Raw genomic sequence first — 57,671 nt, 5'->3', positions numbered from 1 at the left:
CGCTTCCGCAGGACCTATCAGCGTACCGACGGGGAGCAATTCAGCTCCTGCTGCCACATCAGTTCCTTTTACGTGAATATGTTGTCCTTTGTTTACCGTGCCGTTAATAATGAAACGGCGGAAGCCTTCATGTTCTGTAGCCGTCACCTGTTCATAAGGAATGACGGTATCCGTGAGTTCCGGTAAAATTGCACCGGTCATCACTTCTATACAATTCGCGGTATTAGATAATTGCAGGCTGGGAGCGCCGGCGGCCTGTACATCTTCAACGCCGAAGATCTGCTGTCCGCGGTAAAAGCTGTCATAATTCAAGGCAATACCATCCATCGTCACCCGGTCAAACGGAGGAAATGGCCTGTCAGCCAGCACCGGCTCGCGTAAAATGCGGCCGATAGCAGACTCAAAAGGCAATACCTCTGTACCGGTATCCTGCACGGTTTGCAGAACAGCCATATATGCGGCAGCTACACTCAACATCATTTATAGTATTTTTGTAACGGTGAAGATGATTAAATTTATGCTTTTATGTCCAATCAATCAAGTAGTGGTTTTACACACCTCGATGCATCCGGTCAGCCAGCCATGGTAGACATAAGTGGAAAAAACGACACTTATCGTATAGCCGTTGCCGAGAGTCGCATTTTTCTGCCGGAAGCAGTGCGCAGCGAGTTCCGTGACAATGACATCCAAACCCGCAAGGGCGCCGTATTTCAGACGGCTGTCATAGCCGGTATTATGGCCGCAAAGAAAACGCCGGAACTGATCCCGCTATGCCATACTTTATTGCTGGATGGTTGCGACGTCCACATCCAGCTGACCGGTGAAGAAGCCGTCATCCGCTGTACGGTAAAAACCACCGGCAAAACCGGCGTGGAGATGGAAGCCCTCACCGGCGCCAGCGTGGCAGCACTCACTATCTATGATATGTGTAAAGCACTTACCCATGAAATGGTCATCAGGGAAACAAAACTGATCAGCAAAACAGGCGGCAAACATGACTATGGAAAATAATACAGCACCCTTAAAAGGACTGGTACTCTGTGGTGGTTTCAGTACCCGGATGCAGGAAGATAAAAGTAAGATCAACTATCATGGTATGCCCCAGTGGCAATACCTGACTACGTTATTACAGTCTTTGTTGCAGGAAGTATACCTCTCCTGCCGACCGGAGCAGCTAAATGATTTTCCCGGTTACCCGCAATTGATACCGGACAACGTTCCCTATGGCGGTCCCTCCGCCGGATTACTCAGCGCCCATCTGCTGCAACCCAACACCGCATGGCTGGTACTGGCCTGCGACCTGCCCCTCATCAGCAGGCAAAGCCTGGAAATACTGATCCATGCAAGAGATAAAAACAAGGCCGCTACCGCCTTTATAAGCCCCGTAAACGAACTACCGGAGCCATTGATCGCCATCTGGGAGCCCGCAGGACTCGCCGCTTTGCAGCAAAATGTTATAGCAGGAAAAAACTGTCCGCGCAAAACAATGCTGCATAATGACATCAATATGTTGCAAAACCCTTATGCAGCCGAACAATTCAATGCAAACACCCCGGAGGAAAAAGATAAAATATTTAGAGATTTGATTATTTAATTATGTAGAGATTTTGTTTCCAGGCAAAACGTCTTTCGGAAACAAAATTTCTACATAATTAAATAATCAAATCTCTACATCAAAAAATTCTTTCTTCCAGATCGGTACAGTTTCTTTCAGGGTATCAATTGTATACTCACAGGCATCAAAGGCAATGCCCCTGTGGGCGGATGATACGGCAATCACAACAGCCAGCTCTCCCGGATATTTATCGCCTATGGCATGGAGCATGGCCAGCTTTTTCACATCCCATTTTTCCTGCACTTGCTGCGCAATTTTATGCATCTCCAGCAAAGCCATTTCTTCATAACATTCATAAAACAACTTCGTTACGGGCTGTTGCTTTGTGTGATTACGTACGGTACCAGCAAAAATCACCTCACCACCACATTCCGGCGTATGAATGAAATCCAGTGCTTCCTGCACCGTAATAGTATCCTTTATTTTAATTAATACTTCCATGTCAGATTGCTGATTGAATGAAGCGGAATAACGTTTCTCAACCACCGCTAACCGGTGGTATGACGGCAATTTCATCCGCTTGTGTAATGATTTGCGTATCAGCCGCATATTCCCTGTTCACTGCTATCATCACTGATCTCAGCTGTTGCAGACCGGGATAACTGCTGTGCAACCAGGCTCTTAATGCAGCCACAGTTGTAATATGTTCCGGAAAACTGATCATTGGCACACCGGCTATATCTTTAGCCACACCGAATAGCAATACGCCCATAAGCATCAAAATTGTTACTTAAAACTACAATATAGCAGTGAGAATGTAGTACTTTTAATACGGCAGATAAATCATTTTTATGAAGATAAGGCTAAAAGGAAATACAATCAGATACAGGCTGGACAAAACTGATGTGGCGCTCCTCGAAACTACCGGTAAAGTAACATCGGTAACACAGATAGGCGCCGGCGCACTGCATTTCTGTATCCGTGCAAAAGAAATTGCTGACCCGGTGATAAAAATGGAACCCGACGGAATCCATCTGCTGCTACCGCTGCCGCAATTAACGGCCTGGTACCTGCCGGATCAGGTAGGCTTTGAGCTGACCCTGCCCAACGCAGACGGCTCCGAGCTGAAAATATTGGTAGAAAAGGATTTCCAGTGCCTCACCACCCGGGATGAAGATGACAGCCAGTCTTTCGAGAATCCGATGGCTGGTAAAAATTGCTAAGGTATGTTTACGGATGCACATCATCGTATAGTCGATTACGTTAGATTGTCGGTGACAGACCGGTGCAATCTCCGTTGCACTTACTGTATGCCGGAGGACATGCGTTTTGTACATAAAAAAGAGCTGCTGACCGACAACGAAATCATATCATTGCTGGAAACCCTGGCTGCCGGCGGCATTACAAAGGTCAGGATCACCGGAGGAGAACCTTTTCTCAGACCGGGTTTATTATCTCTCCTGAAAAAAATAACCGGTATTCCCGGTATTCAGGAAGTGGCTATCACCACCAATGGCGTATTAACACAACCACATATTCCCGCATTACAACAACTGGGTATTACCAATATCAATCTTAGCCTGGATACCCTGCAAGCAGATCGTTTCTTCCGGATAACGCGCCGCGACAGGTTTTCAACAGTTATGCAAACATTGGAAAACCTGTTACAATATAATATGCAAGTGAAGATAAATGTAGTAGTAATGGAAGATGTGAATACGGACGAACTCACTGCATTCGCAGAGCTTACCCGTGCAAATGCACTCTCCGTAAGATTTATAGAAGAAATGCCCTTTAACGGGCAAGGACATACGTTTTCCGGTATCGCCTGGAACTATCATAAAATACTGGACACCATCCGCACAGCGTATGCATTACAGAAGATCCCTGATGCACCTCACTCCACTTCTCTCAACTACAGCATTCGGGGTCATAAAGGTAATGTAGGTGTAATCCCCGCTTACAGCCGCACTTTTTGCGGTACCTGTAACCGTATTCGTATATCCGCTACCGGTAGTATAAAAACCTGCCTCTATGGTAATAATGTATTGAATATAAGAGATCTGATGAGAGATAATGAAGATCCATCTCTTTGGCTGCATGCCATACAATCCGCTATACACGGGCGTTTCGCCGATGGATTTGAAGCAGCGCAACATCATACAGCCAGGAATATGGAGAGCATGTCTGTAATAGGCGGGTAAACAATCTATCTCACGAGCATTCTTACACCCGCATACAAGATCAGCAATGCCGTAGCACCCGCTACCCAACGGGGTTTCAGCACACGGGCACTGAGCCGTGCACCAATTTGTCCGCCTGCAACAACCGCTACCAGCAACGGAGCGGCGAAGGCCGGTTGAAATACAATAACATGTTTGGCGGCCTGTCCCAACAAACCGGCAATAGAGTTTACCAATATAAAAAAGCTGCTTAATCCTGCAATATTCTTGGCCGTATCATACTTGCCCAAACGCAATACAGGAGAGAGATAGATACCGCCGCCGATGCCCGTCATACCGGACAACAAGCCAATGGCTCCACCAATGATGCCATATACCTTTCCATTTCCCTGGTGAAGCTGCTGTCCCGATTCTTCTTCCCGCTCAAAAAACAGGCGATAACACATAAACACGGCTGCCAGCGTTAAAGCAATGCCCAATAACAAAAAGAAGGTTTCCTGTTTCAACGGCAGATAGCTGCCGGCAAAAGCCAGCGGCACACTCACCAGCGACAGTTGCCACGCCTTCTTCAGGGGCAGGTGACCGCTCTTATAAAAATGATATACACCTCCTGCCACCACGGCCACATTACATAACAACGCTGTAGACTTCATCAACTGAAAATCCACTCCCCACAGCGCCAGCAATGCCAGGTAACTAGACCCGCCACCAAAACCGGCCGAAGAATACACCAACGCCACCAGGAAAAATAGGATACATAATTCTGTGTTCATGACTAATAAGTTTGCATTTCGTCATCTATTGCACGGGCCCAGGCGTTGATACCACCTTCTACGTTATATACCTGTTTAAAACCCAGTTCCACCAAACGCTGTCCTACAGCGCGGCTCCGCATTCCATAGTGACACAATACGGCTACGGGGGCTTCCGGCTGCAACGCTGCAATCCGGTGTAACACCTGTCCCATAGGAATATGCACTGCCTCTGGAATATGGCAGATCTCCCATTCGTCATCTTCCCTTACATCCAGCAACATTAAGCCGTCTTCTTTTTGCAACCACTCCTGCAATTGCTCTACTGATAATGATTGTACGCTATTCACTTCACAAACGGTTTGCTGATAATTATCCTGTAACTGATGGATCTGCCGGTAAGCGGCCACGGGTGTAATGTTAAAAATCAGTTGTGTATTATTGAGGGTATCTATCGTCATCAACTGGTTTTTCAGGGGCCGCCCGATGCCGGTGATCACTTTCACCGTTTCATTGGCCTGATAACATCCGATAAGACCGGGCAATACGCCCAACACACCAATATCGTTGCAGTTCAGCATATCACCGGATTCCGGCGGTTCAGGAAAAATACAGCGGTAAGTAGCGCCGCCCTGGTAATTAAATACGCTTACCTGTCCTTCGTACTTATAGATAGCGCCATATACCAGCGGCCTTCCGGCTATTACACAGGCATCATTGATCAGGTAGCGGGTACCGAAGTTATCGGAACAATCCACTACCACATCGTATGCGCTGATTATTTCGAGGGCATTTTCTGTGGTGAGCCAGGTATCATGTGCTACCAGCTGTATTTCTGGATTGAGTTGTTGCAGGCGCTCGGTAGCCAGGTGTATCTTTGATTTACCCTGATCTCCCGTGATATAAAGCACTTGTCGTTGCAGGTTGGAAATAGATACCGTATCATGTTCTACAATACCAATTCTTCCTACGCCCATTGCGGTAAGGTACTGCAACACAGGTACCCCCAGGCCACCGGCGCCGATGACGAGTACGCCAGCCTGTTGCAGCAATGCCTGTTTTGCCGGGCCAAAGCCTTCCAGTCTTGTCTGTCGGTTGTATCGTTCCATAGCTGTTCGTTGAATGGTAAGATAAAGTTATGGTTTCACGCGTCTATACATGGTTACGAGGTCGGCATAGTGTCCTTCTCTTTGCAGGATACCCTGTGGCAGGCGCCCACATTCCATAAAGCCGAAGTTACGGTATAGCTGCATGGCTTTTTCATTGGTAGAAAATACGTTGAGATAAATAATTTCCAGACCTTCATGTTCTTTTGCCCAGCGGATCATAGCAGTCATAAGACGACGGCCGATACCGAGGTTACTCCAGGCATGTTCTACGGCGATACCCATTTCTGCGATATGCGCTTTTTTACGGTAGCCGCTGTGGTTTACCGTGATGGAACCTACCAGCAACCCTTTCACAACAGCCACCAACATCAGCTGATCGGGTGTGTCCAGGTAGGTATTGATAAAATCTTCTTCTGACTCCAGGTCCAGGTCCAGGGCTTCGGAATGGGTAAACAGCAGAAAATCCGTTTCCCGCGTCATCCGCTGGAAATTGGCCAGTAATCCTGCTGCATCGTTAGGTTTGGGCAGCCGGATAACAAGCTCCTGTCCATTTGGCAAAAAGTGTCGCATGATGCGAAAATAGACAGCATTTAATGATTTAGTGATTTTTTGATTTAGATATTTAAGTGCTGAAAGAAATTTCTTTCAGCACTTAAATATCTAAATCAAAAAATCACTAGCTTATTTTATCGCTACCGAAATACGGGTGTAACACTGCTGGTAAATGGATACCGTCTGCAGCCTGGTTGTTTTCCAGCAAGCTGGCCAGGATGCGCGGTAAAGCCAGGGAGCTGCCATTCAGGGAGTGTGTCAGCTGTGGCTTGCCATTATTTTCTTTGAAACGGATCTTCATCCGGTTCGTCTGGAATGTTTCAAAGTTAGAAACAGAGCTTACTTCCAGCCATCTTTGCTGCGCGGCGCTGTATACTTCAAAATCATAGGTGATGGCAGATGCAAAGCTCATATCGCCGCCACATAAGCGTAGTATGCGATAAGGCAATTCCAGTGCATTGAGCAAACCTTCCACATGTGCTACCATTTCATCCAGCACTTCATAAGATTTGTCGGGATGTACCAACTGTACCAGTTCCACTTTATCAAACTGGTGTACACGGTTCAGTCCACGTACATCTTTGCCGTAAGAACCTGCTTCCCTGCGGAAGCAAGGGGTATAGCCCGTCATTTTGATAGGCAGGTCGCTGTCTTTCAGGATCTCATCGCGGTAGATATTGGTAAGCGGTACTTCTGCTGTAGGAATCAGGAAGAAGTTATCTTCTGTAGCATGATACATCTGTCCTTCCTTATCCGGTAACTGGCCTGTGCCGTAGGCAGAGGTTTCATTTACCAGGTATGGCGGTGCATATTCCGTATAGCCGTTGCCGGTATTATAATCCAGGAAATACTGTACCAGTGCGCGTTGTAAGCGGGCACCCCTGTTTTTGAATACCGGGAAACCGCTGCCGGTGATTTTGTTACCCAGCTCAAAGTCAATCAGGTCGTACTTTTTAGCCAGATCCCAGTGAGGTACGGCAGCTGCGTACAGCTCCGGAATGGTACCACCACCACGTACTTCCACATTTTCTTCCGGTGTTTTACCGGGAGGAACAATAGCAGCGGGCAGATTGGGCAATTTCACCAGGGTATCATGCAGGTTTTTTTCGGTAGCATTCAGGGCATCATTGATGGGGCCGAGCTTTTCTTTCAGCGCATTCACTTCAGCACGTTGCTGCTCACCTTCGTCTTTTTTTCCCTGCGCCATCAGCTTACCGATCTCTTTGGATAAACTGTTTACCTGCGCCTGTGTTTCATCGTATTCCAGGGTTAATTTCTTACGCTGATCATCCAGCGCCAGCACTTCGTCTACCAGGCCAGTCTCCTTGAAATTCTTCAGAGCCAGGCGCGCTAATACCAATTCTTTATTTTGACGTATAAACGGTACTTGTAACATGTTGTATGATCTAAAAATTTTGGCAAAGATATTAAAAATAGCACTTGGCCTTCCGCCGCAACTTTGTGCTGCCGGTAGCTCCGTGCTTAATTCAGGTATTTACCCACAATCGGTACCCGGCGGCCCACACCAAAGGCTTTGGAAGATACGCGTATAATGGGGCAGAACTGATTACGTTTGTATTCATTGGTGTTTACCATCTTTAAGGCCCGCGAAACCAAAGCGGAGTCGAAGCCCTGAGCGATAATCTCCTTCGGTCCCTGCCGGCGTTCTATGTACTGATACAGGATCCTGTCCAGCACGGCGTAATCGGGCAAACTGTCGCTGTCCTTCTGATCAGGACGCAACTCAGCGGAAGGCGCTTTATCAATGATATTCACCGGAATAATTTCTTTGTCGCGGTTGATATAGCGGGCCAGTGAATATACCTGCATCTTATATACATCTCCCAAAACAGACAATCCGCCTGCCATATCCCCATATAAAGTACCGTAGCCGGTAGATAATTCACTTTTATTGGACGTGTTCAACAGGATATATCCAAACTTGTTGGACAATCCCATCAACAGGTTACCACGGATGCGTGACTGTGTATTTTCTTCAGCCACATTAAAGGGCAATCCTTTGAAATACGGTTCCAGCGTGGTTAAGAAGCTTTCATAAATATCATTGATACGAATAATATCGTAGGGGTTATCCAGGTTTTCAGATAAAGCTACCGCATCATCTACAGAATGCCCTGTAGAGTAGGGAGAAGGCATGAGTATCGCCCGCACATTCTCTTTGCCCAGTGCATCGCAGGCAATAGCCAATGTAACGGCACTGTCTATACCACCGGATGATCCGAGGATGGCCTTTGTAAAGCCCATCTTCCCGAAATAATCCCGGATGCCCAGCACCAGTGCTTCATAGATGCGGTGAATGTTATGATCAAAAATCAATTCCGTGAGCGGTGTAAAGGCAACCGGCATAGCGGGCGCAATACCAGTAGCAGTAAGCATTCCCAGCTCCAGCCCGTCTATTGCTTCGATGAAGTAAGGTAATTCTTTCACAATATTCCCCTGCGCATCATAGATGAGGGAACCGCCATCAAACACGATCTCCGTTTGTGAACCAACTGTATTACAATAATACATGGGCAGTTGATACTTGAGTACATTGGCGCGGATGATCTCTTTCCTATCTTCATCATGATCATAATCAAAGGGAGAAGCAGACAGGTTGATCATCACATCCGGTTCCTGCGCCATCAGCTGGTCCATAGGACAAACACGGTACAGGGGATTATCTCCCAGGTTCCAGATATCTTCACAAATAGTTACGGCCAGTTTTTTTCCTTTAAAGGGGATCACATTCCATTCATAGGAGGGCTCAAAATACCGGTATTCATCAAACACATCATAGGTGGGCAGCAGGGTTTTATGTACTACCTGTTTTACTTCGCCTTCATATAAAAACCAGGCGGCATTAAACAGGTCTTTCCCTTCCCTTTGCGGATTGCGCGCAGGTGCACCTACCAGTACAGCTATATCTTTTGTATGTGCTTTTATCACATCAATAGCATGGTGGCACTGTACAATAAAATCTTCAAATTCCAGAAAATCGCGGGGTGGATAGCCACATACACACAATTCGGAAAACACGACCAGGTCCGCCCCCTGGGACTTTGCAGTCTTAATACCATCAATAATCTTCTCCGTATTACGTTCAAAGTTACCTATGTGATAATTCTGCTGTGCCAGTATAATTTTCATAGTGAAAAAATAAACAAATAAAATAAAAGCGGTTAGCTGTCAGGCTTTAATCCTGACAGCTAAAGACTCCATGCTTAAAAATATACGCCTAATCTGAGGGCAAAGCTATTCATATTTATCCTGCCGTCATCCCATTTTGAATTACGGGTTACATCCACAAAACCGTTCTGATAAGTGATACCAGCCATACCGGTCAAATTGCCGCCCAGCGGATATTCTATACCTGCTCCCAGGAGCATGCCTATATTGACGCGGTTCATTTGTGCTAAAATACCCACCTTGTCATAGGTTTGATTCAGGGAAGTGATATCCGTGCGGCCACTAACCGGGAAGTCGAGGTAGGTACCAAACTGTCCCCATAATCCCATGCCGTTGTCGATATGGGTTTTCAGTTTCAGCGCCAGCGGTATTTCCACATAGGTGAGTTTCATGTTATATTCCGCAGCATTTTGTCTGTAATCGTTCAGCCCTTTGCCTGCATCATACATTAACTTGCTGCCGCCTATTACAGCCTGAAAACCGGAAGCCAGTGCATAATTGCCATTGTCATCCAGGTTAAAATCGGCCATCAGTCCAAAGTTCAGACCTGCCTTTGAGCTGTTGCGGGTAACGCCTGATTCCTGTGGTTTCAATGACGATACCATTGGACTTACGGTTAGTCCCAATCTTACTTTACGCTCAGATAAGTTAAATCCACGCTGCGCTATACCCATCTTCACAACTCCCATCAGAACCAGAAAAACGAACACTTTCTTCATATATATTTCCATATTTTACATAAAATTACGAATTACGAATTATGAATTACGTAGCAGTACAGAGATTTTACGGGTTGTATTGCGACAACAGTGATCTTACTGCGTTGTTATTCATCATTCATCATCCATATTTTTTTAATAATCCAAGGTAAATAATAATTTTACCTTAGATGAGTTTTAAGAAGATGCAAAGCTACATTAATAAATATATTCTGTTGACATGCAGCCTGTTTGCCTTGCTGGGCGCGGCAGCCTGTAATTCCGGTAAAAAAGCACCGGACGTAAGTCATATACCCATGACCGTTAGTATAGCGCGTTTCGATTCCGCTTTATTCACGCTGGATACCAACAACCTGCAACCCGGGCTGGCAAAACTGCATGCTGATTATCCCCTGTTCCTGCCGGTATATATTACCGATATTATGAACCTGGGCGCCTATTCAGACAGCAGCCGGGAGGTAATGCAACAATTACACCTGTTTCTCACAACGCCTGATTTCCGGAACCTGGAAACCGCCGTATCAGAGAAATATGGCAACCTGGCATCGTTGCAACAGCAGCTCACACAGGGTTTCCGCTATATCAAATACTATATTCCTGCTTTCCGGCCACCCCGCGTGGTTACCTTCATTTCCGGCATAGCCAACTATGGCGCCATCACCGTAGATTCTATCCTGGGCATCGGGCTGGATATGTACATGGGAGCCGATTTCCCTCCTTATGCACAGATCCCTGATTACCCGGATTATATGATTCAGCGTTTTGCACCTGAATATATTACCACCAACTGTATGCAGGTTTTGCAGCAGGAACTGTATCCCGCAGCCCGCAACAGCGGCGGCCTCCTGGAACAAATGATGGATGCCGGCAAACAACAGTACTTCCTGGATAAAGTATTGCCCGAAACACCAGACACTATCAGGTTTGGCTATACGAAAGATCAATTGCAATGGTGCCGCGAAAATGAACAGATGATATGGCAGTTCCTCGTGCAGAACAACCTGCTGTATTCTGCTGACTGGCAACAGATTAATCACTTTATGGGTGATGCTCCGTCTACACAGGGTATGCCTGAAGGCGCTCCCGGTAAGATCGGTTTCTTTATCGGTTACCAGATCGTAAATAAATACATGGAACTGCACCCGGCAGTAACGCTACAACAATTGATGGAATCTAAAAATCTGGTGGAGATATTTAAAGCGGCGAAGTACAGACCGAAATAGCAAGTTTCCGGTGATTGGTTTACAGATGCAGGAGCATCAGAAAATCCGGAAATCAGTTCAATTTGAATGGTACCACCATCTGGAATTCCGGGATCTTAACTTCCAGGATCTTCTTATCTAGTTGGTTTTCCATGTGGTAAGTGCCGTACATTTTGCCTATTTCGGTGCGGAGATTGGATCCCGAGACATATTGATATGTTTCACCGGGGGCCAGCAGTGGCTGAACACCTACTACACCTTCTCCCTCAACTTCGCGGTGGGTACCGTTTGAGTCAATGATATACCAGTGGCGGCGGAGTAATTTGATAGGGAATGTATTATTGTTTTCAATGGTGATCCGGTAAGCAAACATAAATTCGCTTCCAATAGGATTAGAATAATCCGGCTGGTAGAATGTTTCCACGCTGATGGTGATGCCCTCTGTTACCTTCTTAACCATAAAATCAACCTTTAAGGTAAAAATAAGAAAAATAAAGCCAGTCGTCTCAAAAATACTGCTATTTGGTATACTTTAACGATTCTTTAGACAATTTCGACATTATCCAACATAGCGGGGTCAGCTTCCGATTCCCGGGCCGCCACTTCAAAGCGATTAAGGTAATAACCGTTGCGCATATATTCGGAAAGATATCTCCATAAAAAGCCTATCAGTCCATATTCCAGGTATTGCATAACATGGCAAACCTCGTGCCGTACCCAGGTGATATCCGCAAGGAACTGCCCGCGGGACGCACCATGCAGATGAATAGTGCGTCCCACAACCATGGCCACCTGCTGCACACCCATTCTGTGAGCGGCTTTGCGGGCAAGCCAGGATTTCTCCCGTATGTGGCATTTTATTTTTTCCAATCCTTTTTCCCGAATAACGTAAATCTACGGGAAATATTGAAACCCCAGCGATATTGCCCCTGTCTCCAGGATGACAACGTTTCGGGAATAAACTGGCTTTCCTGGATAGCGGTGGAGTTAGTGAAGTTAATATGAAACACGTGCCCGCCGGTTTCTATCTCCATACCAACACCTAATGGATTATAGAAGATGACGTTCCCTGCAGATTTGAAATAATCCTTGCTGGCCTGGGAACGGAATGGATAATAGTATTCTACCACAAAGCCCACCCGCTTCGAAACTTTGATGCGCCCGGCTGCGCCGAGTGCAAACATATTATTCATGTCCATAAACGCCACCCGGTTACGGTGTACATACGTAGGCGACAATGTAAACGACAGCTTGTCGCCCACCTTACGGGATATAATGGCCTGCGCCACATAGTTCATCCGGTCTGCCCCATCGCCAAAATAATCGGCGCCTTCCGGATCTGTGCCGGAAGCCATCGTGCTCACGGTGGCATTTGCCAGCACCGCCATCGACACAGGCACATAGTTATCTGTAGTTTGTTCCAGCAGCCGGTATTTCACCAGTCCGTCAATAAGCTGGTGCTGCGCCCCGGAGCCTTTGGAGCGGCCTACGCCTACCATCAGCTTATCCGACACACCATATTCAAAAGCGATCCGTATGTCCGTAGAATTGTCTGTTCCGAAAAATGATTTCACGCCGCCAAACTCGCCGGCAGCATCCCCAAAGCGGTGATCTACCCGGAAATCCAGCTCATGTTTGCGCAGCATTTCAGTAGAATGTCCCATAATGATGCGCGTGCCTTTATAGGTATACAATACTTTCTGGTGGCCCGTGCCCACAGAATCAAACTGCCGGCTCAGGTCTTCCTGCGCCTGGCAATAGCTGCTGACACCGCAGCACAGCAATAAGAATGGAATGATCTTCATTGGTTAATGGGTAAATGATGGCTAATTAGTTATTTACTTATTGGTGACGGTATACAGGGCGTTTACAGTTACGTCCACTACTTCAGCGATGTTCCTGATAACCAGTTTCGGAATGCTGATCTGATGATCAGCTATATGAATATTGAATTTGGAAGTAGCCGCAATGTTGCCGCCTTGCACCGTGATAGTACCTTTCTCCCGGTATACTTTATCTACACCATGCATATTCAGTGTACCCTCTACCGTTACATTGTAAGTACCGTCTTTGCTGAAGTCTATCTCATCATTGATCTTTCCCTTGAACTCAGCAAACGGGTACTTATCACTTTCCAGGTAGTTTTCATTAAAATGCTCCTGCATTAATTTCTTTTTAAACTGAAAAGATGATATCGGCACTTTAAAATAGATGGCTTTTGTTTTTATGTTGATAGCAGATACGCCCTTATCTGTCCTGGCTTCTATGTCTTCCAGCGGTGCTGCAGAAAAAAAGGACAGGCTGGTATTCCTGCACGAAAAAACATCCTGTGCAAATCCATGGAAAGACAACAACAAACAGCCGAAGCAAAAAAACAGGTATTTCATGTGATGCTTTTTAAAGTTTATTGATCCGGCATACCATGTCCCACCCAGCAAGCAATAGAATCCCTCATTCCCCGCGAGAGCGCGGGAAACAATTGCGATTGCGGCATGTCTGCCTGTGGGCTGGTAACACGCAGCAGGAAAATCGCCCTTTGGGTACTGATATATCCTTTCAGCTTATCGGTGGTAGAGAAATCCGCGATAACCGGTGAATTTCCTCCGGGATGACATTTACGATCTGTACAGTTTGCCTGTACAACGCCAAATACATAAGCGGTGGTAATTTTGGCCACGCTACAATCTATCGCACCAGTGGCAGGCGCAGGCGCCTGTTCATTTTTACAGGCTGTCATCAGGATACAGCCTGAGAGCAGCAACATAAATGTTTTCATAGATGAATACTATTATTTAAGCAGGTGTTGAAGTTGGTCAGACAGTATTGGCATATACGGGAACAATATTTAATTGGTTGTCTATAGGGATAAGATAATTTTAGCGGTCAAAATCTTATATATTACATACATAACCGCTTATTTTTGCATTAAATACTCTTGCACGTGATCATAGCGCAACTATACAATATATATCAGCAGCACCCGAATATACAAACGGATACGCGTAAACTGAAAGCCAACGATATCTTCTTTGCACTCAAAGGGGATAACTTCAACGGTAATACGTTTGCAGCCAAAGCGTTAGAGATGGGCGCCAGTTTTGCAGTAGTAGATGAAGCGGACAGTTATACCCTTCCGGAGAAGATGATGCTGGTAGATAATGCGCTGGAAACCTTGCAGCAACTGGCTTTGTGGCATCGTCAACAACTGAATATTCCTTTCCTGGCAATTACCGGTACTAACGGTAAAACCACTACGAAAGAACTGATCAATGCTACACTATGTGCCGGTTTTAAAACATATGCTACAGTTGGCAACCTGAATAATCACATTGGTGTGCCCCTCACTATTCTGCGCATTCAACCGGATGTGGAAATAGCCGTTATAGAAATGGGCGCCAACCACCAACAGGAAATAGCCAGCTACTGCAAAATAGCCCTGCCTACACACGGCATCATCACCAACATCGGGAAAGCCCACCTGGAAGGCTTCGGCAGCGAGGAAGGGGTAAAGAAAGCCAAAGGGGAACTGTATGATTTCCTGCGCAGCAACAACGGAACCGTATTTGTATGTAACGACTACGGCTATCTGCTGGAAATGAGTGATGGCATTAAAGATATCATCACCTATGGCAGCCAGGAAGCCGATTATACCGGCAACCCTGTTGCTGATAGCGCCTTCCTGGGTGTTCAGGTAACCGGTAACAGCCAGGTAGGATTTATACAGACGCAATTAGTAGGCGCCTATAACTTCCCCAATGTAATGGCCGCGGTAGCAGTAGCCAGTCACTTTAAAGTACCCGAAAATAAAATCGGCCCGGCCATAGCCGCTTATACACCATCCAATAACCGCTCACAGGTAATACGACAAGGTAGCAATACCATTATCATGGATGCCTATAACGCCAACCCCTCCAGTATGAAAGCTGCCATTGAAAACTTTGCCGGTATCCAGGCACCTAAGAAAGTTTTGCTGCTGGGCGCTATGATGGAACTGGGGGCAGACAGCATCAAAGAACACCAGGTACTGGCAACATTGCTCCAGCAGGCACATTGGGACGCAGTAGTATTGGTAGGCGGCGATTTTAAGAAAATAAACCATCCGTATATTTATCTTGATGACGCAACAGCTGCCGGCAAATGGCTGCAACAACAACAGTTCCAGGATACTTATATTCTAATCAAAGGCTCCCGCAGTACAGGTATGGAAAAAGTACTGACAGCAAACGTATAGGCGTTTGGGTTGTTTTGTTGTAATCGTTGTCATCATCATTTTACCTGCTATTTCCCTGGCTTATCCGCACAGGGAAATTCCGCCATTTTATATGGCGTGCACAATTAATTGAATACTAATATCGTTCTAGGAATAAGCAGCCATGCTGCTCTTTAGAGAAACCCACTGTAGATTATTTCCTTTACCGAAGAAATTGGCTAAAAAAAAAGACCTGCAAGCTAAAAAACCCGCAGGTGTTCATAACCTATGCCAACTTTAGAGTAATCGTGAAAACTTAAAGATTATTAATACATAAAATTTAAGCTTTATAATATTTTGAGTCTTGGTGATTTATTATTTGTTCGAAAGTATTATATAGAGATAACGTATCAGAAAATATAATTGTTCGAAAAATTAAAAATATTTTGGTTTGTCTGTCCCCTCTTTCCGGGTGATTCATATTATCTACGTAGTCCAGGGTTTGTTTGGATTGCTAAAATGGAAAAAAACTAAAAAAAAATCTAATTAATAAATTTTCTAATATTTAAGTTATTCTTTACTTGATCTCCTGGCATATTTCAATCAAAACACCATTTGTATTCTTCGGATGCAGGAAACAAATAAGTTTATTATCCGCTCCCTGCTTGGGATGCTCCTGCAATAAAACAAAACCTTCTCCCGCCAACCGCTTCATCTCTGCATAAATATCCGCTACCTCAAAAGCAATATGATGCATGCCTTCCCCTTTTTTTTCCAGGAACTTTGCAATAGCACTACCCGGCCCCGTTGCCTCCAGCAATTCTATTTTCGTTTCCCCCTGTTGGAAAAACGCTGTTTGTACCTGCTCACTGCTCACTTCTTCTGTTTTATAACAAGGTGTATCCAACAATTTTTCAAACAGTGGAATCGAAACAGATAACGATTGAACCGCTATACCAATATGCTCAACTTTTAACATGAAACTGCTTTTACCGGTACAAAATAAATAACAAGAAATTGATCGTTGCGGGTAATGACCCTGCCCGGTAAAAATAGAACTTATGTCGTAGATTTGAATTGTTTACGATTTAATATAAAAATTAAAACAAATATGCTGAAGCTGCCTGTCTACCTGGATAATAATGCGACTACTCCCTGCGATCCCAGGGTGGTAGAAGTAATGTTACCCTATTTCACAGAAATGTTTGGTAACGCAGCCAGCCGCAGTCACTCCCTGGGATGGGCAGCAGAAGCCGCAGTAGACCATGCACGTGAACAGGTAGCCATGTTGATCGGTGCTTCACCCGGGGAAATCATTTTTACTTCAGGTGCGACAGAAAGCGTAAACCTCGCCCTGAAAGGTGTATACGAAATGTACGCCGGCAAAGGCAATCATATTATTACTACTGCCATAGAACATAAAGCAGTGCTGGACACCTGCAAACACCTGGAAAAACGGGGCGCACAGGTTACCTATCTGCCGGTAAACAACGAAGGATTGCCTGATCTCCGGGAACTGGAAGCAGCCATTACGCCACAAACCATACTGGTGGCCATGATGTATGCCAACAATGAAATAGGTGTGCTCAACCCTGTGCCCGAAATCGGCGCCATCGCCAAAAAACACAACATCATTTTTATGTCGGATGCCACCCAGGCCGCCGGTAAGATCCCTATAGATGTCATCAGAGACGGCATCGATCTGCTGGCACTGAGCGCCCATAAAATGTATGGTCCCAAAGGAGTGGGCGCCTTATATGTACGCCGCAAATCGCCCCGGGTAAAGCTGACAGCACAGATGGATGGCGGCGGCCATGAAAAAGGTATGCGCTCCGGCACCCTGAATGTACCCGGCATCGCCGCCCTCGGCAAAGCCTGCGAGCTATGCCTGCAGGAAATGGATGCCGATGCCAAACGCCTGTCTGTGATGCGTAACCGCCTGGAAGCCGCTTTACTGCAACTGGAGCAGTCTTACGTAAACGGCTCTACGCTACACCGGCTGCCACATACAACCAATCTCTCCTTTAAATATATAGAAGGAGAAACGCTGCTGATGGGTTTTAACAAAACCATCGCGCTCTCTTCCGGATCGGCCTGTACCTCTGCCTCCATGGAGCCCAGCTATGTGCTCAAAGCACTCGGACTCGGCGATGATCTCGCACACGCCTCTCTCCGTTTCGGGCTGGGACGCTTCACCACGGATGAACAAATAGACTTCGCCATCCGGACCGTTACAGACACCGTGAATAAGCTAAGGGCGGAAAGCCCGTTGTGGGAACTGTTCAAAGACGGTACAGAAATGGACACCCTCAGCTGGGCACATCAGCAGAATGCAACCGGAAAGCAATGATTTCCTGCCTGTAACGTTTACTTTTATATTTGTACTTTTACTCATCCTAATCCTTACAAAACTGTTCATGCTTGCCATCTTTAAGAAAGAAATAAACCAGTTCTTCAGCAGTGTCACGGGCTATGTGGCCATCATTCTTTTTTTACTGGCAAACGGCTTATTGCTTTTTGTGTTTCCGGATACGAGCCTGCTCGACACCGGTTACGCCAACCTGGACCCGCTTTTTGACCTGGCGCCACTCATCTACCTGTTACTGATTCCAGCCATTACCATGCGCAGCTTTGCGGATGAATTTAAAACAGGCACCATGGAATTATTAAGTACCAAACCACTCACCTCCTGGCAGATCGTGCTGGGCAAGTTCTGGGGCAGCCTCCTGATTGTAGCCATATCCTTATTGCCAACGGTTATATATTATATCGCCATCCGGCAGCTGAGCGTAAACCCGCAACAACTGGATAATGGCGGCATACTCGGCGCATATACCGGCTTATTCCTGCTGGGCGCCGTTTTCACAGCCATCGGCCTGTGGTCATCATCCCTCACCACCAACGCCATGGTAGCCTTTCTGATTGCACTCTTTACCTGTTTCATCTTTTATAACGGCTTCGACGCACTCAGTAAAATACCGGGATTCAGCGGCGGCGCAGATTATTACCTGCAAATGGCCGGCATCAAATTTCACTATGCATCTATCAGCCGTGGGGTGATCGACAGTCGTGATATCGTCTATTTCATCAGCATAATAGGACTGATGCTTTATCTCACAAAATTATCTCTCCATAGAAAACTCTGGCAACAGGGATAATATTTTGGGATTTTTGATTTTTTGATTTTGGAATTTGAAATGCAGCGGAGATTTCCCGCTAATATATCAGAAAGATATCTCCGCTGCATTTCAAATTCCAAAATCAAAAAATCAGAAAATCAGAAAATTTCAATGTATGACTAAACGAAAAAAATATATACAACGGGCGCTGGTAGTAATACTGGCACTAACGGGCATCAATATAGCAGCAGCGTACTTTCACGGCAGGTGGGATCTGACAGCGGAAAAACGATATACACTGACCGGCAACACACGGCAAATGCTGCGCAACCTCAACAGCCCGGTTGATATTGAAGTATTTCTCAAAGGGGATTATCCTGCCAGTTTCAGGCAGCTGGCCCAATCCACCAGGGAATTGCTGGAAGAGTTCAGGGAATACGGTAAACAAAACATCCGTTTTACTTTTATCAATCCCGGACAAGGGCTTTCTGACTCTGCACGGATGAAATTTCTCGGTGAACTTACCGAACAGGGCATCATGCCTTTTAATATGAAAGTGCAGGAAGAATCCGGCGAAGGTTTTGCGGAAAAACTCATCTTCCCCGGCGCCCTGGTACATTACAAAGGAAAGACCATCGGCGTAAACCTCCTGAAAAACCAGGGTGGACAAGATCCGTTGCAAACGATGGTGAATTCCGAAGCACTACTGGAGTACCAGTTTGCCAACGCGATCAGTAAATTAAAGGAAGATAAAAAACCGTTGATCGGTTATATGCTGGGCAACGGTGAGTCGCTCGGCGTAGAAGTATATGATGCATTAAATACATTGCAGAGCAACTACAGCCTGGATACGCTCACCTTACAGGGCACGTCCTATATCCCGGAAGATTTTGATATCCTTCTTTTTGCCAAGCCGGCCAGTGCTTTCAGCGATGCCGACAAACTGAAAATAGACCAATACGTGATGAATGGCGGAAAAGTGTTGTGGTTTATCGATGAAACGAATGCCACGATGGATAGTCTTCAGCAACATCCCGAATTTTTTGCATTTGATCGGGGGCTCAACCTGGAAGACCTTCTTTTCCGTTATGGGGTGCGCATTAACCAGGATCTTGTACAGGACCTGCAATGTGATGTGGTACCGCTGATTGTAGGCAATGTTGGCAACAGGCCACAGATCCAACCTGTACCTTTTCCGTACTTTCCCATGCTCACACCTACCGGCGCTCATCCTATTGTAAAAAATATGGATATGGTGCTAAGTCGTTTTGTCAGCTCACTGGATACCGTGAAAGCACCTGGTGTACAGAAAACCATTCTGCTCACCACCTCCCGTCACAGCCGCAGTGTTCGTGTTCCGGTACTGATAAGCTGGGAATCTGTAAAAACAAAGCCCAATCCACGTGAATACCGGCAGCAAAATGTGCCGGCAGCTGTTTTGCTTGAAGGGCATTTTACCTCTTTATTCCGCAACAGGTTGTCGCCGGAAGTAATGAGCGATCTGCAACGCATATCCGGTAAGCCTTTCCGGGAATCTTCCGACACCATCAATAAAATGATCGTGGTGAGCGATGGCGACCTGATTGCAAACGCTGTATCCCGCAAGGATGGCCCTTTGCAGATGGGTATCAACGAATTTAACCCCGGCTTCGCCTTTGCCAATAAAGAATTTCTCCTCAACTGCCTGGAATACCTCAGTGGTAACAGCGGGATCATGGAAAGCAGGAATAAAGAACTGACGCTGCGTTTACTGGATGCAGAAAAAATAAAACAAACAAAAACAAAATGGCAGATAATCTGCTTCCTGGTGCCTATAGGGCTGGTACTGGTGTTTGCAATGGTTTTCCAGTTTGTGCGCCAGCGCAAATTTGCAGCATAATAGCTATGCTATAGGAACGCTTTCACGCCATTGGTTCTTAATGTCTTAGTCAGAAATGACTATCTTTGCTCCTCATAAAAAAAACAAGGTCGCATGACACCCATCCAATGGACGTATCTCATTTTTGCAATTGTAATCGTCCTGGCACTAATTTTTGACTTAGGCCTATTCAGTAAAAAGAACCAGAAGACATCTATGAAAACGGCATTGCTGCAGAGTATTTTCTGGGTGGGGCTGTCTGTTTTGTTTTTTGGTTTTATGTGGTATGAAGATGGCTCCGAAACAGCTATCAGCTTCATGAGCGCCTATCTCATGGAGAAGTCCTTATCTATGGACAATATCTTTGTATTCATTCTCATCTTCAACTTCTTCAAAATAAAAGAGGAAAACTACTCCCGGGTACTACTGATAGGAATCCTGATGGCCCTCATATTCAGGGCTATATTTATCAGTGTAGGCGTGGTGCTGATCAGCCGTTTCGACTGGATCCTCTATATTTTCGGTCTTTTCCTGCTTTATACAGGCATTAAGATGTTTACTGCAAAAGCAGAGGATGAATTTAAACCGGAAGAAAGTGTGGCCTACCGGTTTATGAATAAATACCTGCGGATAACATCAGAAGAACCGAAAGGAAAATTTGTTATCAAAAAAAATAAAAAGGTATATTTCACCACATTATCGGTAGTCGTACTGATGCTGGCAGTTACAGATATTATCTTTGCGCTGGATTCCATTCCGGCAGTATTTGCCATCTCACAACAACCGGTAGTTGTGTATACTTCCAATATATTTGCCGTGCTGGGACTAAGATCCCTGTTCTTTTTACTGAGGGGAGCGGTTGATAAATTTGAATATCTCCCCCAGGGTATTGCCATCGTACTGATATATATAGGAGTTAAAATGCTGGCAGAGTATTTTATACATATTCCGGTGTACGTGTCACTGATCGTGATTGTACTATGCCTTGGAGGTTCCATTCTTTATTCGCACTATCATCAGAAAAAAGGATTACCGGAAGGAGAAGTAAAGTAAACAGCAGCTGTAAACTAATTTTTTGTAGCTGCTAAGTGATTATTCAAACCTGACAAAAGTGTATAACGCAGCAAGTATCAACAAAACCCTCAAAGGGGAATTGTTGCAAGAGACAGGATTTTCTGAAATTGACCACCTTTTACTGGACAGCCGGAAGCTCAGCTTTCCGGAAACTTCACTGTTCATCGCCCTGGTTAGCCAACGGCGCAATGCCCACCAATACATAGATGAGCTGTACCGCAAGGGTGTCAGCAATTTTATAGTGAGCGAAGCTGTGCCGTTAGAGAATTATCCCAATGCCAATTTTATACTGGTTAAAGATACACTACAGGCGTTACACACGCTGGTAGCTTCACATCGTCATCAATTCCAGATACCTGTTATAGGTGTCACCGGCAGCAACGGAAAAACCATTGTGAAAGAATGGTTGTACCAGCTACTGGAAAAGGATTATAACATTGTCAGGAGTCCCAAAAGTTATAACTCACAAATTGGCGTACCCCTATCGGTATGGCAAATGAAGCCGGAACACCAGCTGGCCATCTTTGAAGCCGGTATTTCACAACCTGGTGAAATGGTTAGCCTGGAAAAGATCATCCGTCCTACTATTGGTATTTTCACCAATATCGGCGAAGCCCATAGCGAAGGTTTTTTGAATATCCGTCAGAAGATCAACGAAAAACTGGTACTCTTCGCCAAAAGCGATATCCTGATCTATTGCAAAGATTACCTGGCGCTGAATGAGTGCGTACTGGCCTTCCACAACCAGGTAGGCAAGAAAGAAAACCAGGAAGGCGGCCCTGAACTGTTCTCCTGGTCCAGGAAAACAGATGCAGACCTCCGTGTAATTACCATTGACAAAAAAGATAATCATACCCGCATAGATGGACTCTACAAACAGGAACCGCTGCATATCAGCATTCCGTTTGTGGATGAAGGTTCTATCGAAAATGCGATCCACTGCTGGGCCCTCATGCTCTATATGGGCAAGGAACAGGAAGTGATCCAGCAAAGAATGGATCTCCTCAGCAACATCGCCATGCGGCTGGAACTGAAACAGGGCATCAACAACTGCTCCGTAATCAACGACAGCTACAACCTCGATCTGGGCTCACTGACCATTGCGCTGGACTTCCTGCAACAGCAGCAGCAGCACGCTACCCGAACGGTTGTACTGAGTGATATTCTGCAAAGTGGTAAAAGCGATGCTACCCTGTATGAAGAAGTAGCTGACCTCTTACAAAAGAAAGGCATTAATAAACTGCTTGCCATCGGTAAAAATATCAGCAGGGAAAAGAAATCTTTTCTGCAGATAGAAGGACTGAAAACACTTTTCTTCAATACCACCGATGAATATATCCAACAGTTCAATGCAGATGATTTCGAGAATGAAACCATACTGGTAAAAGGTTCCCGCATCTTTCAATTTGAGCGTATCGGTAAATTGCTGGAGCAAAAGGCACATCAAACCATCCTGGAAATAAACCTCACCGCCATTGCACACAATGTGAAGCTGTATCAGTCTATGTTGAAGCCAGACACCAAGCTGATGGCGATGGTAAAAGCATTTTCATATGGCAGCGGCAGTTTCGAGATTGCCAACCTCCTGCAATTCCATGGGGTGGACTATCTCGCGGTAGCCTATGCAGATGAAGGAGTGGAGCTGAGAAGGGCCGGTATCACCATGCCTATCATGGTGATGAATCCCGAACCTGCCAGCTTCGACGCTATCCTGCACTGGAACCTGGAGCCTGAAATATATTCCATGCACATCCTCCTTCAGTTTATGGAAGAAGTGAGTGCAGCCGGTAAAACGGATTTCCCTATCCATGTAAAAATGGATACGGGCATGCACCGTCTGGGATTTGTGAAAAGTGATATTCCCGAACTGGCAAAACTGCTGACAGCCGCTCCGCTGATGAAAGTACAATCTATTTTCAGTCACCTTGCCGCCAGCGAAGATCCTGAAAAGGATGCGCTGACACAGCAGCAGGGAAGGCTGTTTTATGATATGAGCCACGAATTGCAAAAAGCACTGGGCTATACCGTGATCCGTCATATTGCCAACAGTGCGGCTATTACCCGTCATCCTGAACTGCATCTCGACATGGTGCGCCTGGGTATCGGCATGTACGGCATCGATAGCAGCAACGGGATTCAGGATCAGCTGCGGAATGTAAGCACCCTGAAAACCACCATCGCGCAGCTGAAACAGCTGGAACCCGGTGATACCGTAGGTTATGGCGCCAGATGGGAGGCTAAAGTACCATCTGTTACCGCTACAGTACGTATAGGCTATGCAGATGGCTATCCCCGGAGATTGAGCAATGGTACCGGCAAAATGCTGGTTCGCGGCAAACTGGCCCCTGTAGTGGGTGCGGTAGCCATGGATATGCTGATGCTGGATGTAACCCATATTCCGGAAGTAATGGAAGGCGATGCCGCCATTGTATTTGGGGAAGAACTCTCCGTACAGGAGCTATCAGATTGGGCAGAAACGATTCCCTATGAAATATTAACAGGAATTTCACAGCGGGTAAAAAGAGTATATTTCCAGGAATAATGATATTGCAGGTTTCCGACTTTGAAATAAACTATTATTTTTGATAAAATTTTAATATCAGTTGAAATATCGTCACGTAGTACTTATCGTTATACTTATCCTGGTAATTGACCAGGTATTAAAGTTCTGGATCAAGACAAATATGTTCATGCAGCAGGAGTTTGTTATTTTCCCAAACTGGTTCCGCATCCATTTTATTGAAAATGAAGGGATGGCTTATGGCCTCAAGTTTGGCGGCGAATTCGGTAAAATTATACTGACTATGTTCCGCCTGGTTGCGGTGGTAGTGGGTTTTGTTTACATGAAGAAGCTGATCAAAGAAAAATACAGCACCGGCTTACTGATCTGTGGCTCACTGATATTAGCGGGCGCCGCCGGAAATCTCATCGACAGCATGTTTTATGGCCTTATTTTCACCGATAGCATTGGTTATGAAGTGGCTAAGTTTATGCCCACCGGTGGTGGATATGGCAGTTTCTTACATGGCCGGGTGGTGGATATGCTCTACTTCCCCATCTATGAAGGCTACCTGCCCAGTTGGCTTCCATTTAAAGGCGGTGACTATTTTGTGTTCTTCCGTCCGGTATTTAATGTGGCCGATGCCGCCATATCTACCGGTGTAATTGCCATCCTGTTGTTCCAGAAAAGATTTTTTGGCAAACATATGCTGCCGAAAGAGAAAGAAAAGGTAGTAGACCAGACCGCGTAAAGACGAATAAACGATAAATATATTTACCCTGCATTAAAACGATGGATCGTTTTTGATGCAGGGTATTTCATTTGAATAGCTATTGCATCCTGGAAAAATGGCGTTAAAACAAAGCGTTGCGCTATATTAGATGTGTGTTCATAGCAGGGATTAAAACCCGGCCCCACCGAAGCAGCCACTTTATTAAAAAAATATCTTCATTAAAATATATGGCATCCCCGCTTCCTAACGCTATAGTTATCAATCTATCATCAGCTATTCTTCTCCTGTCAAATCCTTCATTGATCACCCGTTATCCGCATTTTTTTTTGATAAATAAGGGCATTTACTTTGAAATCAAAAATACCCGTTTTATATTTGTCTACTAATTCTATAGACTATATGGCTTTCAAGATTACAAATAACCAATTATCACATCGATGTTGAGGCACAACAACGGCTTTCCGAAAAGTCACCCCAGGCCTCAATTTATCTTTCAAGTATATATAACGTCAACAACACTGTGCAAAAGTCTTTATCTATAGTAATCAAATACCTGTTTGCAATATTGGTATTTAGTCCGGTCCTCGTACGGGCGCAGCTCAATGGCTCCTATGTTATTCAGGGAAAAATCACCGACGACCATGGCGCCGGGCTCCCAGGCGCTTCCGTACAAATTAAAAACACCTCTTTCGGCACGCAAACAGATAGCGTTGGTCATTTCGAAGTAACTACCAACACAAAATTCCCGCTGAAACTGGTGATCAGGCTCATAGGCTATCAACCACAGGAATTTGATGTAAAAAGCACTAACAGCAAAGTCGCTGTTCAGTTATACACACAATCCTTACTCGTAAATGAAGTGGTGGTATCCGCTTCCCGCCAGCAGGAAAAACTGCTGCGCTCACCGGTAGCCATCGAAAAACTGGATATCCGCGCATTAAAGGAAACACCATCTTCCACCTTTTATGATGCACTCGGCAACCTGAAAGGCGTACAGATGACCACTGCCGGCTTAACCTTCAAAGTATTCAATACACGCGGATTCAACGTACCCAACAACTTCCGGTTCATGCAACTGGTAGACGGCGTGGACAACCAGGCTGCTACACTCGGTGTGCCCCTGGGTAACGCTATCGGGCCTACGGAGTTAGACATACAGAGCGTAGAAGTAACGCCCGGCGCATCGTCCGCCCTATATGGTATGAACGCCATCAATGGTATGTCCAACCTCGTTACTAAAAATCCATTCGATTACCAGGGTGTTAGTGTATACCAGAAAATAGCTTTCAACCATTTTGATGGCGGTGGCAGTAGTCCGAAGCCTTTAACTGAAACGGCTATACGTTATGCACAGTCCTATGCACCTTGGTTCGCCTGGAAGATCAACGCCAGCTACATGCAAGGCACCGACTGGTATGCTGACAGTCATAACGATTTCAGTCCGCAAACCAAAGCCAATCCCGATTTCCCTGAACTCAGCGGCGCCAACAACATCGCCAACGATGCCTGGAATAAATACGGCGATAACTCCAACCTTCAGATCATTGATAAAGATGGCCGCGCCTACAACGTACACCGCACGGGCTATTGGGAGAAAGACCTCGTTGGCGACTTCACCGTAAAAAATAAAAAAGTAGATGGTTCCCTCAACTTCCGCTTACCACATAAACTGGAATTATCCTACTCCTACCGCTATGGTGAGATGGATGGCTTCTTCCAGCGTGGTAACCGCATCGGCCTCAGAGGTGTAACAGTACAAAACCACAAAATAGAACTGGTGCATCCCGACTTTACCGTCCGCTCTTATGTATCTATCGAAAATACCGGCGACTCCTATAACATGAATCCGCTGGCTGACAATCTCGAAAAATCTTTCAAAACAGATAAGAACTGGCAAAAAGATTATACCACCGGCCTGAATAACGCCTTAACCGGTGGCGCTGACCTGGTAGCTGCACATCAGGCTGCACGCGCCTTCGCAGATGCCGGCAGATGGACACCCGGCACACCGGAATTTGAAGCGCAACGGGAAAAAATCAAAGGTATCAACGACTGGGACATCTACCCGACTTCCAAAAATCCGGAGAATACCAGCGGCGGTGCTGCTCTCCTGCAAATGAGCCGCTTCTATCATACGGAAGGTACCTGGAACCTGCGCAAGTACATTAAGTTTGCAGACGTACTCATAGGCGCAGACTATCGCACCTATGAAATTATTCCGGATGGCAACAACTTCGTAGACTTCACCCGCGACGCAGATAAACGCAACCAACCCGGTGGAAAGCCCATCTGGTACGGCAAAGCAGGTGGCTTTGCACAAATCAGCAAAACCTTCTTCAACGATGCCCTGAAGCTGACCGGCTCCTTACGCTACGATAAAAATGAGCAGTTCGACGGAAAAGTAAATCCCCGTATCGCAGCTGTCTACAGTATAAAAGACAAACACAACTTCCGCCTATCCTGGCAGAATGGATTCCGCTTCCCTTCCTTATTTGAAGCATACTCCTTCGTAAACAACGGACAGGTAAGACGTGTAGGCGGGCTGGCCTTTATTGAACAAGGACTGGGATACTTCAAAAATTCCTTTCTCACTACTTCTGTAGATGCCTTTGGTGTAGCCGTAAATAAAACGATCAACGCAGAACATACCAGCAAGGATGCTGCCGCCGCTGAAAATGCCGGTGTGCTGAAAGTTGCCAACCTGGACCCGATCGTTCCCGAACAGATCACTTCCTTTGAAGCCGGCTACAAGGCTGTGTTGCTGGACAACAAGCTCTTTGTGGATATAGATGGTTACTACAGTGCTTATAAAAACTTTATCGGTCAGATTGAAGCTGTAGTACCAAAAACCGGTAACGTAAACACGCCCGATCAAACAGTACTCAACCAGATGCTGGACAAAAGTTTACAGGACAGATATCGAGTATGGACCAACAGTAAATCTACTGTAAACAACTACGGGTTTGCCGCGGCAGTAACGTACGATCTATACAAAAACTATACAATAAGCGGTAATGCCAACTATAACAAACTGGCGCAGGATAAAACCAAAGATGATGCATTGATCCCCGGATTCAATACACCGGAATGGTTTACCAATGTGAGCTTAGGTAACCGTAACGTATTCAAAAACGTAGGTTTCAACGTAGTATGGCACTGGCAGGATACTTTCTACTGGCAGAACCTCTTTGGCAACGGCGATGTACCCGCCTACAGTACCGTAGATGCGCAGATCACCTATCGCGTACCAAAGATCAAGACCTCCTTTAAACTTGGCGCCTCCAACCTGCTGAATACGGCATACTTCCAGTATGTGGGTGGTCCTACGATGCGTGGCCTCTACTACTTTACAGTAACGTATGATAATGTATTCAAAAAATAAACTGATAACGCATTTATAAAACAGACCTGCATGACTCAACTAACGGAAACACCTACACGACAAACAACTATCATCAGTACAGTAGCGCCCAAGGAGCGTACCGGGCGCAAGTGGCTGAGGTGGAAGGTTGCGGTATTGTTACCGTTGGTTGCAGCATTGCTCGTGGCTGCGGCCTACTACCTGGTGCCGGTGCATACCCGGATACAGGCATATACATTTGCCGATTCCATCTTCACCACGGAAATACTCTTTTATATTGCAGTAGGATTATGTGCGCAACTGGTAGATGGTGCGCTGGGCATGGCTTACGGCGCCACATCATCTTCCCTGTTATTAGGGCTGGGTGTATCACCTGCTGTAAGCAGCGCCAGTGTACATGTGGCAGAAGTTTTTACCACAGGGGCTTCCGGCATTTCCCACTTCAAGCTGGGTAATGTAAACAAAAAACTTTTTCTTTCCCTGCTGCTACCTGGTATGGCCGGGGCTATTATAGGCGCTTATCTTTTGTCGGATAAAATAGATGGAGACATCATCAAACCCTTTATCAGTGCATATCTGATGATACTGGGTGTTATTGTCATTAAAAAAGGTATTCAGAAAAATCAGCGTAAAAGCAAAACAAAAAGGTTAGGACCCCTTGCTTTTATGGGCGGCTTTATGGATGCTATTGGTGGTGGTGGTTGGGGCCCCATTGTTACGTCCACCTTACTGAGTAAAGGGCGTACCGTACATTATACCATCGGCTCCGTGAATGCAGCGGAGTTTTTTATATCGCTTTCCAGTGCAGCTACTTTTCTCATCTTCACCGGTATCAGCAGCTGGCAGGTGATCGTAGGGCTGGTGCTTGGGGGCGTAATAGCGGCGCCATTTGCGGCTATCCTGGTACGCAAAATCAGGCGCAAACCTTTAATGATCATGGTGGGCACGCTGATCATCTTACTGAGCCTCCGCACCATTATTGCCGAACTTATACGTGCAGGGTTTATAAAATTCTAAAGTGCAACTTCATTCAGCAGTGTTCCGCCTTTTTCAAAGTCGCTGATATTCTGTAAGGTAATAACTGCGATCTGCGTAAGCGCCTCTTTTGTAAAGAAGCCCTGGTGAGCAGTTACAAGCACATTGGGAAAAGTAGTTAATCTCGATAATACATCATCCTGGATAATACTGCCGGAAAAATTCTGAAAGAAAAGTTGTTCCTCCTGTTCGTACACATCTATGCCCAGCGCACCGATGTGTCCATTCTTCAGGGCTTCCACTACGGCCTTTGTATCTATTAATCCGCCGCGGCTGGTGTTAATAATCGTAACACCCTGTTTCATTTCTGCAATGGTGTGCGCATTCACAAGATGCTTCGTTTCTGCTGTGAGCGGGCAATGCAGCGAAATAACATCTGCCGACGACAGAATAGTACCCACAGCAACATATTGCACCCCTGCTTTGATAAGGTCTTCATTGTTATGAATATCATAAGCCAGTACTTTACACCCGAACCCCAGCATAATATGGCAAAATACAGCACCGATATTCCCCGTACCAATTACACCTATTGTTTTACCATACAAATCAAATCCTTCCAGTCCGTTCAGAGTAAAGTTGCCATCACGGATACGGTTATACGATTTATATATTTTACGGTTGAGTCCCAACAAGAGCGCCACGGCATGTTCTGCTACTGCATGCGGCGAGTAGGCCGGCACGCGTACTACTTTAATGCCTGCTGCTGCGGCGGCTTTCAGGTCCACATTATTAAAGCCGGCACAACGCAATGCAATGAGGCGGATTCCTTTTTCTTTGAGTTGCCGGATCACAGCGGCATTCACCTTATCATTCACAAATACACATACGGCCTGTTCATCTTTTATCAATACTGTATTATCTTCATTAAGCGGATATTCGAGAAAGCGGAAATGGTGGTGTCCGTCCTGATTGGCGGTGTTGAAATATGCCTTATCATACGATTGCGCGCTAAAAAAAAGTATGTTCATAGCTGTTAGTTAAGTGCGGTTAGTAAGATAATAAAAAAAGAGTCCCGCCTTTCACAACGGGACTCTTTTATCTATAAATATGATCCTGATTATTTGATCTCTCCTACCATGTGTGCCGGCACCACCCATTCGTCGAATTGTTGTGGTGTTACGTAGCCCAGTTTCACGGCCATTTCTTTCAGTGTTGTACCTTCCTTATGTGCTTTCTGCGCAATTTCTGCGGCTTTGTAGTACCCGATCTTTGTATTCAGCGCCGTCACCAGCATCAGGGAGTTTTCAACGTGTTTCCGGATGTTTGCTTCAATTGGTTCGATACCTTCCGCGCATTTGTCGTTGAAGCTGATGCAGCCATCACCAATGAGGCGGGCAGAGTGCAGGAAGTTAAAGATCATAACCGGTTTGAACACATTCAGCTCAAAGTGGCCGCTGGCGCCGCCAATGCTGATAGCCACATCATTACCCATTACCTGTGCAGCAATCATGGTGAGTGCTTCGCACTGTGTAGGATTCACTTTTCCGGGCATGATAGAAGAACCCGGCTCGTTGTCGGGGATATGAATTTCGCCGATACCTGCGCGGGGGCCGGAACTCAGCATGCGTACATCGTTGGCAATCTTCATCAGGCTAACGGCCACTGTTTTCAGTGCACCATGCGCTTCTACAATCGCGTCATGTGCTGCCAGTGCTTCAAATTTGTTTTCAGCAGTGATGAAAGGCAGGCCAGTTAACTTAGCGATATTCTTCGCTACATTTTCGGAATAGCCTTTGGGGGTGTTGATACCGGTTCCTACAGCAGTACCGCCCAGCGCGAGTTCGCTCAGGTGAGCCAGTGTGTAATTGATTGCCTTCAGGCCGTGATCCAGTTGCGATACATAGCCGCTGATTTCCTGTCCGAGTGTAAGTGGCGTAGCATCCATGAAGTGGGTACGGCCAATTTTCACTACGTTTTTAAAGGCTTCCGCTTTTTGTGCCAGGGTATTACGAAGCTTTTTGATACCGGGGATCGTAATTTCCACCAGCATTTTATAAGCCGCAATATGCATAGCGGTGGGGAAAGTATCGTTGGAAGATTGTGATTTATTTACATCATCATTCGGATGAATGAATTTCTCTTTATCTGTCAGCTGACCGCCATGAACAACGTGTGCGCGATAGGCTACCACTTCGTTCACATTCATATTGGATTGTGTACCGGAGCCAGTTTGCCATACTACCAGTGGAAACTGATCATCCAGTTTACCTTCGAGTATTTCATCGCATACCTGCCCGATCAGTTCACTTTTCTCTTTTGGCAGCACGCCTGCTTCCAGGTTGGTGATAGCGGCAGCCTTTTTCAGGTATGCAAATGCCTTGATAATCTCTTTCGGCATCCTGTTGATATCCTGTGCGATCTTGAAATTTTCAATGGAGCGTTGCGTTTGAGCACCATAATAGGCATCCACAGGCACTTTTACTTCGCCCATCGTGTCTTTCTCTATTCTGAATTCCATAGCTTATCTTTTAAGATTGGGTACAAAAGTAAATAAAAAACCAGACCAGGATTAAAGGATATTTGGATTAACAGGATGGGTGTAGAAGATTTAATCGATATAAATTTAATATTTATCTACTTATATCTACTATATCCGCTTATATCTTCTACACCCATCCTGTTAATCCTGATAATCTATTTAATCCTGGTCATTATTCGCCGGTGAAATTTGCTTTTCTCTTTTGTATAAATGCTTCTGCGCCTTCCTGCAAGTCTTTGGTAGCAAAGCTGGCAGCGAATTCTTTTATTTCGGTTTCGAAGCCGTCCTGGTCTTTATCCAGCGCAGTGTTAACGCATTTTACCACGCGTGCAATAGCGAGTGGTGCTTTGGTTTGTATTTTTTGTAAGATAGATAACGCTTTTGGCAGCAGTTCCGCTTGTGTTACCACGTGGTTTACAAGGCCCCAGGACTGGGCTTCGTGGGCAGTAAGCATGTCGGCGGTCATCATCAGTTCGAGTGCTTTGCCTTTACCAACGAGTTGTGTGAGCCGTTGGGTGCCGCCATAGCCTGGAATCAGGCCCAGGTTTACTTCCGGCTGCCCAAACTTCGCATTATCGCTGGCTATCCGGAAATGACAGGCCATGGCCAGTTCGCAGCCACCGCCCAGCGCAAAACCGTTGACTGCCGCAATGATCGGCTTGGGACTGTTTTCAATGCGATGAAAAACCACATGCCCGCTTTTCGCCAGCTCTTCACCCTGTTTGGGCGATAAAGAGAGAAATTCAGAGATGTCGGCGCCCGCCACAAATGCTTTTTCACCAGCGCCGGTAAATATCGCGCCTTTGATATCCTTATTACTGTATATTTCGTCTACCACCAGTCCCAGCTCCGCCATCATCAGCTGATTGAGGGCATTCATCTTGTCGGGACGATTAATGGTGATGATCAGGATATGATTGTCGAGTTGCGTGCTTAATGTTTGATACATGAGCCGAGGGTTTTAATGATCAATATTAAGCAATATTCAATAACCTACCGAATCAGGCCGATAGCGGATTCGAGCTGTGGATCACGACCGGTATCCAATGCAGGCTTAATGTATGGTTGCCTGGTTTCCAAAAAAAAGTCCTGTAACAACCGATACCGTTTGCTACAGGACTGATGATATGACAGCTGATGTGTGCTAATAGTTTACCTCAAATTCGGCTTTACCATTTTTCATTTTCATATAGTGTCTTTTCTTCTTCACTTTAAAATATTCTATCCCACCGAAATTATATCCGAGGGTAACAAATACCAGGTTGGCATCGGTATTTTTATAAGGATAGATTTTATTGCCTTTATCGGTATAATGGAAATCTTTGTTGAAGAAATTCTGCGGATAATACTCCACTTTCAATCCAAATCCGGGGTTGATCCTGAATCCGGCGAAAATGGATGGCATGAGCAAAGGCGTGCGGTCACTGAACCATTCATTGAATTTGTGTACTTTTTCGCCATCTACAAACTGCTTTTCCTTATAGTTCAAAGCCATATCTACAGAACCACCGGCAAAGAAGAAGAAAGTACCACCGGTTACATCACCGATCTTGAAACCGATGGGGATGCCCAGGGTATATACCCGCTGTTTCAGTTTCAGCGAATCGTAGGGTTTGGAAATCAGCCCGATGTTTTTAATGTTCAGGCCGGTAAACACCCCGAAATTTTTTGAGAAATCTTTATTAAAGCTGGTGCTATAGTTAAAAATAAAGCTGAAGCGCGGGATGTTACGCATATGCTCGCCATCCTGTTTCATGGAGGCAAAAGAGAGCATGCCGGACAGATCGGATGTTACGTATACGCCTTCCCGGTGTTTGGGGTATTTACCAAAGGTGATGGATAGTTTGGCGTTTTTGATGCTGTCAGTGGTCGTTGTATCTGTGGGTTGCTGGGCAAATACGGCGCTGAAGGACAGCAGCAGGAGCAGCAGAACCGGGTATAACTTACATTTCATATCAGGTACATTGTGGTTTTTTAGATCTGGTAGACATTATCTTTTACAAGACGACCGAAAAAATGAAATGTTACGAAAACCCCCAACTTTTTTAAAAATTCCTGTGAGCGGCCACCCATTCGTTGATATAGGCAGCAATATCTTTGGTATGGGTACCTGGCGGGAACAATTGGCCGACGCCCATTTCCTGGAGTTCCAGCATATCCCCGTCGGGGATGATACCACCACCGGTGAGCAGCACATCGTTCATCCCTTTTTCTTTCATAATGGCGATAATTTTGGGAAATACCGTCATATGGGCACCGGAGAGGATGCTGATCCCGATGGCATCCACATCTTCCTGGAGGGCCGCATTGACCACCATTTCCGGCGTTTGCCGCAATCCGGTATAGATCACCTCCATACCTGCATCACGCAGCGCAGCCGCAATTACTTTTGCGCCGCGGTCGTGGCCATCAAGGCCCACTTTAGCTACCAGTACCCGAACAGGACGATTTAATGGGTTGACCATACCGTTTTATCATTGAGGTTGTAAATGTACGAAAAAGCCGGCTGCAGGCTTTCAGCTTTTTCGTACTTTTGCTGTCCGCAAAACAGATAAAAATCATTATGAGCGAAGAAAGATCCCTCAATTTTATAGAACAAATTGTTGAAGAAGATATCGCCAACGGTGTAAATGGCGGACGTGTGCTGACGCGTTTCCCGCCAGAACCCAATGGCTACCTGCATATTGGCCATGCCAAATCAATTGTGCTGAACTTCGGGCTGGCACAGAAATACAATGGTAAAACCAACCTGCGCTTCGATGATACCAACCCTGTTACCGAAGACACGGAATACGTAGACTCCATCAAAGAAGACATCCGCTGGCTGGGCTTCGAATGGGAAAAGGAACTGTATGCCTCTGACTATTTTGAGCAGATGTATGCCCTGGCGGTAAAGCTGATCGAAAAAGGGCTGGCTTATGTAGAAGATGCCAGCGCAGAACAAATCGCTTCCATGAAAGGTACGCCTACCACTCCTGGCGTAGAAAGCCCCAGCAGGAGCCGTTCTGTAGCGGAAAACCTGGACCTGTTTGACAGGATGCGGAAAGGTGAATTCAAAGACGGTGAAAAAACACTGCGGGCCAAAATAGACATGGCTGCCCCCAATATGCACCTGCGCGACCCACTCATGTATCGTATCAAACATGCCCATCACCACCGTACCGGCGACAAATGGTGCATCTACCCGATGTACGACTTTGCACACGGACAGAGTGACAGCATCGAAAATATTACCCATTCCATTTGTACACTGGAGTTTATTCCTCACCGCCCGCTGTACGATTGGTTTATAAAAGAACTGGAAACTTTCCCCAGTCATCAGTACGAGTTTGCCCGCTTAAACCTGAACTATACGGTCATGAGCAAACGAAAACTGAAGCAACTGGTGGAAGAACAATATGTAAACGGCTGGGATGATCCCCGTATGCCTACCATCAGTGGCCTGCGCCGCCGTGGCTATACCGCTGCCAGCATCCGCATGCTGTGTGAGCGCGTAGGCGTGCAGAAACGCGATAACATGATCGACATGAGCCTGTTGGAGTTCTGCATCCGCGAGGAGCTGAACAAAACAGCCAATCGTGTAATGGCCGTACTGGACCCGGTAAAACTGGTGATCACCAACTACCCCGAAGGACAGGTAGAAGAAATGACCGCCGACAACAACCCGGAAGATGAAAGCGCCGGTACACGTACCCTGCACTTCAGCAATACCTTGTACATTGAACGCGATGACTTCATGGAAGTGCCGCCCAAAAAGTTCTTCCGCCTCGGCCCCGGCCTGGTAGTACGTCTTAAAAATGCTTATATCATCAAAGGAGAAAGTGTGGAGAAAGATGCAGATGGTAATATCACCACCATCTATGCTACCTATCTGCCTGAAAGCAAAAGTGGCGGCGACCATAGCGGGCTAACCGTAAAAGGTACCATCCACTGGGTGAGTGCAGCACACGCTGCTACCGCAGAAGTACGCATCTACGACCGCCTGTTTAAATCAGAAAATCCGAATGCCGAAGAAGGCGATTTCAAAGATTTCATCAACCCCGATTCTTTACAGGTAATAAAAGAAGCCTACGTAGAACCAGGACTGTTGCAGGCCAAGCCAGGCGACCGTTTCCAGTTCATGCGCAAAGGCTATTTCACTGTAGACCCTGACAGTACACCGGATAAAGTTGTGTTTAACAGGACCGTGACACTGAAAGACGCGTGGTCCAAAATGACCAAGATTTAAGGATGATCAGGATTTAAAGGATGGGTGCCGGAGATATGAGCGAAGAATTTGATTATAAAAGCGAAGAACCGTTTGGTATTACCAAACGGTTCTTCGCTTTTATAATATCTATCTAAAGTCTCATCTTCGCTGATATCTTCACATATTATCATCATCACAAACTCCGCTCATATCTCCGGCACCCATCCTTTAAATCCTGATCATCCATTAATCATGGCCAGTCCTTTCTCAATCCTCGCGCGGGTTTCCGCTGTGCCAAGGGTAGCAGCGATATCAAATACAGGAGGACCGAATTTACCGCCGGTGAGCATGATCCGGAAAGGCAGTTGCAATTCTCCCATCTTGATGCCTTTTTCTGCTGCCAGGGCTTTGAAATTGGCTTCCAGCTCTGCGGCTGTAAAAGCGGGCAGCTCATGTAACTGTGCAGACCATGCCGTAAAGAACGCATCTTTATCTGCATTCCACTTTGGTTTTACGGCTGCCTCATCATAGCTGACAGGACTTTGGAAAAAGAAAAAGCCATGATCCCATATTTCATTCACAAAATAGCAACGTTCCTTTACCAGGCCTGTTACAGTGGCTACATAATCAGGAGCAGCAGTAACGCCTTTTTCATCCAGCACAGGTTGAAACAGCGCGGCCAGGCTCTCGTTATCTTTGCGGTGGATATACTGGTGGTTAAACCATTTGGCTTTTTCGTAATCGAATTTTGCACCGGCTTTATGAACACGGTCCATGGAAAACTTCGCGATGAGTTCATCCATAGAGAAGATCTCCTGTTCGGTACCATCATTCCATCCCAGCATAGCCAGCATGTTGATAAAGGCTTCCGGTAAGAATCCCAGTTCGCGGAACCCTTTTGTAAACTCATTGGTACGTGCATCTGTCCAGTTCATAGCATAAACGGGGAAGCCTAAACGATCCCCATCACGCTTACTGAGCTTACCATTACCATCAGGCTTCAGGATCAGCGGCAAGTGGGCCCATTGGGGCATCTCTGCTTCCCAGCCGAGGTACTTCCACAGGAGGATATGCACCGGCGCTGAAGGCAGCCATTCTTCCCCGCGGAAGGCGTGGGTAATTTTCATCAGGTAATCATCTACTACCACTGCCAGGTGATAGGTAGGCATACCGTCTGCTTTCAGCAAAACTTTATCATCTACCTGAATGGTATTAAAAGTAACTTCTCCCCGTACCATATCGGTAATGGTGAGGTCTTCATTCGCCGGCATATTAATACGGATAACATAAGGCGTATTTTTCACCAGCAGTTCCTGTACTGCTGCATCAGAAAGCGTAAAGGAGTTACGCATTTTAGCCCTTACCACATGATTATATTGCGGAGAAGGATTTTCCGGGGTTTTGAGCCGCTCACGCATGCTTTCCAGTTCTTCCTGCGTATCAAATGCATAGTAAGCATGACCTGATTTTACCAGCTGCTCCGCATACTGACGGTACAATGGTTTACGTTCACTCTGCCGGTAGGGCGCATAAGGGCCGCCAACAGTCGGGCTTTCATCCGGGTTCAGACCGCACCAGCGCAAACATTCATTGATGTATTCTTCCGCACCAGGTACATAGCGGGTTTGATCTGTATCTTCAATACGCAGTACAAAATCTCCTTTGTGTTGCTTAGCAAATAAATAGTTGAACAATACAGTGCGTACACCTCCCAGATGTAGGCCACCAGTAGGACTGGGCGCAAAACGCACTCTTACTTTTTTGTGATCCATAGTAGGCAAAGGTAAGGAAATAGCCTTTTAGCTGTAAACTTTTAGCTGTCTGTATACAGGAGCCTCCACCATGATCAAAAAAAATACACATTAACGGCTGATCGCTACAACCTAAAAGCTATCTTGCAGGCTAAAGGCCATTGCCAACTGCTAACCGCTTTCCATATGTTCTATCTGACAAAAACACCGGGTATCCTAAAAGCCTTATACAAGAGCTGCACGTGGAGTTTATCTCCCGTAAATAATACCGTATACCTCACCTTTGATGATGGTCCGCACCCCGAAGCCACACCCTTTGTACTGGAACAGCTGGAGAAATACAATGCCAAAGGCACCTTCTTCTGCATCGGTAAAAACGTGGTGGAATATCCGGCTATTTATCAGCAGATCCTGGAAGCCGGGCATGCTACCGGTAATCACACGCAGAATCATCTGAATGGCTGGAAAACCAGTACAGACAAGTATATAGCCAATATTCTGGAAGCCAGGAAATATATTGATACGCTTTTATTCAGACCACCTTACGGCAGGATCACACCTTTCCAGATCAGGCAGTTGAAAAATAAAATCCCTGGTGTAAAAATTATTATGTGGGATGTACTGAGTGGTGATTTTGATACCGATATTGATGGAGAAGCGTGCGTGCAGAATGTGGTGTTCAAGATGCAACCCGGCTCTATTGTTGTGTTTCACGACAGCACCAAAGCGTGGGACCGGCTGTCATATGCCTTGCCGCGGGTATTGGAATATTGCAAAAAGCAGGGGTATAAAGTGGAAAGCTTGTTTTAAGGAAGCAGCTTTTAGGTGCAGGAATTCCCCGACAACTAAAAGCTGCTCATAAAGTCTTTATGGGAGTACAATATCTTTCATCTTATCATTTACAGTAATGGTGGCCAGTGAATCGCACATGCCTTTACCATAATCAATTACGCCGGTTATTTTATTAAATTCCACTTTCAGTTCACCCTGGCTGATCCATTTACAGCTCCAGCCTTTTAATACAGGCGTAACAGTAGAAATGGTAGCCACGGCAGCTTCACCACCGGGGGCGCCTTTTTCATAGGTAATAGTGGCATTGCCGTCGATACTGTACACATCATCGGAAGGGTTCATGGGTGTACTACCACCTTCGATCTGTTTAACGGTCTTTTTACCGGTATAGCCCAGTATCAGTGAATCGCTCAGGTGCACATTGCCATCGGTAACTTCTGTGGTGTATTGCACACCGGTAACAGGGCTGTAGGAGATATCATAGATTGAATTCACACCTGTTACGGGTATGTTGTTTACCTTATAGTCTTCGAGTGTGATGGTGACACGGGTGCCTGTTTTAAAGAGCAGGCCGGTCATGCTGATGTGTACCATACCGCTGCGGGTAACGCCGTAGTTATCGCGACAGGCAGGGCCATACTCCACTACAATTTCTTTGGGCCATTGATTGGGATCTGTTACACCGAGGAGCAGTACAGAAGGGCAGGGTGCTGCATCAGCCAGGTCTTTTGCATCCTTTCCGCTTTGCCGGCTATCTACACCTTGTGTAGCGGCGGCTGAAACGGCGGTTTCAAAGAGGTCGCCATAGATGCCGTTTACCTGAGCTTCATGTGATGCCACGGCCATGGTATGATTATCCTGCTCGTTGGTAACAGCCGTATCTGTAGTAACTTCCTTTTTACAGGCAAAGAAAAATGTAGCGATGGCTACACCTGTAAACGTGTATGCCAGCACACGGTTTGTACTGAAATAGCTTTTCATAGTATAGTTTTTTTTAGCAATTAGGTTTTCCAGACTTTACCTTTGTACAGATAAAGATACCATTTAAATATTATAGAAAATACAAATTTAATAAATATATTATTATGCTTTGGATAGATACCCACACGCATTTGTATTCGGAAGAATTTGCGGCAGACAGGGAAGAGATGGTAGGACGTGCATTGGCAGCGGGGGTAGACAAACTATTTTTACCCAACATAGACGCCACTTCTATTGATGGCATGTTGCAGCTGGAAGCGCAGTATCCGGGACAGATCTTTGCCATGATGGGCATCCATCCCTGTTATGTAACAACGGATGTGGAAGGGCAGCTGACATTGGTAAAAGACTGGCTGCAACGGCGGCCATTCAAGGCTATCGGCGAAATAGGGCTGGACTTTTACTGGGATAAAACCCTGGCAGACCAGCAATACACCGCCTTCCGGGAACAGCTGAAGCTGGCACGGGAATATAGCTTGCCGGTATCTATTCACAGCCGCGAGGCTACACGGGAATGTATAAATGAAGTGAAAGCCTTACAGGACGGACGCTTGAGTGGTGTATTCCATTGCTTTTCGGGTACCGCAGCAGAAGCCAGGGAGATCATTGACCTCGGCTTTTACCTGGGTATCGGCGGAGTGGTAACGTTTAAAAAATCGGGCCTGGATAAAATACTGGAAGAGATAGACCTGGCACATATTGTTTTGGAAACAGATGCCCCTTACCTGGCACCGGTTCCCTACCGGGGCAAACGTAACGAAAGCGCCTACCTTCCACTGGCAGGCGAAAAGGTAGCAGATATAAAAAATCTAAAAATAGCAGACGTAGCCGCTATTACCAGCAGTAATGCCCTGAAATTATTCAAAATGCTCTAACTGTTTAGTAAATACCTTTGTGTGCAATGGCAGTTAGCACAATGAGTAAGATACTAATCATTTACACGGGCGGTACCGTTGGTATGATCTACGATGATAAAACCAAGGCACTGCGACCGATCGGATTTAATGAGATAAGAAATAATTTGCCGGAACTATACCGGATGGGCATCGATTTTTATGTATATGCATTTAATCCGCCTATAGATTCATCAGATATGCAACCGGAGATATGGGTAGAACTGGCCAGTATTATTGAAGACAGATATGACCGGTACGACGGCTTTGTTATACTTCACGGATCTGATACCATGGCATTTACTGCCTCCGCATTGAGCTTCATGCTGGAAAATCTTTCGAAACCAGTGATCCTTACAGGCTCGCAACTCCCCATAGGCAAGATCCGCACCGACGCCAAAGAGAATATCATCACAGCCATGGAAATAGCCTGCACCCGGCAGAATGGCGGCGATGCTTCTATGGTACCGGAAGTATGCATTTATTTTGACTTCTCCCTTTTCAGGGGCAACCGTTCCAAAAAATATAATGCAGAGAAATTCGAGGCATTCTATACAATGAACTATCCCCAACTGGCAGAAGCAGGCATTGATATCAAGTTCAAAAATCAATTCATACTACCGCCACCGTTAGCCCCGCTGAAAGTGCATAAAGAACTGGAAACAAATATCACTGTACTCAAATTATTTCCCGGCATTACCCGCAGAGCGGTAGAAGCAACCCTGAGTGTACCAGGTCTGAAAGGAGTGATCATGGAAACTTTTGGCAGTGGTAATACCAACACCCAATCCTGGTTTATTGAAAGCATCAAAAAAGTAATTGACAACGGCGCAATAGTAGTAGACATCACCCAATGTGATGGCGGCTCCGTAGAACTCGGAAAATATGAAACCAGTCAGCACCTCGTAGAGATAGGCGTGGTAAGCGGCCATGACATGACCTTTGAGGCGGCAGTCACCAAGCTTATGTTTGTATTGGGTCAGGGATTTTCTCCCTCAGAAACCAGGAAGCAGATAGAAACATCGCTAAGAGGAGAATTAACTCCTATAGAAGTATATGAACAGTAATTCAAAAAATATATCAGCGGGAAATACTGTAAGTGGTATTTCCCGTTTTTTATTTTCCGCAGATTTACATTAAATTTAAATGACCGGATCCCTTCCGGTATGTGTTGTTCCCCGGATTTTCTATTCACCACAAAATCTATTTTCACTATGAATGTTTCCTTATCACAGAAATGCATTGCTGAATTCTTCGGCACTTTTGTGTTGGTATTTATGGGTTGCGGCAGCGCCGTACTTGCCGGCGCACATGTTGGCTTCCTGGGTATTGCCTTTGCTTTTGGCTTGTCGGTATTAACGATGGTGTATGCTATCGGACATATTTCCGGTTGCCATATCAATCCGGCCATCACTATTTCTATGCTGGTCAACGGTAAAATTTCGGGCAAGGATGCAGGCGCTTACATCATAGCGCAAATAGCCGGAGCCATTGTAGCCTCGGGGCTGCTTTTTTTAGTGGCGCAGGGCAAAGCAGACTATAGCCTCGCCGCAAATGGACTGGGACAAAACGGTGTGGAAGGAGGTTCTCCGGATCACTACTCGCTCATGAGTGGTCTTATTGCTGAAATTGTGCTCACGGCCATTTTCCTGGTAGTAGTACATGGCAGTACCAGCAAAAACAACCACAACGGGATGTTTGCCGGCGTAGCTATTGGCTTGTCGCTGACGATGATCCACATCGTAGGCATCCCTGTTACAGGCGTATCTGTAAACCCCGCACGTAGTATTGGCCCCGCCTTATTTGTAGGTGGCGATGCGTTGTCACACCTGTGGGTATTCCTCGTAGGACCCATTATCGGCGGGCTTTTAGGGGGTGGAATCTGGCGGTTGTATGATCGTGCCTAAAAAACTATTGGAAATTTAAAGTAAACGATTATCTTTGCAACCCTGAATTGGAAATTCAACTCTTCCAATTCGTTCAGAGATAATCACGGAGAAGTGCGGGAGTGGTTGAACCGGCACGCCTGGAAAGTGTGTAAGCTTGAAAGGGCTTCAAGGGTTCGAATCCCTTCTTCTCCGCAGCTTTAAAGCCCTGGTGACTTAATTGTTATCAGGGCTTTTTTGTGTGTGTCCACATTTGCAATACAGGCAAGGGTTTTAACTGATTGTGTATTGTGCAGCACTCTTAATCTGTTGTTTTTTATTGCTTGTAATTCTTCTTATTATTCAATCTGGAGGTAGCACTGAAGGTAGCAGTACATATTTTTGGAGGTAGCAGTAAAACATCATTTAAGAACTTTAATATCAATTATTTACATATTTGCAGCTTTAGGCCATTTCTTTAAAAAGGAGTTCTACAACCTTTTAAAAAATGGAAGGAATCAGAATTTTTATCAGCTTCTTTGTCCTCGAAGCTGTATAGCTGAAAATATCTAAGTTCTCAAAGTCAACATACATCAACCTCTAAAAAATTAATTACTTTGAAACACATACATTGGGAAATAGTAAAAGTTGTAATGTTCTCCTTGTAAATTATTACACATAATCTTATCACTACACAATAAGACCTTATGAGTAAAGAATTATTGGATCAAATGAACAGTCCTAATTCAATAAGAATAAGTGAAAAAGAGGATAAAAAATTACGAATCACCAAATTTCTAAATAAAGGGGGTAATTCAACAATTCGAGAGGTCACTTTTAGATATGGGCTTATGTTTGACCTAAAACTGGCATCAGCAAGTATGGAACGCCATTTGAAGATTTATGAACAGGAGGTCGATAATGAAGGTTGTGATATTATAATTGAAGATCAAACAGGCTTTTCCAGAAAAATCCAGTTAAAATCTATCTTCCACTCTAAAACTAGAGCATGGAAGGTTCATAAATCAATCCTTCGACCCGCATTTAGTCAAATGGAAGATTATGCGTTTGATACAGTAATATGTCCAAACTCCCCTGGTGGAGTTATCCTAATTGAAGCATCTTTAAACGATCTACCTAATGAATCACTTCCTATTAAACTAAACTATTCCTATACTGACATCAATATAATAAATCTCATAAGTTTAGGAGTAATTCAGACTGGTAAAAGTAGTGCCTTAGATGCCAAAGAAATTCTTCATGAGCTTAAGGTTCCCTTTGGAAAAAATATAATTGAAATTAAAAAATCTCTATTCCTTCAACTGAATGGCTCCCTTTCTTTAATAAAGGTAATGGGATTTAATCAAGACCTTGACTTTGTCTACAATTCATGGAAATTTATTCAGACAAATCTTGCACCTAGTCAATTTTACAGAACAGAAATAAGAGATTATAGCCCCTATCCAAAAGACTTTTCGATCATAGATGAATGGAATAGAGTAAGAAAGAACAAAACGCAAGGATGTTTAAAAAACATACTGGGGATACTTAGCGACATAAGGAGGAAATTCTGATTTAATTGCTAAAGAACAGTCAACCATAAACCTATATCAGGTATTGACTGGCCGACTGGTTTTGGTTTGAGGTGTCTTAAGTTGGTAAAAGTTTTAGAAGTCAACATACATAGATCTATGAAACTTCTGCCCCTCTTAAAACACACTTAATTTTGGTAAGGGGCAAAAGCTGTAAGTATTCTCTAGGGGGCCATAAATGTTGGATGAGAGTAAAGACCTGCACGAAATATTCAGTAGGTTCATTTAGAATTTAGTTTAGCTTCAATTTTTTCAGAATTGTATGCAAGAATAAAGTATTGATTTGTGTAAACTGTTTGTAACGAATTCCCTATATTTAATGATCAACCCCTGAAATATGAAATTTAGCCAAAGGATGGGTATAGCCCCAATCACGAAGTCAATTCAACTGGAATCACTTGATTTAGATTTAAGAAATAGTTTATGGAATGTCTATACTAGTACCATCTGTTCAAAGATTCAATTGGATAGACACCAAGAAGGGCTGAATACCTTACAACGACTATTGGCAAACCATTTATGGCATAATGTATATAAAAAAGCAATTGATACGATTCCATTTTACAAGGTCAATCTGCTCAGCTACTTCAGAAAAGAAATACTTGAATCTGAATGGTATCAAGCATTGGAATTGATAGAAGAATCAGTTAACTATCTATATAAAATTGGCTCACTAGTCGATCTAGAAAGTGTGGAAGCAACCTTCAACGAAGTACTTGAAAGAGAGTTTTCTGGCTATAGATTCATAAATGGGTTAATTGCTCCCATAAGTAACAAACGAGAAATCAAAGAAATTGAAGAAGCCATTTCTGTTTCCAATGTTTATTCAGCCCTGAATGGATGTAATATTCATTTATCAATGGCTTTAGCTAAACTATCAGATAAACTCAATCCTGATTACAGAAACTCCATAAAGGAATCTATTTCTGCTGTTGAATCTCTTGCAAAAGTTATCTCTGGAAAAACCAGTGATACTCTGAATAGCGCAATTGATAGGGTTAAAAGTAAATTAAAAATCCATAAGAGTCTTGAGCAAGGACTAAAAAACCTTTACAACTATACAAGTGATGCTGATGGAATAAGACATGGATTAATGGATGATCCTAATTCCGATTTTGAGGATGCAAAATTCATGCTTATTTCTTGTAGTGCATTTATAAATTATTTGATTGCTAAAGCAAACAAAGCTGGCATTACAATTAATCAAGTCTAACCTATATAGCAATATGAATAAAGAAGATTTTAAATTCCTAATACCTTATTCTGGTAGTGCTTTAATTTTTATGGGAGCAATAAGAATTATCTTGTATTATAGATTATTCACTATTGACATAACGTCATACTTAGATTTTTCGGAAATATTAACCCTATTTCTAAATGATATAATTTTCACTTTTTTCATCGTCCTATTTACAGTCATAGCAGCGAGCATGACAAGCATCAGCGAGAGGACGATTATTGGCCTTAGACCTAATTTAAGTGAGGAGAAAATTACCAAAAGAATAATTGCGTACAACTATGCCTACAAATTTCCATTTATATTTTTTTTAATAAGCACAGTTTTAGCTTTGCCTCTAATCTTTTTTGGGAAATACCTAATAATGGCTTTATGCTTAATTAGTTTACCACTTTCACTAATGCTAATGATAACATTGGTAATGGAATATAGAAGACTATTCTTTAAACAAAATAATAGATACCCAAGGATGCTCTATCTCCCATTGGGGATATTTATAACGTTCCTCGCATTACTAACATCAATGACTTCTCTTATGGAATTTGAGGGTGTGAAAAACAGAAAGTACTACTATGGCTCAACTGTTACCTTTAAGAACAAACAAATATCCTCTGATAGCATCTATTACTTTATTGGTAAAACAAAAAATTACATTTTCTACTATAATGAAAAGGAAAAGAACTATGATGTATATCCTATGGCAAATGTAGAGAAAATAACAATCAAAATAGATCAATAGCGTCCTAATAGGCCAAGTTTAATACAATGCTTAAGTTTTAAAATTGGAGTTCTCAAGACGTCTAGTTTACATACTTAGTGAAATAGTCCATCAATGGGTTAACGAAGAAAGATACATTAGGATAGCAAACACGATAATTTTTTTTTGGGTAAGTATCCCACAAACCTTACTTACTTTCTAAACTCTCCATAAAAGCAATGACATCCTCTTTTTCTTTTTCAGTGAGGTGAAGACTTTCTTCAGAAAGCGTTTGATTAGAAAGATTTATTCCTAAGCCCACAGCTCCCGCATTATTATAAAATTCCATTACCTGGTCTAAAGTCCGATATACTCCATTGTGCATATAAGGCGCAGTTTTATTGATATTCCGGATAGTGGGAATCTTAAAAGCATTTTTATAGGAATCAATACCAATCACGCTATAATAACCCAGATCCGGGTCCAGCGTGGAATCCGCCAGGGAAGCGGGAACACCCAACACTTCCGTTTCGCTCTCAATGTACTTGGGGGGAGTAACTCCATTAAACAAGGGAGCGAAATGACAGGTAGCACATTTCGCTTTCCCCATAAATAAATTAAAGCCTTTCAATTCCTGCTTTGACAGGGCATCTTCATTACCGCGCATATACTCATCAAACCGGCTATTGAGTTTTGTCAAGCTACGAACATAGGAAGCAAGGGCATTTGTCACCTGATCCGGACTGATTCCTTTTTCGGTCTTTGCAGAAAAAGCCCTTGCGAATAACGACTGATATGATTTATCCGCAGAAACATATTTTATGATCGCATCCATCGAACCATCCATCTCCTGTTTGTTACTGACTACATCACGCACCTGACCCTCCAACGTTAACGCCCTCATATCATAGAAATAATTTGACTGTAAAGCAGCGTTGAGTAACGTCGGTACATTTCTCGTCAGCAGTTTTGAAGGAACATGAATATCTGTATGCTTAGTCAGTCCGTCCGTAAATGCCAGATCAGGGTTGTGGCAGGAAGCACAGCTTCTTGTACCGGTACCGGATAGTGATACATCATAAAAAAGTTTTTCACCTAACGCCACTTTAGCAGCTGTTATATGAAATTCAGGACCGGGAGAAAATGCATCTGCATTAAATGCACCGGAATCAAACAATGTTCTTACCTCCTGCCTAAGCATTCGGTTATATTTAATTTTACGGCCCGGTAAATCCTGCTCCAATTGTGCTATCCCGGCGCTGATCTTATTTCCGAAGCGTGTAATAAATGCCGCTCTGTCGAAGGAGTCAAAATCAGGATGATGATGAAGATATGTTATGGAGGCATTCAGATCCTGTAATAAAGACGTTTTTTTCTTTTTATTGATATAGAAACAAAGGATATCCCGCAGACTTTTTAAAGATGCGGACGATTCTTCCATACTCTTCAAAGAAAGAGAATTATCAAATCCGGTAATTCCCAAAGTGATTATCCTGAATACCTCTAACTTGGCAGCATCCAAAATTCGCCAATCGGCAAGCGGCTGATCAGCAAAATAAGAAATCAGATACTCCGTATTTGTTATTAGATGCCTGATTTCACTGATCAGCTCTTCTTTTCCGGCTGTATCGTACTTCGGATAGATAAATTGCTCAATCACCTGCAGGCCCATTGGATCAACAGCACGGGCTAAAGAAGGGTCTAATAAATCAGCATTCTCGATCTCCTGTACAGGGGGGCCATTTAATCTCTTTGTCAGGTCGGCAGTAAAATACTCCGACGCCCATTCAAATTTTTTGAACAGCAATCTTGATTTTAAAAAGGCTTGCCGAACGCTTTGTTCGTCAACCTTATCTTTACTAACCTCTAAAAAGAAGGTATCTTTTACATAATCGTGGAAGGATACGATTTGACTGAAAATTTCTTTTTGAATTTTCCGTTCACGCGAACTGGATTGTGTTTGTTCTGTATGATTCGATTTAACGGAGGTGAAGCCTGCAATAAATATTCCTATACACAGAAATGCTACTGTTCCGATCTTCTTATACATAACACATTCCTCCTCCTGAATAACAGTGATTTATTTAAATATCAGCGCATTCCTGAACGGATTCGCATTTTTATCCCGTTGAGCCAACGGTTCTATTCCCCATCTATGCTCTATAAAAGAAAGAATGCTGACTGTCTCATATTGTGTGTTATCTATGTAGCCTTTTTTGGCAAATGGCCCGATAATAATTGCAGGAATACGGCTTCCGGGCCCCCATCTGTCAATAACCGGTGGGTTTACATGATCAAAAAATCCACCAAACTCATCGTAGGTCAGAATAACCAATGCATCCTTTGCATTGGGTCCTTCCAATACTGCATTGATCAGGTTTACTGCCAGTTGTTCTGAAGAATATACATCAGAACTGCCCGGATGTTCGTCATTTCCACCGCCGGGTTTCACAAAGGAAACGCTGGGAAGGGTGCCTGCTTTTGCTGCTTTAATGAAATCATTCTGATCCTTCAAGTGTTTCCGGCCTTCTGTCCCGTCTTCATACCGGGCAAAATAAAGGAAGGGTTCATGATTATAAGCAAAATTATTTTTCTTTCCTGCCACCGCATCGTCCCATCCCTCCGAATACCAGGCCCAGGATATATTTTTTTCACTCAGCCGGTCGCCAATAGTCGGCATCGTCTGGGAGGGCAATAATCGGGAAGTATCCGATTTGGGAGGGTAAGGTGTGTTTCGTGAAAGAACATGATTGACAACATAGCCATCAGGAGTAACTATGCCATCCTTTATCATCTTGCCATCAGCATCGACTTTTGCGATCAATGATTCCGGGGCATCCGGCCAAACTGGCGCGGCGGCAGCAATCAAATAAACATGGTTAAAATAGGAGCCGCCAAAGACACTCTGAAAAAAATTGTCGCACAGCGTGTATTTTTGAGCCATTGGATACAGCGGTAGCTTTTCAGTCCTGTAATAACCCATCGCCAGTCCTTTGGAATCATTATATGCCGCAAACTTATCCATCTTTCCTCCGTCAATTTGCAACTGGTTATGAAAAAAACGGTGAGTAACATCAGGCGTTTTCTTGTCAGACGGAACATATTTGTCTATATTAAAAAGTTCATTTGGCAGGTTGGTAGGGAAAGAGTTGTTCCTCGGAATCTCAGGAAGGTACTTATAAGGTTTTCCATCCTTGTCAACCTGTACAACATTGCCCTTCTTGGCATTTTCAATACCATTTGCTCCTTTGAACTCTCCATACAGATTATCAAAACTGTGGTTTTCCATATAGATCACTACCACGTGGTTAATCTGCCGGATACCATCATCAAATGAGATTTCCTTGTGTTGCGCTTTTTTGCTGATCACGCAACTACTGATCCCAAAAATGATAAGAAACGTATAAAAAAATCGTTGTAAAGACATTCCGTTTTCTTTTTAGAAGATTTAATTATAAATAAAGAATATATACCGCTGAATGTAGCCTTCAGTTGGTGGGATTTCAAAATAAGATTCATTACATCCGCGTATCCGGCGACTTCTCAGCCTTTATCATATATACACATAAAACTACCTAATTATACTCAATTATTTACATATTAGCTCTAAATACCCGCAAAATCATCCTATTATACTATAGCGTTACCACTAGCCTTACACCATCCGGCATTTCCATATCCCAAAGCTTTTCAATATCCTCCAGCCTGATAATCTTTATGTCAACCTTTAGCTGACCACTAGCTGCAAGCTTAAACATTTCCGGAACAATGCTATGGAGCAATTCTCCCAATTCCGCCCTGGTCCAACTCCCCAGGCCAGAGCCTGAAAGCTCGAGATCAGCACTTCTTAATATTTCCGCAGATAATTGGATTTTATCTCCTGTAACAGATCCAATAGAAACAAACCGTGTCTTGGGTGTAAACCTCCCATTTCCCGCCAGTGAAGAGAGTATAAGTTCTGCGCTGTGCCCCCACAGATAATCGATGACCACATCAATGGGTGTATGATTGTGTATATGCTTAATTTGTGCGATCACGCTTTCGTCATCTTGTTTGAGAGAAATGACTTCGTCGGCGCCCAATGCCCGTAAAGCTTGTAGTGTTCCCTCATTCCTACCCGTTACGATTATTTTCTTTGCGCCATAATACCTGGCGATCTGTACGGCGATTTTACCGGTAAATCCTGTCGCACCGTTTATTAGTACGGTCTCGCCTTTTTCCATCCGCGCCCGAAAACGAAGTGCCATGGCCGATCCCGCGACAGCATTCGGCAACGCGGCAGCGGTGGCATCATCAAGATCTTCCGGCACCTCAATCATGCTGTCTTTTTCGATAACAGCCTTCTCTGCCAACATACCATTGCCAAGCGCAAATACACGCGTACCATTGGGCAAAATACCCACTCCATCGCCGCCAATAACTTTTGCTTCAGCTATATCATTTTTTGTGGTATAATGTTTTCCGCCAGCCATTGATCTATCCAGATGTTTGATAGCTGCGGCTTGTATGGAAATTACAATTTCATTTTCACCCTGCGCAACCGGGTCAGGAAAATGTGCTGTGTATTGCGGAATTTCTCCTTTCTGATGCATTATTACTGCTTTCATCGTTTGATGCTTTAAGTTTGAGAAGGTCTCACAGGTTATAATTTGTAGCCTGTGGTATAAACAGGGCAAAACTAAACAGCGATCTTATCTCCTGCGATAACATTTGTTATTAAATTGAAATGCTATTTTTTCTTTGCCAGCTGACCTTTAATACGGCTGAGATGAACAGTAGTAATGCCTAAATAGGAAGCGATGTAATGCTGCGGAACGCGTTTAACGATTTGTGGTTTCTTGTTAATCAGATCAAGATACCGCTGTTGAGGGGTATCTTTAATAAATGAAAGGAAGTGCTTCATATAATCAAAGGTCCGTTCAAATATGGCATCGATGAACCTCCTTCGCAATTCGGGAATATCAGTAATTTCCTCAATTATCCTGTCCAGATCTTTTTTATAGATCCACCACAGGGTGCTTGGCTCGATTGCTTCAAGGGTACCAGGGCTGGGTATTTCCTTCCTGAAACTTTCTATGGATGCAACAGTATCGTTTTCAAAGAAAAACTGGAACGTAACATCTTTGCCATCATTATTAAACCAGGCACGAAGGCAACCCTTTTCAATCAGAAACAGTTTACCTGAGATTTCGCCTTCCTTCAAAAGCACTGTTCTGGCAGGAACATCAATACAGCTGAAACAACTGGTATAGTCATTCCATTTTTCATCATTAAGCGGAAACCTGTTTTTAAATTGCTCAAGCATTTCTATCTGAATAATATATTTTTCATTATATACTTTTGCCCCGTTTCACAAAGTAAATCATTTTTCAGTATGCTTTACGGCCTCTGAGTCTCTCTATAACATTACAAAATGCTACCAAAGCCTATAGAATATCAAATTCTACAGGCTTTTGCTTAAAGATTACCTGATTGCTTGTAAACCTGCTTCCAACCATTTTCCTCTTTCGAATAAGCTGCTGTAACAGCAAATTTTTCAGGATCTTTACCCACAAATTTCAGGGTTTCTATATAGGTCAATATCACTGTATTTTCATTCGAATTTACAATTCCGAAGTCCTCTGCAGACCAAGATGCTATTTTACGATTTGGAAGCATTATATATTGCTCAATAAACACCGTTTTTGTATACTGTTTATTATCGGCAGTTTGCAAAATAAAATTATCTGATAAATATTTTTTCTGTAACTCAGCTTTGCCATTTACGGCATCACTCAGCATATCTGTTTCCTGTTTTGAAAAAAGTTTTAATAGCGGTTCTTCTTTAATATATTTTGTCAGTTCAGCGGTAGCAACAGGACCGTTATGTGTTGGATAAATTGTTTTTACGTTATTATCTTTCGCAATTTTTTCTATCCGCTTTAAGTTCTGGTCTGCCAGTTGCCTGTTCTCATGAAAAAAATGTTCCCGTATGTGATGTCCATCTGGTACCAATCCGGTACAAATTACATCCTGCTTTTCAAAAACCGCTCCCGGTAATCCTTTGGCAACAGCCCTGTAATGCGTTTGAAATGCCGGTAGAAGTTAGACAGGTTTTCAAAGCCGCTGGCGTAGCCGATCTGGGATATATTATCGTTGTCCTGCATCAACAGGCTGCATGCATGGGTGATCCTGACAACGGTGACATACGTTGAAAATGTTTTAAGGGTATGGTGTTTGAAATACCTGGAGAAAGATGATGCGCTCATACTCAGCATAGCCGCTACTTCTTCCAGGTAGATTTGCCGGGAGAAGTTTTTCATGATAAACTCAAATACACTATTGATTTTGGCTGTGTCCTGGGCGGTTTCTTTTGTCCGTAATGTCCTGCTGTGTTCCGCTACAAAACTTGTTGACAGCATCGGCCTTAATTCACGGCTCTCCGATAGCCTGATCAGGATATCCAGTAGGGTAACAATACGGCGTGCAGGCTTCTCTGCTTCCATTTTCAGGAGCTTATTCCGGATGTACTGGTTGGTGTTGCCACAAACCTGTAAGCCAAGAGCGGACTTTTGCAATAGCTTCCGGACAAGTTTCATTTCCGGAAGATCGAAAAAATTAGTGCCCATGAAATCATCCGTGAAGTGAATGAAAACGGACCTGGCTTTGAGCAGCTTATGCCCATTGTAATAGGGTTCATCGTTTCTGAACAGATGGGGGATGTTAGAGCCGATCAGCATCAGTTCACCCGATTCAAAACGGCCCACTTTATCTCCAATAAATTTGGTTCCTATACTTTCCTCAATCAGCGTCAGCTCATACTCTTCATGGAAATGCCAGGGCTTATCAAAGTAATCGCATTCCCACTTCTCGTACAGAAAGGATGCATCACTTTTTAATGGTAATTTATGTAGCCTTGCCTTCATATAGTGTGCATAATGCTGCCCGGATTCCACGGCTACAGGTCATACACCCGCAGCCCTTCCAATAATCAAGATACTACATTATTGTGTCTCCGGGAACAATACAGGTTACAGTCTGCACACACAATTCCGGTTAATAAGTAGCCCTCCCACCAGATATATCATATATAAATCCGGTGGAAAAGCTATTCTCATCAGAAACAATATAAGCAGAGATGGCGGCCACTTCTTCTATTGTTCCCAAACGTTGCATGGGTATTTTTCCAATCATGTATTCCAGTTGTGCGGCTGAGGTATTGTCGTTCATGGATGTTTTGATAACAGCAGGTGCCAGGCCATTCACGGTAATTCCGGTTTTGGCAAATTCCTTTGCCACCCCTTTAATCAGCCCTATCACGCCGGCTTTTGTTGCGGTATAACCAACCATACCGGGATTACCTTCTTTGCCGGCCATAGAAGAAATAAGGAGTAAACGGCCTTTACCTGTTTTACTCATCATTTCCAGGCTGTATTTAGTAATAAGAAAGGCGCCCTTCAGATTCACGGCATATACGGTATCAAATGCAGCGGTGGGGAATGCCACTATTTTTGTATTAGTGGGCCCTACAATGCCTGCGGCATTTACCATGATATCCAGTCTACCCCATGCCTGATCTACTTCCTGCAACGCTGCCACTATCTGCTCTTCATTGCTGATATCCACAACAAAACCCCTGGCAGTGATACCTTCCTTTTGCATTTCAGCTACGGTTGTTGCCAGCAGATTGTTGTTAATATCGAATAGTGCCAGTGTGGCGCCTTCCCTGCCCAGGCGCAATGCTATTCCTTTTCCTATACCTTCCGCCCCACCAGTTATTACGGCTATTTTATTCTTAAATCTATCTATATAATCCATAATCAATAATTGTTGCTCGTTGATGTCTTTTTCCTGCCTATTTCTTCTCCAGCTTAATTAAGAAGCCGCCGCCCGGTGCCATATGTATTTTCATTGTTTCATGTCGCTGTACATCAGTATGCTCTATCACGTAATCCGCCGCATACCGGTCTGCATTGATGCCATCGCGGCAAATGGTTGCCTTGTATCCGGCATCATCCAGGAAGTCCAGTTTAAGGTTGATGTCCCGCTCCGTCCAGTCTGTCATGCCGGCAATGTACCAGTTATCTCCATTCCTGCGGCTGGTAACGATCCATTCTCCCACCTTTGCATCCAACACATGTGTTTCATCCCAAACGCTCGGAATGCTGCCTGTCAGTTCCATATAGGCCGGCTCCTGGTAGCCCTGGGAGGGGTTTCCGGAAAAGAACTGTAAAGGACTGTCATAGATGACCGTCATGGACAGCTGGTGTGCTCTTGTTCCCGGGCTCATCACATGGCCTTCAATGGGCCGGAATCTTTTTTTCGTACCGTTATTCAGCAATCCCGGTTCATAATCCAACGGCCCTGCCAGCATTCTTGTAAACGCCAGCAATACGTCGTGACCCGGCGATACTTCCGTACTCCAGATATTATATTCAGATCCCAGTACGCCTTCGCGGGTAAGGGCATGCGGATAGGTGCGGTTAAATCCTTTTGGAGGAAATGATCCGTGAAACATCAGCATGATCCTGGATTCCGCACATGCTTTCGCAATACGGTGGTGCATGTCTACCGCCGGTTGATCGTCTCTTTCAATGAAGTCGGTCATGATGAAATCCACGTCCCATTTTTTGAACTGGGCCAGGGCGCTGTCCAATTGGCGTTCCAGCGTGAGGGCCAATGTCCACATTGAAATTTTCACACCTTTTTCCCGGGCATATGCCACGAGTGTATCCATATTAATATCGGGATTGACCTTGAACAGGTCATTATTATCGCTCCATCCGGCATCCATCATAATACGATCGAAACCAAAGCGGCTGGCAAAATCTATATAATACTTATAAGAGGCAGTATTTACGCCTGCCTTGAAGGGGACGTTGAAGAGGTTCACATCAATAATCCATTCATCGGTGATATTTCCTGGCTTGATCCAGGAAACATCTTTCACGCGGGAAGGTGCGCCCAGCCTGTAAACGATGTCATTCATCGGCAGGTCTTTATCTTCCGGGGCAATCATTAATACTCTCCATGGGAAAGTTCTGCTGCCCGCTGTCCGCGCAATATAATCAGCACCTTTACTCACCCGCGCGGCAGAGTACAACGCTTCTTCCACCTTTATTTCCAATGGATATGGCGGGAATACCGCTTTCAGGGATGCGCCGCCGTTTGCCTTCAGGTGTAAGCCGGGATAAGCTTCCAGGTCCGATTCCGTGATCGCAATTTTAGGATTGGATTCGGGGGTAACCAGCAATGGGGTGTAAGTCATTTTTTTAGCCGGGTAGTCCGCCATCTTCCGGTGAACGTACTGGTCTTCGAAACTGGTCGAAAAAGAGTTGTTCTCCCTGCTGGGGGTTTCCGGGAAATAAGCGGAAGGGTTGCCCGGGAAATTAAACTCTGCCACTTCGTTCCTGATAATAATATTTTCTTTGAAAGCAGTACCGATACGATATGCGACACCATCGTCATACACCCTGAATTCCACGGTGTATGGCTGCCGGAATCGCAGGGAAAGGCGATTGTACAGATCCGGTATTAACCGGCGCTTTTCCGGCACCGGAGAAATTATCTGTTCATTCACTTTTACAACGGCGGATGAACGGATACGCTTATCTGCCGACAGCGATCCTTTACCTTCAACTTCCAGGTCAATAAAAGAAGGTGCTATAATCGTGTGGCCTTCATAGGTAACCGCGTAAGCCAATTTTTCAGCCATCCACACTTTTACGCCGATTTTACCCGAAGGGGAATGCACCCGGAGCGTGTCTTCAGACATAGCTGTGCCAGCGATCAACATCCCACACAGTACCAGGCAGGTACGCATAAAGACCGGTTTTCTCTTCATCATAATTCGAAATATTTATAAAAAATCAACATGAGCGTGAATAACAACATCCACGCTCATGATACTTAATAGCCAGGATTCTGCACTAGTTGTGGCGCCTTATTCATTTCATCGATCGGAAGTGGCAGCCAGTAAATTCTCTTCTGCGATGAACCACGATCCTGCACCTGGATTTGCCTCCAGGTAGTAGTTATTTTTCCGTTATCCTTATTATTGATTTCCACAATATCCACTCCTTTGGCATCAGCCAGGCCTTCATCCAGTATTTTCCATCTTCTCATATCATACCACCTGACTTCTTCATACACAAACTCTACCTGTCTTTCATGGCGTAAGGCCCTGGTGATATCACCCTGGAAGTTCGGTAATCCGGCGCGGTTTCTTACTGCATTGATATGCGGAGTAGCTTCTCCGGCCTGATTAAGTCCAATACAAGCTTCGGCGTAATTGAGCAACACTTCTGCATAACGGAATTCAATCCATACGTTGTCGTTATTGTTTGTTTCGGTACCATATACTTTATCGTCCAGGAACTTTTTAAAGGTGTATCCGGTATAGGTGCCGTCATCTCCATCTACTGGTCCCTGACGGGTATCTATGCCGTATATTTTACTGGTTTCCTGCCCATTCTGCATAATGATACGGGTGCGGCGGTCATATATTCCCAACGGATCACGCTGTGCCAGATCCGGAAACCGTTTCTGCCACACGGCACTGTCGTACAGGATGGTTGCATAAAACCTGGGTTCCCGGCTATAGTAAATATTATTATTAGTGTACTTGCCGGAAACATTCTTGTAATATCCCTGATTGTCCACTGTGAAATGATCCGTAAAGGTGGAACCGTCTTCCATCTGAAAAGCATCTGCGAGGTTGGCAGTGGGTGCATTACAACCATACATCACAAACCCGTTTGTGCCATTGATGAGATTCATCTGGTTACGGCTACCTACGTCTTTGAGAAATAATTTTCCCCAAATAATTTCATTGCTGGACAGATCTTTTGCTTTAAAGAAATTGAAGAAATTTTCTGCTACCGCTTTTTTATCCGGCGCGCCGAAATCATGAAGGGAATAAGTATGCAAATCCATCACTGCTTTCGATGCATCCTTTGCGGCCTGCCATAGTGCAGTTCTGTCTGCCCCTTTATAACCTACATATTCACTTTCTGCTGTACCATCTGCAGTCAGATCGCTGGCGGCAAACAACAACATCCTTGATTTAAGTGCCAATGCGGCGCCTTTATTGGTACGACCGGCTTCCATATCCGGTTTATCCTCCAAAAGAGCTGCTGCTTCATCACATTGGGCCGCAATAAAATCAACCGTTTCCTTGAAAGTAGCACGTTTGATAGAAAGATAATCATCCCCTATCTTAAAAGGCGCTGTAAAAAGCGGCAAGCCACCAAAATTACGCGCCATCTGCGCATAACAGAATGCCCGGAGGAAAATAGCTTCTCCTTTCATGCGGGTCGCCTGCTCTGCGATGGTAGCCTGCTGATCTTTGCTATAGGCTTCCGGCACCCTGTCAATATTCTCCACGAAAACATTGATTTGCTGTATCGTTCCGAAAAGACCTTTCCAGGTGAGATGATCGAGGCTCCAGCTTCCGAAAGGGAGTGTATTACTGGAGGTGATATTTCCCTGCAAGTAATTCTCAGATCCGAAACCATGCGTATCATGTGATTCATCCGTGAGCGAGGCCAGGGATAAATATCCGAATGCACCCCGCAGGCTGCGGTTGTACACATCCAGCAGAAACCTGTCTGCCAGTTTAATATCCATCCACATCGAGGCATCAGAATATTGATCCTGCGGCGTTTTATCCAATATAGTGTCCTTATTGCATGCAGCGAGCGATACAACAACCAGGAGCAATATTTTTATAAATGATGTATTGATTTTCATAATCCTACAGATTAAATCGTAATTCGATGATGATTGACACAGTTACAAAGTGATCCTGGCCCCAACAGCCACTACCCTCATAATCGGATAACTCAGTAATACCCTGCTGACAGGCGTTACAGCAGATCCACCCGTACTGATACCACCCAGTTCCGGATCGGCCATTTTATTGCCGGAATAGAGGAACAAGAGGTTCTGTCCGGAAACATATAACTGGGCATCTCTTAAACGAATCCTACTACGAATATGTTCAGGCACATTATAGGTAAGTTGTAAATTCTTTAACCTGGCATAAGCAGCGTTCTGAAAGGAATAACTGGTGAGATAATTAT

54 protein-coding genes and 1 tRNA gene (2 of these 55 only partly in view) are annotated in these 57,671 nt (G+C 44.6%); 23 read left to right on the top strand and 32 right to left on the bottom strand.

The features are described from left to right. Nucleotides 1-480 carry the beginning of a molybdopterin molybdotransferase MoeA gene (locus tag ABQ275_RS26335; protein WP_349316138.1) on the bottom strand. 729 nt of this gene lie to the left of the window's left edge, so the window shows 480 of its 1,209 coding nt (coding positions 1-480); it begins with the start codon at nt 478-480; the stop codon falls past the left edge of the window. Between the two features lie 45 nt (nt 481-525). On the opposite strand from ABQ275_RS26335, the gene moaC reads away from it, so the two are divergent. Together moaC and ABQ275_RS26325 are read left to right on the top strand one after the other, a co-directional pair. After that, a complete protein-coding gene (gene moaC, locus ABQ275_RS26330) occupies nt 526-1,011 on the top strand; it encodes a cyclic pyranopterin monophosphate synthase MoaC (RefSeq protein ID WP_349316137.1) in 486 nt (161 codons plus the stop codon). Next, nucleotides 995-1,594 carry an NTP transferase domain-containing protein gene (locus tag ABQ275_RS26325; protein ID WP_349316136.1) on the top strand — a complete coding sequence of 200 codons (600 nt, stop codon included), beginning with the start codon at nt 995-997 and terminating at the stop codon, nt 1,592-1,594. The genes moaC and ABQ275_RS26325 overlap by 17 nt, the downstream gene beginning before the upstream one ends. Nucleotides 1,595-1,660: 66 nt before the next feature. Here ABQ275_RS26325 and ABQ275_RS26320 read toward each other — a convergent pair whose 3' ends face one another. Beyond that, nucleotides 1,661-2,056: a molybdenum cofactor biosynthesis protein MoaE gene (locus tag ABQ275_RS26320; RefSeq protein ID WP_349316135.1), complete on the bottom strand. Its 396-nt coding sequence runs from the start codon at nt 2,054-2,056 to the stop codon at nt 1,661-1,663. A 37-nt stretch (nt 2,057-2,093) separates the two neighbouring features. After that, nucleotides 2,094-2,327 (bottom strand): molybdopterin converting factor subunit 1, encoded by a 234-nt coding sequence (moaD, locus tag ABQ275_RS26315; RefSeq protein WP_349316134.1) that lies wholly within the window; start codon nt 2,325-2,327, stop codon nt 2,094-2,096. Nucleotides 2,328-2,406: 79 nt separating this feature from the next. Here moaD and ABQ275_RS26310 point away from each other — a divergent pair, with 79 nt between their 5' ends. Both ABQ275_RS26310 and moaA read left to right on the top strand, forming a co-directional pair. Continuing rightward, nucleotides 2,407-2,778 (top strand): DUF7009 family protein, encoded by a 372-nt coding sequence (locus tag ABQ275_RS26310; RefSeq protein WP_349316133.1) that lies wholly within the window; start codon nt 2,407-2,409, stop codon nt 2,776-2,778. Nucleotides 2,779-2,781: 3 nt separating this feature from the next. Next, complete coding sequence (gene moaA / locus ABQ275_RS26305; protein ID WP_349316132.1) at nt 2,782-3,759, top strand: GTP 3',8-cyclase MoaA; 978 nt, start codon at nt 2,782-2,784, stop codon at nt 3,757-3,759. A gap of 5 nt (nt 3,760-3,764) precedes the next feature. On the opposite strand, the gene ABQ275_RS26300 is transcribed toward moaA, so the two are convergent. The 6 genes from ABQ275_RS26300 to ABQ275_RS26275 form a co-directional block, all read right to left on the bottom strand. Next, the gene (locus ABQ275_RS26300; protein ID WP_349316131.1) at nt 3,765-4,511 is read right to left on the bottom strand and encodes a sulfite exporter TauE/SafE family protein; all 747 of its coding nucleotides are present in this window, start codon (nt 4,509-4,511) and stop codon (nt 3,765-3,767) included. A 2-nt stretch (nt 4,512-4,513) separates the two neighbouring features. Then, nucleotides 4,514-5,599 carry a HesA/MoeB/ThiF family protein gene (locus ABQ275_RS26295; RefSeq protein ID WP_349316130.1) on the bottom strand — a complete coding sequence of 362 codons (1,086 nt, stop codon included), beginning with the start codon at nt 5,597-5,599 and terminating at the stop codon, nt 4,514-4,516. 27 nt (nt 5,600-5,626) lie between these two features. Then, nucleotides 5,627-6,169 (bottom strand): GNAT family N-acetyltransferase, encoded by a 543-nt coding sequence (locus ABQ275_RS26290; protein WP_349316129.1) that lies wholly within the window; start codon nt 6,167-6,169, stop codon nt 5,627-5,629. 106 nt (nt 6,170-6,275) lie between these two features. After that, the gene (gene serS / locus ABQ275_RS26285) at nt 6,276-7,547 is read right to left on the bottom strand and encodes a serine--tRNA ligase (protein ID WP_349316128.1); all 1,272 of its coding nucleotides are present in this window, start codon (nt 7,545-7,547) and stop codon (nt 6,276-6,278) included. Nucleotides 7,548-7,633: 86 nt separating this feature from the next. Continuing rightward, the gene (locus tag ABQ275_RS26280; RefSeq protein WP_349316127.1) at nt 7,634-9,301 is read right to left on the bottom strand and encodes an NAD+ synthase; all 1,668 of its coding nucleotides are present in this window, start codon (nt 9,299-9,301) and stop codon (nt 7,634-7,636) included. A gap of 74 nt (nt 9,302-9,375) precedes the next feature. Continuing rightward, the gene (locus tag ABQ275_RS26275; protein ID WP_349316126.1) at nt 9,376-10,059 is read right to left on the bottom strand and encodes a porin family protein; all 684 of its coding nucleotides are present in this window, start codon (nt 10,057-10,059) and stop codon (nt 9,376-9,378) included. Between the two features lie 170 nt (nt 10,060-10,229). Between ABQ275_RS26275 and ABQ275_RS26270 the strand changes: the two genes are divergently transcribed. Continuing rightward, on the top strand, nt 10,230-11,282 hold the full coding sequence (locus ABQ275_RS26270; protein WP_349316125.1) for a hypothetical protein: 1,053 nt from the start codon (nt 10,230-10,232) through the stop codon (nt 11,280-11,282). A gap of 52 nt (nt 11,283-11,334) precedes the next feature. On the opposite strand, the gene apaG is transcribed toward ABQ275_RS26270, so the two are convergent. From apaG to ABQ275_RS26245, 5 genes are all read right to left on the bottom strand, one after another. After that, entirely contained in the window at nt 11,335-11,721 is a 387-nt protein-coding gene (apaG, locus tag ABQ275_RS26265) for a Co2+/Mg2+ efflux protein ApaG (RefSeq protein ID WP_349316124.1), read from the bottom strand. Between the two features lie 83 nt (nt 11,722-11,804). Beyond that, entirely contained in the window at nt 11,805-12,131 is a 327-nt protein-coding gene (locus ABQ275_RS26260) for a DUF4157 domain-containing protein (RefSeq protein ID WP_349316123.1), read from the bottom strand. Continuing rightward, complete coding sequence (locus tag ABQ275_RS26255) at nt 12,119-13,066, bottom strand: DUF5777 family beta-barrel protein (RefSeq protein ID WP_349316122.1); 948 nt, start codon at nt 13,064-13,066, stop codon at nt 12,119-12,121. Before ABQ275_RS26255 ends, ABQ275_RS26260 begins: the two co-directional genes overlap by 13 nt. A 33-nt stretch (nt 13,067-13,099) precedes the next feature. Next, entirely contained in the window at nt 13,100-13,648 is a 549-nt protein-coding gene (locus tag ABQ275_RS26250) for a YceI family protein (protein ID WP_349316121.1), read from the bottom strand. A 17-nt stretch (nt 13,649-13,665) separates the two neighbouring features. Next, complete coding sequence (locus ABQ275_RS26245; protein ID WP_349316120.1) at nt 13,666-14,037, bottom strand: hypothetical protein; 372 nt, start codon at nt 14,035-14,037, stop codon at nt 13,666-13,668. A gap of 165 nt (nt 14,038-14,202) precedes the next feature. Between ABQ275_RS26245 and murF the strand changes: the two genes are divergently transcribed. Beyond that, nucleotides 14,203-15,492, top strand: coding sequence for a UDP-N-acetylmuramoyl-tripeptide--D-alanyl-D-alanine ligase (murF, locus tag ABQ275_RS26240; RefSeq protein WP_349316119.1), 1,290 nt, complete (start codon nt 14,203-14,205; stop codon nt 15,490-15,492). Nucleotides 15,493-16,027: 535 nt separating this feature from the next. On the opposite strand, the gene mce is transcribed toward murF, so the two are convergent. Further along, a complete protein-coding gene (gene mce / locus ABQ275_RS26235; protein ID WP_349316118.1) occupies nt 16,028-16,429 on the bottom strand; it encodes a methylmalonyl-CoA epimerase in 402 nt (133 codons plus the stop codon). A gap of 135 nt (nt 16,430-16,564) precedes the next feature. Between mce and ABQ275_RS26230 the strand changes: the two genes are divergently transcribed. From ABQ275_RS26230 to ABQ275_RS26195, 8 genes are all read left to right on the top strand, one after another. Then, nucleotides 16,565-17,800, top strand: a complete 1,236-nt coding sequence (locus ABQ275_RS26230) for an IscS subfamily cysteine desulfurase (protein WP_349318809.1) — start codon at nt 16,565-16,567, stop codon at nt 17,798-17,800. A gap of 67 nt (nt 17,801-17,867) precedes the next feature. Next, complete coding sequence (gene gldF, locus ABQ275_RS26225) at nt 17,868-18,608, top strand: gliding motility-associated ABC transporter permease subunit GldF (protein ID WP_349316117.1); 741 nt, start codon at nt 17,868-17,870, stop codon at nt 18,606-18,608. A gap of 136 nt (nt 18,609-18,744) precedes the next feature. Beyond that, entirely contained in the window at nt 18,745-20,448 is a 1,704-nt protein-coding gene (gene gldG, locus ABQ275_RS26220) for a gliding motility-associated ABC transporter substrate-binding protein GldG (RefSeq protein ID WP_349316116.1), read from the top strand. Nucleotides 20,449-20,541: 93 nt separating this feature from the next. Continuing rightward, entirely contained in the window at nt 20,542-21,480 is a 939-nt protein-coding gene (locus ABQ275_RS26215; RefSeq protein WP_349316115.1) for a TerC/Alx family metal homeostasis membrane protein, read from the top strand. Nucleotides 21,481-21,538: 58 nt separating this feature from the next. Continuing rightward, the gene (locus ABQ275_RS26210; RefSeq protein ID WP_349316114.1) at nt 21,539-24,043 is read left to right on the top strand and encodes a bifunctional UDP-N-acetylmuramoyl-tripeptide:D-alanyl-D-alanine ligase/alanine racemase; all 2,505 of its coding nucleotides are present in this window, start codon (nt 21,539-21,541) and stop codon (nt 24,041-24,043) included. 61 nt (nt 24,044-24,104) lie between these two features. Continuing rightward, the gene (locus ABQ275_RS26205) at nt 24,105-24,752 is read left to right on the top strand and encodes a lipoprotein signal peptidase (RefSeq protein WP_349316113.1); all 648 of its coding nucleotides are present in this window, start codon (nt 24,105-24,107) and stop codon (nt 24,750-24,752) included. A gap of 502 nt (nt 24,753-25,254) precedes the next feature. Next, on the top strand, nt 25,255-28,116 hold the full coding sequence (locus tag ABQ275_RS26200) for a TonB-dependent receptor (protein ID WP_349316112.1): 2,862 nt from the start codon (nt 25,255-25,257) through the stop codon (nt 28,114-28,116). A gap of 30 nt (nt 28,117-28,146) precedes the next feature. Then, nucleotides 28,147-29,112: a sulfite exporter TauE/SafE family protein gene (locus ABQ275_RS26195; protein WP_349316111.1), complete on the top strand. Its 966-nt coding sequence runs from the start codon at nt 28,147-28,149 to the stop codon at nt 29,110-29,112. Here the strand turns inward: ABQ275_RS26195 and ABQ275_RS26190 are convergent. The 5 genes from ABQ275_RS26190 to ABQ275_RS26170 form a co-directional block, all read right to left on the bottom strand. Next, on the bottom strand, nt 29,109-30,101 hold the full coding sequence (locus ABQ275_RS26190; protein ID WP_349316110.1) for a 2-hydroxyacid dehydrogenase: 993 nt from the start codon (nt 30,099-30,101) through the stop codon (nt 29,109-29,111). The two genes, ABQ275_RS26195 and ABQ275_RS26190, sit on opposite strands and share 4 nt — an antisense overlap. Nucleotides 30,102-30,190: 89 nt before the next feature. Continuing rightward, a complete protein-coding gene (fumC, locus tag ABQ275_RS26185; protein ID WP_349316109.1) occupies nt 30,191-31,591 on the bottom strand; it encodes a class II fumarate hydratase in 1,401 nt (466 codons plus the stop codon). A gap of 193 nt (nt 31,592-31,784) precedes the next feature. Next, nucleotides 31,785-32,561: an enoyl-CoA hydratase-related protein gene (locus tag ABQ275_RS26180; RefSeq protein WP_349316108.1), complete on the bottom strand. Its 777-nt coding sequence runs from the start codon at nt 32,559-32,561 to the stop codon at nt 31,785-31,787. 195 nt (nt 32,562-32,756) lie between these two features. Further along, on the bottom strand, nt 32,757-33,566 hold the full coding sequence (locus ABQ275_RS26175; protein ID WP_349316107.1) for a hypothetical protein: 810 nt from the start codon (nt 33,564-33,566) through the stop codon (nt 32,757-32,759). Between the two features lie 91 nt (nt 33,567-33,657). After that, nucleotides 33,658-34,077: a cobalamin B12-binding domain-containing protein gene (locus tag ABQ275_RS26170; protein WP_349316106.1), complete on the bottom strand. Its 420-nt coding sequence runs from the start codon at nt 34,075-34,077 to the stop codon at nt 33,658-33,660. A 98-nt stretch (nt 34,078-34,175) separates the two neighbouring features. Between ABQ275_RS26170 and ABQ275_RS26165 the strand changes: the two genes are divergently transcribed. After that, entirely contained in the window at nt 34,176-35,840 is a 1,665-nt protein-coding gene (locus tag ABQ275_RS26165; RefSeq protein WP_349316105.1) for a glutamine--tRNA ligase/YqeY domain fusion protein, read from the top strand. Nucleotides 35,841-36,040: 200 nt separating this feature from the next. Here ABQ275_RS26165 and gltX read toward each other — a convergent pair whose 3' ends face one another. Next, on the bottom strand, nt 36,041-37,573 hold the full coding sequence (gltX, locus tag ABQ275_RS26160) for a glutamate--tRNA ligase (RefSeq protein WP_349316104.1): 1,533 nt from the start codon (nt 37,571-37,573) through the stop codon (nt 36,041-36,043). A gap of 165 nt (nt 37,574-37,738) precedes the next feature. Between gltX and ABQ275_RS26155 the strand changes: the two genes are divergently transcribed. Continuing rightward, the gene (locus ABQ275_RS26155; RefSeq protein ID WP_349316103.1) at nt 37,739-38,362 is read left to right on the top strand and encodes a polysaccharide deacetylase family protein; all 624 of its coding nucleotides are present in this window, start codon (nt 37,739-37,741) and stop codon (nt 38,360-38,362) included. Nucleotides 38,363-38,419: 57 nt separating this feature from the next. Here ABQ275_RS26155 and ABQ275_RS26150 read toward each other — a convergent pair whose 3' ends face one another. Then, nucleotides 38,420-39,325 carry a hypothetical protein gene (locus ABQ275_RS26150; protein ID WP_349316102.1) on the bottom strand — a complete coding sequence of 302 codons (906 nt, stop codon included), beginning with the start codon at nt 39,323-39,325 and terminating at the stop codon, nt 38,420-38,422. 104 nt (nt 39,326-39,429) lie between these two features. On the opposite strand from ABQ275_RS26150, the gene ABQ275_RS26145 reads away from it, so the two are divergent. The 7 genes from ABQ275_RS26145 to ABQ275_RS26115 all read left to right on the top strand — a co-directional run bounded on the left by ABQ275_RS26145 (nt 39,430) and on the right by ABQ275_RS26115 (nt 45,651). After that, nucleotides 39,430-40,200 carry a TatD family hydrolase gene (locus ABQ275_RS26145; protein ID WP_349316101.1) on the top strand — a complete coding sequence of 257 codons (771 nt, stop codon included), beginning with the start codon at nt 39,430-39,432 and terminating at the stop codon, nt 40,198-40,200. Between the two features lie 41 nt (nt 40,201-40,241). Continuing rightward, nucleotides 40,242-41,285: a type I asparaginase gene (locus ABQ275_RS26140; RefSeq protein ID WP_349316100.1), complete on the top strand. Its 1,044-nt coding sequence runs from the start codon at nt 40,242-40,244 to the stop codon at nt 41,283-41,285. Between the two features lie 147 nt (nt 41,286-41,432). Continuing rightward, nucleotides 41,433-42,125 carry an aquaporin Z gene (gene aqpZ / locus ABQ275_RS26135; protein WP_349316099.1) on the top strand — a complete coding sequence of 231 codons (693 nt, stop codon included), beginning with the start codon at nt 41,433-41,435 and terminating at the stop codon, nt 42,123-42,125. Nucleotides 42,126-42,212: 87 nt separating this feature from the next. Further along, nucleotides 42,213-42,299: transfer RNA gene (locus ABQ275_RS26130), tRNA-Ser, on the top strand. A gap of 491 nt (nt 42,300-42,790) precedes the next feature. Further along, nucleotides 42,791-43,657 carry a hypothetical protein gene (locus ABQ275_RS26125; RefSeq protein ID WP_349316098.1) on the top strand — a complete coding sequence of 289 codons (867 nt, stop codon included), beginning with the start codon at nt 42,791-42,793 and terminating at the stop codon, nt 43,655-43,657. A 355-nt stretch (nt 43,658-44,012) separates the two neighbouring features. Further along, on the top strand, nt 44,013-44,888 hold the full coding sequence (locus tag ABQ275_RS26120; RefSeq protein WP_349316097.1) for an AbiJ-NTD4 domain-containing protein: 876 nt from the start codon (nt 44,013-44,015) through the stop codon (nt 44,886-44,888). A 13-nt stretch (nt 44,889-44,901) separates the two neighbouring features. Then, complete coding sequence (locus ABQ275_RS26115) at nt 44,902-45,651, top strand: hypothetical protein (protein ID WP_349316096.1); 750 nt, start codon at nt 44,902-44,904, stop codon at nt 45,649-45,651. A 166-nt stretch (nt 45,652-45,817) separates the two neighbouring features. Here ABQ275_RS26115 and ABQ275_RS26110 read toward each other — a convergent pair whose 3' ends face one another. From ABQ275_RS26110 to ABQ275_RS26065, 10 genes are all read right to left on the bottom strand, one after another. Beyond that, complete coding sequence (locus ABQ275_RS26110; RefSeq protein WP_349316095.1) at nt 45,818-47,659, bottom strand: cytochrome c peroxidase; 1,842 nt, start codon at nt 47,657-47,659, stop codon at nt 45,818-45,820. A gap of 30 nt (nt 47,660-47,689) precedes the next feature. Continuing rightward, nucleotides 47,690-49,036 (bottom strand): alkaline phosphatase family protein, encoded by a 1,347-nt coding sequence (locus tag ABQ275_RS26105; protein WP_349316094.1) that lies wholly within the window; start codon nt 49,034-49,036, stop codon nt 47,690-47,692. A 208-nt stretch (nt 49,037-49,244) separates the two neighbouring features. Then, on the bottom strand, nt 49,245-50,216 hold the full coding sequence (locus tag ABQ275_RS26100) for a zinc-binding alcohol dehydrogenase family protein (protein WP_349316093.1): 972 nt from the start codon (nt 50,214-50,216) through the stop codon (nt 49,245-49,247). Nucleotides 50,217-50,338: 122 nt separating this feature from the next. Continuing rightward, nucleotides 50,339-50,914 carry a Crp/Fnr family transcriptional regulator gene (locus ABQ275_RS26095; protein WP_349316092.1) on the bottom strand — a complete coding sequence of 192 codons (576 nt, stop codon included), beginning with the start codon at nt 50,912-50,914 and terminating at the stop codon, nt 50,339-50,341. Nucleotides 50,915-51,066: 152 nt separating this feature from the next. Then, nucleotides 51,067-51,603, bottom strand: coding sequence for a nuclear transport factor 2 family protein (locus ABQ275_RS26090; RefSeq protein WP_349316091.1), 537 nt, complete (start codon nt 51,601-51,603; stop codon nt 51,067-51,069). Between the two features lie 11 nt (nt 51,604-51,614). Then, complete coding sequence (locus tag ABQ275_RS26085; RefSeq protein ID WP_349316090.1) at nt 51,615-52,514, bottom strand: AraC family transcriptional regulator; 900 nt, start codon at nt 52,512-52,514, stop codon at nt 51,615-51,617. Nucleotides 52,515-52,644: 130 nt separating this feature from the next. After that, entirely contained in the window at nt 52,645-53,406 is a 762-nt protein-coding gene (locus ABQ275_RS26080; protein WP_349316089.1) for an SDR family NAD(P)-dependent oxidoreductase, read from the bottom strand. 37 nt (nt 53,407-53,443) lie between these two features. Next, the gene (locus tag ABQ275_RS26075; protein ID WP_349316088.1) at nt 53,444-55,435 is read right to left on the bottom strand and encodes a glycoside hydrolase family 97 protein; all 1,992 of its coding nucleotides are present in this window, start codon (nt 55,433-55,435) and stop codon (nt 53,444-53,446) included. Between the two features lie 62 nt (nt 55,436-55,497). Continuing rightward, a complete protein-coding gene (locus tag ABQ275_RS26070) occupies nt 55,498-57,339 on the bottom strand; it encodes a RagB/SusD family nutrient uptake outer membrane protein (protein WP_349316087.1) in 1,842 nt (613 codons plus the stop codon). Between the two features lie 42 nt (nt 57,340-57,381). Beyond that, on the bottom strand, nt 57,382-57,671 hold the 3' end of the coding sequence (locus ABQ275_RS26065; protein WP_349316086.1) for a TonB-dependent receptor. It continues 2,863 nt past the right edge of the window; the window shows 290 of its 3,153 coding nt (coding positions 2,864-3,153); its start codon lies beyond the right edge, outside the window; it ends in the stop codon at nt 57,382-57,384.

Origin of the sequence: Chitinophaga sp. MM2321 (genome assembly GCF_964033635.1) — a bacterium.
Lineage (GTDB): Bacteria > Bacteroidota > Bacteroidia > Chitinophagales > Chitinophagaceae > Chitinophaga.
This window is presented reverse-complemented; position numbering and strand designations above follow the sequence as displayed.

Coding starts and splice junctions, on each gene's coding strand:
- fumC (WP_349316109.1), bottom strand. CDS start 31,591: ATGGAATTCAGAATAGAGAAAGACACGATGGGCGAAGTAAAAGTGCCT.
- ABQ275_RS26195 (WP_349316111.1), top strand. CDS start 28,147: ATGACTCAACTAACGGAAACACCTACACGACAAACAACTATCATCAGT.
- ABQ275_RS26215 (WP_349316115.1), top strand. CDS start 20,542: ATGACACCCATCCAATGGACGTATCTCATTTTTGCAATTGTAATCGTC.
- gltX (WP_349316104.1), bottom strand. CDS start 37,573: ATGGATCACAAAAAAGTAAGAGTGCGTTTTGCGCCCAGTCCTACTGGT.
- ABQ275_RS26105 (WP_349316094.1), bottom strand. CDS start 49,036: ATGTCTTTACAACGATTTTTTTATACGTTTCTTATCATTTTTGGGATC.
- ABQ275_RS26115 (WP_349316096.1), top strand. CDS start 44,902: ATGAATAAAGAAGATTTTAAATTCCTAATACCTTATTCTGGTAGTGCT.
- ABQ275_RS26170 (WP_349316106.1), bottom strand. CDS start 34,077: ATGGTCAACCCATTAAATCGTCCTGTTCGGGTACTGGTAGCTAAAGTG.
- ABQ275_RS26250 (WP_349316121.1), bottom strand. CDS start 13,648: ATGAAATACCTGTTTTTTTGCTTCGGCTGTTTGTTGTTGTCTTTCCAT.
- apaG (WP_349316124.1), bottom strand. CDS start 11,721: ATGGTTAAGAAGGTAACAGAGGGCATCACCATCAGCGTGGAAACATTC.
- ABQ275_RS26085 (WP_349316090.1), bottom strand. CDS start 52,514: ATGAAGGCAAGGCTACATAAATTACCATTAAAAAGTGATGCATCCTTT.
- ABQ275_RS26120 (WP_349316097.1), top strand. CDS start 44,013: ATGAAATTTAGCCAAAGGATGGGTATAGCCCCAATCACGAAGTCAATT.
- mce (WP_349316118.1), bottom strand. CDS start 16,429: ATGTTAAAAGTTGAGCATATTGGTATAGCGGTTCAATCGTTATCTGTT.
- gldF (WP_349316117.1), top strand. CDS start 17,868: ATGCTTGCCATCTTTAAGAAAGAAATAAACCAGTTCTTCAGCAGTGTC.
- ABQ275_RS26095 (WP_349316092.1), bottom strand. CDS start 50,914: ATGCTTGAGCAATTTAAAAACAGGTTTCCGCTTAATGATGAAAAATGG.
- ABQ275_RS26290 (WP_349316129.1), bottom strand. CDS start 6,169: ATGCGACACTTTTTGCCAAATGGACAGGAGCTTGTTATCCGGCTGCCC.
- ABQ275_RS26070 (WP_349316087.1), bottom strand. CDS start 57,339: ATGAAAATCAATACATCATTTATAAAAATATTGCTCCTGGTTGTTGTA.
- ABQ275_RS26300 (WP_349316131.1), bottom strand. CDS start 4,511: ATGAACACAGAATTATGTATCCTATTTTTCCTGGTGGCGTTGGTGTAT.
- ABQ275_RS26150 (WP_349316102.1), bottom strand. CDS start 39,325: ATGAAAAGCTATTTCAGTACAAACCGTGTGCTGGCATACACGTTTACA.
- ABQ275_RS26110 (WP_349316095.1), bottom strand. CDS start 47,659: ATGTATAAGAAGATCGGAACAGTAGCATTTCTGTGTATAGGAATATTT.
- ABQ275_RS26165 (WP_349316105.1), top strand. CDS start 34,176: ATGAGCGAAGAAAGATCCCTCAATTTTATAGAACAAATTGTTGAAGAA.
- ABQ275_RS26080 (WP_349316089.1), bottom strand. CDS start 53,406: ATGGATTATATAGATAGATTTAAGAATAAAATAGCCGTAATAACTGGT.
- ABQ275_RS26190 (WP_349316110.1), bottom strand. CDS start 30,101: ATGAACATACTTTTTTTTAGCGCGCAATCGTATGATAAGGCATATTTC.
- ABQ275_RS26280 (WP_349316127.1), bottom strand. CDS start 9,301: ATGAAAATTATACTGGCACAGCAGAATTATCACATAGGTAACTTTGAA.
- moaC (WP_349316137.1), top strand. CDS start 526: ATGTCCAATCAATCAAGTAGTGGTTTTACACACCTCGATGCATCCGGT.
- serS (WP_349316128.1), bottom strand. CDS start 7,547: ATGTTACAAGTACCGTTTATACGTCAAAATAAAGAATTGGTATTAGCG.
- ABQ275_RS26145 (WP_349316101.1), top strand. CDS start 39,430: ATGCTTTGGATAGATACCCACACGCATTTGTATTCGGAAGAATTTGCG.
- ABQ275_RS26175 (WP_349316107.1), bottom strand. CDS start 33,566: ATGAAATGTAAGTTATACCCGGTTCTGCTGCTCCTGCTGCTGTCCTTC.
- ABQ275_RS26245 (WP_349316120.1), bottom strand. CDS start 14,037: ATGAAAACATTTATGTTGCTGCTCTCAGGCTGTATCCTGATGACAGCC.
- ABQ275_RS26295 (WP_349316130.1), bottom strand. CDS start 5,599: ATGGAACGATACAACCGACAGACAAGACTGGAAGGCTTTGGCCCGGCA.
- ABQ275_RS26270 (WP_349316125.1), top strand. CDS start 10,230: ATGAGTTTTAAGAAGATGCAAAGCTACATTAATAAATATATTCTGTTG.
- ABQ275_RS26125 (WP_349316098.1), top strand. CDS start 42,791: ATGAGTAAAGAATTATTGGATCAAATGAACAGTCCTAATTCAATAAGA.
- ABQ275_RS26140 (WP_349316100.1), top strand. CDS start 40,242: ATGAGTAAGATACTAATCATTTACACGGGCGGTACCGTTGGTATGATC.
- ABQ275_RS26325 (WP_349316136.1), top strand. CDS start 995: ATGACTATGGAAAATAATACAGCACCCTTAAAAGGACTGGTACTCTGT.
- ABQ275_RS26155 (WP_349316103.1), top strand. CDS start 37,739: ATGTTCTATCTGACAAAAACACCGGGTATCCTAAAAGCCTTATACAAG.
- ABQ275_RS26075 (WP_349316088.1), bottom strand. CDS start 55,435: ATGATGAAGAGAAAACCGGTCTTTATGCGTACCTGCCTGGTACTGTGT.
- ABQ275_RS26320 (WP_349316135.1), bottom strand. CDS start 2,056: ATGGAAGTATTAATTAAAATAAAGGATACTATTACGGTGCAGGAAGCA.
- ABQ275_RS26100 (WP_349316093.1), bottom strand. CDS start 50,216: ATGAAAGCAGTAATAATGCATCAGAAAGGAGAAATTCCGCAATACACA.
- moaA (WP_349316132.1), top strand. CDS start 2,782: ATGTTTACGGATGCACATCATCGTATAGTCGATTACGTTAGATTGTCG.
- moaD (WP_349316134.1), bottom strand. CDS start 2,327: ATGGGCGTATTGCTATTCGGTGTGGCTAAAGATATAGCCGGTGTGCCA.
- ABQ275_RS26275 (WP_349316126.1), bottom strand. CDS start 10,059: ATGAAGAAAGTGTTCGTTTTTCTGGTTCTGATGGGAGTTGTGAAGATG.
- ABQ275_RS26310 (WP_349316133.1), top strand. CDS start 2,407: ATGAAGATAAGGCTAAAAGGAAATACAATCAGATACAGGCTGGACAAA.
- ABQ275_RS26255 (WP_349316122.1), bottom strand. CDS start 13,066: ATGAAGATCATTCCATTCTTATTGCTGTGCTGCGGTGTCAGCAGCTAT.
- ABQ275_RS26180 (WP_349316108.1), bottom strand. CDS start 32,561: ATGTATCAAACATTAAGCACGCAACTCGACAATCATATCCTGATCATC.
- aqpZ (WP_349316099.1), top strand. CDS start 41,433: ATGAATGTTTCCTTATCACAGAAATGCATTGCTGAATTCTTCGGCACT.
- gldG (WP_349316116.1), top strand. CDS start 18,745: ATGACTAAACGAAAAAAATATATACAACGGGCGCTGGTAGTAATACTG.